The 57,312-nt window shown below is 68.4% G+C and carries 50 protein-coding genes and 3 rRNA genes (2 of these 53 only partly in view); 32 read left to right on the top strand and 21 right to left on the bottom strand.

The window, feature by feature from the left end; translation table 11 throughout:
• Nucleotides 1–907, bottom strand: partial view of an acrylyl-CoA reductase (NADPH) gene (acuI, locus tag ASF88_RS17385; RefSeq protein WP_055921704.1) — the 5' portion only. 116 nt of this gene lie to the left of the window's left edge; only the first 907 of its 1,023 coding nucleotides appear in the window; its start codon is at nt 905–907; the stop codon falls past the left edge of the window.
• Nucleotides 908–956: 49 nt separating this feature from the next.
• Nucleotides 957–1,733 (bottom strand): isocitrate lyase/PEP mutase family protein, encoded by a 777-nt coding sequence (locus tag ASF88_RS17380; RefSeq protein WP_055921701.1) that lies wholly within the window; start codon nt 1,731–1,733, stop codon nt 957–959.
• Nucleotides 1,734–1,779: 46 nt separating this feature from the next.
• Here ASF88_RS17380 and ASF88_RS17375 point away from each other — a divergent pair, with 46 nt between their 5' ends.
• Nucleotides 1,780–3,264, top strand: coding sequence for an LssY C-terminal domain-containing protein (locus ASF88_RS17375; RefSeq protein ID WP_055921698.1), 1,485 nt, complete (start codon nt 1,780–1,782; stop codon nt 3,262–3,264).
• Nucleotides 3,265–3,297: 33 nt separating this feature from the next.
• Here the strand turns inward: ASF88_RS17375 and ASF88_RS17370 are convergent, their stop codons facing one another.
• Nucleotides 3,298–4,890, bottom strand: a complete 1,593-nt coding sequence (locus ASF88_RS17370; RefSeq protein WP_055921693.1) for a Na+/H+ antiporter — start codon at nt 4,888–4,890, stop codon at nt 3,298–3,300.
• A 95-nt stretch (nt 4,891–4,985) separates the two neighbouring features.
• Nucleotides 4,986–5,870 carry an oxygen-dependent tRNA uridine(34) hydroxylase TrhO gene (gene trhO, locus ASF88_RS17365; RefSeq protein ID WP_055921690.1) on the bottom strand — a complete coding sequence of 295 codons (885 nt, stop codon included), beginning with the start codon at nt 5,868–5,870 and terminating at the stop codon, nt 4,986–4,988.
• Between the two features lie 81 nt (nt 5,871–5,951).
• Between trhO and ASF88_RS17360 the strand changes: the two genes are divergently transcribed.
• The 3 genes from ASF88_RS17360 to ASF88_RS17350 all read left to right on the top strand — a co-directional run bounded on the left by ASF88_RS17360 (nt 5,952) and on the right by ASF88_RS17350 (nt 8,042).
• Nucleotides 5,952–6,740 carry a polyprenol monophosphomannose synthase gene (locus ASF88_RS17360; protein WP_055921688.1) on the top strand — a complete coding sequence of 263 codons (789 nt, stop codon included), beginning with the start codon at nt 5,952–5,954 and terminating at the stop codon, nt 6,738–6,740.
• A 148-nt stretch (nt 6,741–6,888) separates the two neighbouring features.
• Entirely contained in the window at nt 6,889–7,482 is a 594-nt protein-coding gene (locus ASF88_RS17355; protein WP_235493540.1) for an amidase domain-containing protein, read from the top strand.
• A gap of 14 nt (nt 7,483–7,496) precedes the next feature.
• Nucleotides 7,497–8,042, top strand: coding sequence for a D-alanyl-D-alanine carboxypeptidase family protein (locus ASF88_RS17350; RefSeq protein WP_235493539.1), 546 nt, complete (start codon nt 7,497–7,499; stop codon nt 8,040–8,042).
• A 27-nt stretch (nt 8,043–8,069) separates the two neighbouring features.
• On the opposite strand, the gene ASF88_RS17345 is transcribed toward ASF88_RS17350, so the two are convergent.
• Nucleotides 8,070–9,119, bottom strand: coding sequence for a sensor histidine kinase (locus ASF88_RS17345; RefSeq protein ID WP_327063247.1), 1,050 nt, complete (start codon nt 9,117–9,119; stop codon nt 8,070–8,072).
• 70 nt (nt 9,120–9,189) lie between these two features.
• Entirely contained in the window at nt 9,190–9,876 is a 687-nt protein-coding gene (locus ASF88_RS17340) for a response regulator transcription factor (RefSeq protein ID WP_055921679.1), read from the bottom strand.
• A 121-nt stretch (nt 9,877–9,997) separates the two neighbouring features.
• On the opposite strand from ASF88_RS17340, the gene ASF88_RS17335 reads away from it, so the two are divergent.
• Complete coding sequence (locus ASF88_RS17335; protein ID WP_055921676.1) at nt 9,998–10,528, top strand: YbhB/YbcL family Raf kinase inhibitor-like protein; 531 nt, start codon at nt 9,998–10,000, stop codon at nt 10,526–10,528.
• 21 nt (nt 10,529–10,549) lie between these two features.
• Here ASF88_RS17335 and ASF88_RS17330 read toward each other — a convergent pair whose 3' ends face one another.
• Nucleotides 10,550–11,188, bottom strand: coding sequence for a LysE family translocator (locus tag ASF88_RS17330; protein ID WP_055921674.1), 639 nt, complete (start codon nt 11,186–11,188; stop codon nt 10,550–10,552).
• A 175-nt stretch (nt 11,189–11,363) separates the two neighbouring features.
• On the opposite strand from ASF88_RS17330, the gene ASF88_RS17325 reads away from it, so the two are divergent.
• Nucleotides 11,364–12,491 (top strand): bifunctional 2-methylcitrate synthase/citrate synthase, encoded by a 1,128-nt coding sequence (locus ASF88_RS17325; RefSeq protein ID WP_055921671.1) that lies wholly within the window; start codon nt 11,364–11,366, stop codon nt 12,489–12,491.
• A gap of 120 nt (nt 12,492–12,611) precedes the next feature.
• Here ASF88_RS17325 and ASF88_RS17320 read toward each other — a convergent pair whose 3' ends face one another.
• Complete coding sequence (locus ASF88_RS17320; RefSeq protein ID WP_055921668.1) at nt 12,612–13,817, bottom strand: acetyl-CoA C-acetyltransferase; 1,206 nt, start codon at nt 13,815–13,817, stop codon at nt 12,612–12,614.
• 131 nt (nt 13,818–13,948) lie between these two features.
• Between ASF88_RS17320 and ASF88_RS17315 the strand changes: the two genes are divergently transcribed.
• A complete protein-coding gene (locus ASF88_RS17315; protein WP_055921666.1) occupies nt 13,949–14,701 on the top strand; it encodes a JAB domain-containing protein in 753 nt (250 codons plus the stop codon).
• Here ASF88_RS17315 and aspS read toward each other — a convergent pair.
• Nucleotides 14,625–15,953 (bottom strand): aspartate--tRNA(Asn) ligase, encoded by a 1,329-nt coding sequence (aspS, locus tag ASF88_RS17310; protein ID WP_200935319.1) that lies wholly within the window; start codon nt 15,951–15,953, stop codon nt 14,625–14,627. The genes ASF88_RS17315 and aspS overlap by 77 nt on opposite strands.
• A 106-nt stretch (nt 15,954–16,059) precedes the next feature.
• On the opposite strand from aspS, the gene ASF88_RS17305 reads away from it, so the two are divergent.
• From ASF88_RS17305 to ASF88_RS17260, 10 genes are all read left to right on the top strand, one after another.
• Nucleotides 16,060–16,767 (top strand): histidine phosphatase family protein, encoded by a 708-nt coding sequence (locus ASF88_RS17305; protein ID WP_055921663.1) that lies wholly within the window; start codon nt 16,060–16,062, stop codon nt 16,765–16,767.
• Nucleotides 16,764–17,387: a TlpA family protein disulfide reductase gene (locus ASF88_RS17300; RefSeq protein WP_055921660.1), complete on the top strand. Its 624-nt coding sequence runs from the start codon at nt 16,764–16,766 to the stop codon at nt 17,385–17,387. Before ASF88_RS17305 ends, ASF88_RS17300 begins: the two co-directional genes overlap by 4 nt.
• Before the next feature lie 2 nt (nt 17,388–17,389).
• Nucleotides 17,390–18,127: a cytochrome c biogenesis CcdA family protein gene (locus ASF88_RS17295; protein WP_055921658.1), complete on the top strand. Its 738-nt coding sequence runs from the start codon at nt 17,390–17,392 to the stop codon at nt 18,125–18,127.
• The gene (resB, locus tag ASF88_RS17290) at nt 18,111–19,739 is read left to right on the top strand and encodes a cytochrome c biogenesis protein ResB (RefSeq protein WP_055921655.1); all 1,629 of its coding nucleotides are present in this window, start codon (nt 18,111–18,113) and stop codon (nt 19,737–19,739) included. The genes ASF88_RS17295 and resB overlap by 17 nt, the downstream gene beginning before the upstream one ends.
• 9 nt (nt 19,740–19,748) lie before the next feature.
• Nucleotides 19,749–20,837 (top strand): c-type cytochrome biogenesis protein CcsB, encoded by a 1,089-nt coding sequence (ccsB, locus tag ASF88_RS17285; RefSeq protein ID WP_200935318.1) that lies wholly within the window; start codon nt 19,749–19,751, stop codon nt 20,835–20,837.
• 665 nt (nt 20,838–21,502) lie between these two features.
• A 16S ribosomal RNA gene (locus ASF88_RS17280) occupies nt 21,503–23,026 on the top strand.
• A gap of 433 nt (nt 23,027–23,459) precedes the next feature.
• Nucleotides 23,460–26,573: ribosomal RNA gene (locus tag ASF88_RS17275) — 23S ribosomal RNA — on the top strand.
• Nucleotides 26,574–26,707: 134 nt separating this feature from the next.
• Nucleotides 26,708–26,824 (top strand): 5S ribosomal RNA (gene rrf, locus ASF88_RS17270).
• The 16S, 23S and 5S rRNA genes sit together here, the layout of an rRNA operon.
• A gap of 1,032 nt (nt 26,825–27,856) precedes the next feature.
• Nucleotides 27,857–28,579: a hypothetical protein gene (locus ASF88_RS17265; RefSeq protein WP_055921652.1), complete on the top strand. Its 723-nt coding sequence runs from the start codon at nt 27,857–27,859 to the stop codon at nt 28,577–28,579.
• Nucleotides 28,554–29,573, top strand: coding sequence for an HAD-IIA family hydrolase (locus tag ASF88_RS17260; RefSeq protein WP_055921650.1), 1,020 nt, complete (start codon nt 28,554–28,556; stop codon nt 29,571–29,573). Before ASF88_RS17265 ends, ASF88_RS17260 begins: the two co-directional genes overlap by 26 nt.
• Before the next feature lie 23 nt (nt 29,574–29,596).
• Here ASF88_RS17260 and ASF88_RS17255 read toward each other — a convergent pair whose 3' ends face one another.
• Nucleotides 29,597–30,589 (bottom strand): o-succinylbenzoate synthase, encoded by a 993-nt coding sequence (locus tag ASF88_RS17255; RefSeq protein WP_055921648.1) that lies wholly within the window; start codon nt 30,587–30,589, stop codon nt 29,597–29,599.
• 57 nt (nt 30,590–30,646) lie between these two features.
• On the opposite strand from ASF88_RS17255, the gene ASF88_RS17250 reads away from it, so the two are divergent.
• From ASF88_RS17250 to ASF88_RS17240, 3 genes are read left to right on the top strand one after another with little or no spacing between them, the layout of a single operon-like run.
• The gene (locus ASF88_RS17250) at nt 30,647–31,558 is read left to right on the top strand and encodes a 1,4-dihydroxy-2-naphthoyl-CoA synthase (RefSeq protein ID WP_055921645.1); all 912 of its coding nucleotides are present in this window, start codon (nt 30,647–30,649) and stop codon (nt 31,556–31,558) included.
• 58 nt (nt 31,559–31,616) lie between these two features.
• Nucleotides 31,617–32,807, top strand: coding sequence for an AMP-binding protein (locus ASF88_RS17245; RefSeq protein ID WP_082519043.1), 1,191 nt, complete (start codon nt 31,617–31,619; stop codon nt 32,805–32,807).
• 26 nt (nt 32,808–32,833) lie between these two features.
• On the top strand, nt 32,834–33,817 hold the full coding sequence (locus ASF88_RS17240; protein ID WP_055921643.1) for a 1,4-dihydroxy-2-naphthoate polyprenyltransferase: 984 nt from the start codon (nt 32,834–32,836) through the stop codon (nt 33,815–33,817).
• Here the strand turns inward: ASF88_RS17240 and ASF88_RS17235 are convergent.
• Nucleotides 33,805–34,110, bottom strand: coding sequence for a DUF4229 domain-containing protein (locus tag ASF88_RS17235; RefSeq protein WP_055921639.1), 306 nt, complete (start codon nt 34,108–34,110; stop codon nt 33,805–33,807). The genes ASF88_RS17240 and ASF88_RS17235 overlap by 13 nt on opposite strands.
• A 42-nt stretch (nt 34,111–34,152) precedes the next feature.
• On the opposite strand from ASF88_RS17235, the gene ASF88_RS17230 reads away from it, so the two are divergent.
• Both ASF88_RS17230 and menD read left to right on the top strand, forming a co-directional pair.
• On the top strand, nt 34,153–34,509 hold the full coding sequence (locus tag ASF88_RS17230) for a PLDc N-terminal domain-containing protein (protein WP_055921635.1): 357 nt from the start codon (nt 34,153–34,155) through the stop codon (nt 34,507–34,509).
• Nucleotides 34,502–36,301, top strand: a complete 1,800-nt coding sequence (gene menD / locus ASF88_RS17225) for a 2-succinyl-5-enolpyruvyl-6-hydroxy-3-cyclohexene-1-carboxylic-acid synthase (RefSeq protein ID WP_082519042.1) — start codon at nt 34,502–34,504, stop codon at nt 36,299–36,301. The genes ASF88_RS17230 and menD overlap by 8 nt, the downstream gene beginning before the upstream one ends.
• A 14-nt stretch (nt 36,302–36,315) precedes the next feature.
• Here the strand turns inward: menD and ASF88_RS17220 are convergent, their stop codons facing one another.
• On the bottom strand, nt 36,316–36,942 hold the full coding sequence (locus ASF88_RS17220) for a LysM peptidoglycan-binding domain-containing protein (protein WP_157498420.1): 627 nt from the start codon (nt 36,940–36,942) through the stop codon (nt 36,316–36,318).
• Between the two features lie 22 nt (nt 36,943–36,964).
• Here ASF88_RS17220 and ASF88_RS20535 point away from each other — a divergent pair, with 22 nt between their 5' ends.
• On the top strand, nt 36,965–37,189 hold the full coding sequence (locus tag ASF88_RS20535; RefSeq protein ID WP_157498419.1) for a hypothetical protein: 225 nt from the start codon (nt 36,965–36,967) through the stop codon (nt 37,187–37,189).
• Between the two features lie 133 nt (nt 37,190–37,322).
• Nucleotides 37,323–37,868, top strand: coding sequence for an acyl-CoA thioesterase (locus ASF88_RS17215; protein WP_082519102.1), 546 nt, complete (start codon nt 37,323–37,325; stop codon nt 37,866–37,868).
• Nucleotides 37,869–37,898: 30 nt separating this feature from the next.
• Here the strand turns inward: ASF88_RS17215 and ASF88_RS17210 are convergent, their stop codons facing one another.
• Nucleotides 37,899–39,269, bottom strand: a complete 1,371-nt coding sequence (locus tag ASF88_RS17210; protein ID WP_055921630.1) for an FAD-binding oxidoreductase — start codon at nt 39,267–39,269, stop codon at nt 37,899–37,901.
• A 59-nt stretch (nt 39,270–39,328) separates the two neighbouring features.
• Between ASF88_RS17210 and ASF88_RS17205 the strand changes: the two genes are divergently transcribed.
• Complete coding sequence (locus ASF88_RS17205; RefSeq protein ID WP_055921627.1) at nt 39,329–40,282, top strand: DNA-3-methyladenine glycosylase family protein; 954 nt, start codon at nt 39,329–39,331, stop codon at nt 40,280–40,282.
• A 37-nt stretch (nt 40,283–40,319) separates the two neighbouring features.
• Here ASF88_RS17205 and ASF88_RS17200 read toward each other — a convergent pair whose 3' ends face one another.
• From ASF88_RS17200 to ASF88_RS17190, 3 genes are all read right to left on the bottom strand, one after another.
• On the bottom strand, nt 40,320–40,874 hold the full coding sequence (locus ASF88_RS17200; RefSeq protein WP_055921624.1) for an SRPBCC domain-containing protein: 555 nt from the start codon (nt 40,872–40,874) through the stop codon (nt 40,320–40,322).
• A 93-nt stretch (nt 40,875–40,967) separates the two neighbouring features.
• Nucleotides 40,968–42,557, bottom strand: a complete 1,590-nt coding sequence (locus tag ASF88_RS17195; protein ID WP_055921621.1) for a phytoene desaturase family protein — start codon at nt 42,555–42,557, stop codon at nt 40,968–40,970.
• Nucleotides 42,554–43,492 carry a LysR family transcriptional regulator gene (locus ASF88_RS17190; protein WP_055923039.1) on the bottom strand — a complete coding sequence of 313 codons (939 nt, stop codon included), beginning with the start codon at nt 43,490–43,492 and terminating at the stop codon, nt 42,554–42,556. The genes ASF88_RS17195 and ASF88_RS17190 overlap by 4 nt, the downstream gene beginning before the upstream one ends.
• 163 nt (nt 43,493–43,655) lie before the next feature.
• Here ASF88_RS17190 and ASF88_RS17185 point away from each other — a divergent pair, with 163 nt between their 5' ends.
• Entirely contained in the window at nt 43,656–47,309 is a 3,654-nt protein-coding gene (locus ASF88_RS17185; protein ID WP_055923037.1) for a proline dehydrogenase family protein, read from the top strand.
• A gap of 18 nt (nt 47,310–47,327) precedes the next feature.
• Here ASF88_RS17185 and ASF88_RS17180 read toward each other — a convergent pair whose 3' ends face one another.
• Nucleotides 47,328–47,573, bottom strand: a complete 246-nt coding sequence (locus ASF88_RS17180; RefSeq protein ID WP_055921618.1) for a hypothetical protein — start codon at nt 47,571–47,573, stop codon at nt 47,328–47,330.
• Nucleotides 47,574–47,622: 49 nt separating this feature from the next.
• Between ASF88_RS17180 and ASF88_RS17175 the strand changes: the two genes are divergently transcribed.
• Nucleotides 47,623–48,474 (top strand): aldo/keto reductase, encoded by an 852-nt coding sequence (locus ASF88_RS17175; protein ID WP_055921616.1) that lies wholly within the window; start codon nt 47,623–47,625, stop codon nt 48,472–48,474.
• A gap of 36 nt (nt 48,475–48,510) precedes the next feature.
• Here ASF88_RS17175 and ASF88_RS17170 read toward each other — a convergent pair whose 3' ends face one another.
• From ASF88_RS17170 to ASF88_RS17160, 3 genes are all read right to left on the bottom strand, one after another.
• Nucleotides 48,511–49,941: a sensor histidine kinase gene (locus tag ASF88_RS17170; protein ID WP_055921613.1), complete on the bottom strand. Its 1,431-nt coding sequence runs from the start codon at nt 49,939–49,941 to the stop codon at nt 48,511–48,513.
• Nucleotides 49,938–50,654, bottom strand: coding sequence for a response regulator transcription factor (locus ASF88_RS17165; RefSeq protein WP_055921609.1), 717 nt, complete (start codon nt 50,652–50,654; stop codon nt 49,938–49,940). Before ASF88_RS17165 ends, ASF88_RS17170 begins: the two co-directional genes overlap by 4 nt.
• Before the next feature lie 89 nt (nt 50,655–50,743).
• Nucleotides 50,744–51,181, bottom strand: a complete 438-nt coding sequence (locus ASF88_RS17160) for an Lrp/AsnC family transcriptional regulator (RefSeq protein ID WP_055921605.1) — start codon at nt 51,179–51,181, stop codon at nt 50,744–50,746.
• A 205-nt stretch (nt 51,182–51,386) separates the two neighbouring features.
• Here ASF88_RS17160 and ddaH point away from each other — a divergent pair, with 205 nt between their 5' ends.
• From ddaH to ASF88_RS17140, 4 genes are all read left to right on the top strand, one after another.
• Nucleotides 51,387–52,247 (top strand): dimethylargininase, encoded by an 861-nt coding sequence (gene ddaH, locus ASF88_RS17155; RefSeq protein WP_055921601.1) that lies wholly within the window; start codon nt 51,387–51,389, stop codon nt 52,245–52,247.
• A gap of 42 nt (nt 52,248–52,289) precedes the next feature.
• Entirely contained in the window at nt 52,290–53,555 is a 1,266-nt protein-coding gene (gene rocD / locus ASF88_RS17150) for an ornithine--oxo-acid transaminase (RefSeq protein ID WP_055921598.1), read from the top strand.
• 64 nt (nt 53,556–53,619) lie between these two features.
• A complete protein-coding gene (locus ASF88_RS17145; RefSeq protein WP_082519101.1) occupies nt 53,620–55,125 on the top strand; it encodes a peptide MFS transporter in 1,506 nt (501 codons plus the stop codon).
• A gap of 374 nt (nt 55,126–55,499) precedes the next feature.
• Nucleotides 55,500–56,162, top strand: a complete 663-nt coding sequence (locus ASF88_RS17140; protein WP_055923033.1) for an MOSC domain-containing protein — start codon at nt 55,500–55,502, stop codon at nt 56,160–56,162.
• A gap of 6 nt (nt 56,163–56,168) precedes the next feature.
• Here the strand turns inward: ASF88_RS17140 and ASF88_RS17135 are convergent, their stop codons facing one another.
• Nucleotides 56,169–57,083, bottom strand: a complete 915-nt coding sequence (locus ASF88_RS17135) for a hypothetical protein (RefSeq protein ID WP_055921595.1) — start codon at nt 57,081–57,083, stop codon at nt 56,169–56,171.
• Nucleotides 57,084–57,158: 75 nt separating this feature from the next.
• Here ASF88_RS17135 and panD point away from each other — a divergent pair, with 75 nt between their 5' ends.
• On the top strand, nt 57,159–57,312 hold the start of the coding sequence (gene panD, locus ASF88_RS17130; protein WP_055921592.1) for an aspartate 1-decarboxylase. It continues 302 nt past the right edge of the window; only the first 154 of its 456 coding nucleotides appear in the window; its start codon is at nt 57,159–57,161; the stop codon falls past the right edge of the window.

Here is a 57,312-nt window from a genome sequence, read left to right as displayed (position 1 = left end):
CGTCGAGATCGGTGGCGAGTCGTCGCCAGGCCGCCTCGCGGAGCGCCGGAGGGGCCTCCACGGAGTTGATGCCCGTCAGCGTGACGCCGCGCAGGATGAACGGCATGACCGTCGTGGGGAGGTCGCCGCCCTGCGCCAGCCCGCAGGCGGCGACCGTGCCGCCGTACCGGGTCTGCGCGAGCACGTTCGCCAGCGTGTGGCTGCCGACGGAGTCGATCGCTCCAGCCCAGCGCTGCGTCTGCAGGGGCCGCCCGGGGTCGGCGAGCTCCGCCCGGTCGATGATCTCCGTGGCACCGAGGTCGGTCAGGTAGCCGCCCTGCTCCTCCGTGCGGCCGGTGGAGGCGGTAACCGGGTATCCCAGTTTCGCCAGGAGGGACACCGCGACCGAGCCGACACCTCCCGCCGCGCCCGTGACCAGCACGCTCGACCCGGACGAGCGCACGTGGTCGGGATCGACGCCGTTTCGCTCCAGGGCGAGAACGGCGAGCATCGCGGTGAAGCCGGCCGTGCCGATGGCCGCCGCCTGCTCGTTCAGGAGGGTGTCGGGCACCCGGACGAGAGCATCGCCGCGCACGCGAGCCCGCTCGGCGAGCCCGCCGTGGTGGCTCTCGCCGATGCCGTCCCCGTTCAGGACGACGCGGTCTCCCGGCTGCCAGCGCGGGTCCTCCGACGACTCGACGACTCCCACCAGGTCGATGCCGGGGATGAGCGGCGACACCCGCGCGACGCCCGGTCGCCCGGCGATCGCCAGACCGTCCTTGTAGTTGAGATCGGAGAACTCGACGGCGACCGTCACCTCGCCCGGCATCAGGAACGCGTCCGTCAGCTGCCGGACCTCCGCGGTGTGGGCGAGGATGCGGCTGCCCTCGGTCTCCTGCTCGATGACGATGGCGCGGAAGTCGCCCATGGCTCTCCTTCGGTCGGTGCGTTTCGGATCGGGTGTCAGTGCGGACGCGTCAGTTCAGGACGGGAATGGCGTCGGGCAGTTCCCCGCCCGCGTAGAGCTCCGCCGCCGTGCGCTGCAACGCGGCGAGCGCGACACGCTGCGTCCACGGGCCGTACGAGACACGGGCCACGCCGAGCTCGTGCAGCCGGGCGGGGGAGAGGGAGCCGGGCACGGCGATGACGCTGAGCTTGCGATCGCCCAGGCCGCCGACCAGCCGAGACACCGTCTCCTCGTCGAGCCGTCCCGGCACGAATACGCAGGTCGCGCCTTCGTCGAGGAAGGCCCGGCCGCGCCGGATGGCCTCCTCGGTCTTTTCGTCGGCCGTCGGGAACGCGTCCCGGATCCAGACGTCGGTGCGGGCGTTGAGCGCGAACGGCACGCCCTCCGCCTCCGCCGCGGCGACGGCAGCGCGCACGGCGGCGACGGCCTCGTCGAAGGGGCGCACCTGGTCTTCGAGGTTCGCACCGACCACGCCGACGCCGATCGCCCGCCGGATCGTCTCGCCCGCGTTGCCGTAGCCGGCCTCGAGATCGGCGCTGACGGGGAGGTCGGTCGTCGCGACGATCCGGCCGACCATGTCGAGCATGAGCTCGCGCGGGATGCGTTCGCCGTCCTCATAGCCCAGCGTTGCGGCGATGGAGTGGCTGGCCGTTGCCAGTGCCCGCGTCTCCGGGAGGGCTGCGACGGCCTTGGCGCTGATCGCATCCCACACGTTGACGACCTGGAGCAGCTCGGTGGCGTCGTGCAGTCGGCGCAGCTCGGCGCCGCGTTCGGTGATCGAGGTCATGACGCCCACCCTACGACCCGCGCCGCAGCGCCTCTAGGATGGGCCCATGGTGGGCGCCGGGGAGCCGGGAGGACCGCCGCGGACCACGTCCGCCGGCGGGGATCCTCAGCCGTCCAAGACGCTCTCGGCCACCGGCCGCCGGGTCTCGGTCAACGCGGTCGTCGACAACGTGTTCTTCGTCTTCGGCGGCGTCGCGGCGATCTGGCTGGCGTGGCTCGTCTTCACCGAGAGCTTCGCGTGGGGCTGGTTCCTCGTCCTGTTCTTCCTGCTGTTCTGGATCGTCCTCGCCTATCTGGTGCTGCCGAGGCTGCATCGCATCCTCACCCAGATCTACGTGCCCGACTACTTCATCGGGAGGGCCAGGACGAGCGACGGCCTCCTCGGCGATCCGATCAACCTGGCGCTGCTGGGGTCGGAGGCGCAGCTCGACGAGGCCATGACCGCGGCGGGCTGGACCAGGGCCGACGACGTCACCGCCGCCTCCAGCCGCCGCATCATCACGTCGACCCTGCTGCGCCGCAGCTACGACGAGGCTCCGGTGAGCCCGCTGTTCCTGTTCGGCCACCAGCAGGATCTCGCCTACCAGCAGGAGGTGCGCGGCAACCCCGCGAAGCGCCACCACGTGCGGTTCTGGCGATGCCCGGAGGGCTGGATGCTGCCCGGAGGCCACCGGGTCGACTGGCTGGCGGCGGGGACGTTCGACCGTTCCGTGGGCTTCTCGCTGTTCACGCTGCAGATCACGCACAAGATCGACGCGAACACCGACATCGAGCGCGACCACATCGTCTCGACGCTGAACGATGCGGGGATCGGCGTCGACGTGTCCGTCATCCGCGACTTCTCGACCGGGTACCACTCGCGCAACGGCGGAGGCGACAGCATCGAGACCGACGGCGACCTTCCGGTGACCGACCTGTCGGCGGTGACCGTCGAGCCGTGGGCGGTCGCGCGCGCGGCCGGGGCGGACGAGCGGCGAGTGGCCCGCGCCGAGCGCCGGCCGGTGCCCACGACGCTGGGCTTCCTCCTCATGCTGCTGCGGGTGGTCGCCGGAATGCTCACCGTCGTCCTGACCGTGCTCGCCTGGCCGGCGTTCATTCGCTCGGAGCTGGTGTCGCAGACCGGGCAGGCGCTCACCGCGGAGGAGCAGCAGGGAGCCGACCTCGTGTTCGGCATCGCGATGGGGTTGTTCGCAGCGGGGCTGGTGTTCTACTTCCTCCTCGCCCTCTTGGTGTTCACCGGGAGCAACTGGGCGCGCATCGCCTCCATGTCGTACAGCGCGCTGCTGGTGGTCCTCGCGGCGATCGACTTCTTCAACGGCGGCGACCAGGTCACACTGCACACGAACATCCTGGGCCTGCCGTTGGACATCCTGGTCGTGCTCGCGCTGTCCTCGCAGCGGTCGCGCGTGTGGGCGCGGCGACGCCGGGTGGGCTCGCGCCCAGGTGCCGCCGCGAGTATCGGAGCCGCGGCCGCGCGCACCGAGGCGCTCGCCGCAGCCGACGCGCCAGCCGACGACACGAGTCTGCGCTGACGCCAGAGCCTGCGCTGACGCCGGCCGCCCGGCTCACATCAGCTTCTTGCCGTCCGTCCCTCCGGCCTTGAGCGCGGACTCCTCGGCATCCAGGAAAGCCAGCACCGAACGCACCGCCAGCTCCTGGTAGCGGCCCTCCGCCCGCGCCTCGAGCACCGCTTGCCGCTCGGCCACGATCATCGACCTGCGGAGCCGCCGGTACTCGAGCGGAGCATCCTCGGTGTCCTCCGGGGTCGGGTTCTCCAGCGCGTCCGAGAGGAACACCGCGTTGATGCGCAGCCGCTCGATCACCCGGTCGTCCTCCTCGCCGGTCACCTGCGACTCCAGGTGCTCGAGCCCCGCCGACTGCGCCTCGGCCAGCAGTCGCTGCATCTCGCCGGCCTCCTGCGCGAAATCGGGAGGCGGCAGCTTCAGCCGCCGGATGACCCACGGCAGCGCGAGCCCCTCGAGCAGAGTCGCGACCACGACCACGAACGCGAGGAACTGCAGGAACTCGCGGTGGGGCGTCTGCTCGGGAAGAAGGAACACGGCAGCGAGCGTCACCACCCCGCGGATGCCTGCGAACGACACCGCGATGCCGGTCGGCCACGTCCAGCCGCGTTCTCGGAGCCGTTGGGGCCCGTACCGGTAGAGCGTGGTCGTCCCGACCATCCAGAGGAACCGCGCGAGAAAGAGGGCCAGAAGCACCGCGATGCTGATCCACACCGTCTCGGCCACCGTGATACCCGACCGGAAGGCCGAGTTCAGGATGCTGGAGAGTTCCAGCCCGATGAACAGGAACACCGCGTTCTCGAGCAGGAACTCGACCGTACGCCAGTTGATCGTCTCCGCGATCCGGGCCTCCGCCGTCTGGATCGTGGGGGAGCGGTACCCGAGGTAGAGGCCGGCGACCACGACCGACAGGATGCCCGAGCCGTGCAGGAACTGCGAGGGGATGAACGCCAGGTACGGGGTGATCAGGCCGAGGGAGGTGTCGAGCACGGGCGAGCGCAGCTGCTTGCGGATCAGCGACAGGACCCAGCCGACAAGGAGGCCCATCCCTACGCCGACCACGACCGCGATCACGAAGTCTCCGGCGATCGCCCACGGGTTGACGACGCTGACGATCGCGGCGATGGTCGCGTTCAGCGCCACCAGCGCGGTCGCGTCGTTGAGCAGGCTCTCGCCCTCCAGCACGGTCACGAGTCGCCGGGGGAGGTGCCCGCGGCCGGCTATCGCCGTCACGGCCACGGTGTCGGTCGGGGCGACGACCGCGCCGAAGGCGAAGGCCGCCGCGACCGTGATCGCCGGGACGACCAGCCACGTCGTGAACCCGACCACCACGACGGTGAACACCACCAGGCCGACGGAGAGCAGCAGGATGCCGTCGCGCCTCGCGCGCACGTCGACGATGGAGGTCTGGATGGCCGCCGCGAACAGCAGCGGAGGCAGCAGACCGTAGAGCACGACCTCCGGCTCGAGCGCCACCTGCGGAACACCGGGGATGAACGACGCGATCGCGCCGACGACCACCAGGACGACAGGCGCCGACCAGCCCACACGGCGTGAGAGCCCCGTGACCGTGACCGTCACGACGACGAACGACACGATCCAGACGATGGTGGAGACCGGATCCATGGTGTTCATGATGGCCGCAACGCGAAAGCGCCAGCAATGGTTCCCGGCGATCCCGTCCGGATCGGGATGCCTCGGCCCACGCGCGTCGGCTCAGCCGCGTCGGGTCACGCGTGCACGGCGCAGGCGAGCCCCGAGCACTCCTCGCAGACCACGAGCTGCTCCCGGCACGAGACGTCGGCGCAGTTCCGCATGCGGTCGGAGGCGGCTCCGCACCCGGCGCAGCGGCCGACGACCGCCGCGTGGTCCGAGAACCGCACCGAGCCGCGGCCGTCGAAGACGTACAGCGAGCCCTCCCAGAGCCCGTCGTCGCCGAAGCGCTCGCCGTAGCGGACCACGCCGCCGTCGAGCTGGTAGACCTCGCCGAACCCGCGCGAGCGCATCAGGCCCGAGAGCACCTCGCACCGGATCCCTCCCGTGCAGTAGGTGACGACGGCTTTGTCCTTCAGGTGGTCGTAGCGGCCGCTGTCGAGCTCGGCGACGAACTCCCGCGTCGTCGCGACATCGGGCACGATCGCGCCGCGGAAGCGCCCGATCCCCGCCTCGAAACGGTTGCGCCCGTCGAAGAAGACGACATCGTCGCGCTGGTCGAGCAGGGCGTGGAGGCTGTCGGGGTCGAGTCGCTCGCCGCCACCGATCACGCCGCCGCCGTCCACGTGCAGTTCCTCGGGAGCGCCGAACGAGACGATCTCGTCGCGTACGCGCACCGAGAGCCGCGGGAAGTCGAGGCTCGCACCCTCCTCGTCGAGGCCGGAACCCTCGCTCCACTTGACGTCGAGCCCGTGGAAGGCGGCGTAGTCCTTCGTCTTGCGCACGTAGCGCTTGAGCGCGCCGAGCTCACCGCCGAGCGTGCCGTTGATGCCGTCCTTCGACAGCAGGATCCGTCCGCGCAGCCCGAGGGACTCGCAGAGATCCCGCTGCCACAGCCGCACCGCGTCCGGATCGGGGAGCGGCGCGAAGACGTAGAACAGCAGGACTTTGGCGACGGGCACCGAGGGATGCTAGCAGCGCCGACTGCGAATACCGACAGATTCGTTCGCCTCCCGTTCAGCAGAATGGACGATGGTATGACTATGCGAACGATCGTGATCCTTCCGACGTACAACGAGCGCGAGAACATCGGCTCCGTCGTCGGGCGGGTCCGCGCCTCCACGCCGGAGGTCGATGTGCTCGTCGTCGACGACGGGTCGCCCGACGGCACGGGCGAGATCGCAGACGCCCTCGCAGCGACCGACGCCAGCGTGCACGTCCTGCACCGGGCGGGCAAGGAGGGCCTGGGCGCCGCCTACCGCGCGGGGATGTCCTGGGCGCTCGACGCGGGTTACGAGGCGGTCGTCGAGATGGATGCCGACGGCTCGCACCGCCCGGAGGAGCTCCCAGCGCTGCTGGCCGCGCTTCGCGCCGTGCCGTCGGGCGACGGAGCCGACGGAGCCGACCTGGTGCTCGGCTCCCGCTGGGTCGCGGGTGGCGGCGTGGTCAACTGGCCGGCCCATCGCCGTCTGCTCTCCCGCGGCGGCAGCGCGTACTCGCGGTTCTGCCTCGGTGTCCGGGCGCGCGACGTCACTGGAGGCTACCGGGCCTTCACGGCTGACGCGCTGCGACGCATCCACTTCGGCGACGTCGAGAGCCAGGGCTACTGCTTCCAGATCGACATGCTGCGTCGCGCATACGACGCAGGCCTCGCGGTGGTCGAGGTGCCGATCACGTTCGTCGAGCGTGAGCACGGCGCCTCCAAGATGACCGGCGGAATCGTCGCGGAGGCGATGCTGCGGGTGACCGGGTGGGGCATCGCGGGTCTGCCCAAGCGGTTCCGCCGGCAATCGGAGCGCTCGACAGTGACGGAGTCGACGCAGCGCGCGTAGCCCGCGCCTGTTGAAAACATATGCAGAAGCGGAGACGCTACCGCAACTGAGTCCTTGGTGAAATTGAAGTACGACGCGCAGTTCGCGCGCACTCCACTTCGAATGAATCCGGGGGATTCAGATGAACTCACTTGTTTCACGATGCGCGGTGAGCATCGCCGGTCTTGGTCTCATGCTCGTCATGTCCGGCTGCTCACCCGCGACGTCGTCAACCGATAGCCCCGCGGCGACCGTCAGCAGCCGGGAGGCCGCTGCCAACGCCGATAGGCAACTCACCTACGCCCTCGCGCACTGGAACGACTACAACACCGCCCAGTACGGCGACCTCAACCCGGTCGGCGGGGACTGCGCGAACTTCGTCAGCCAGACTCTGATCGCCCGCGGCTGGCAGATGAACTCCGACTGGTACAACCACGACGCCGCCGCCGACTGGAGCCCCGCGTGGGGTTACGTGCCCGCCATGGACAACTACTTCCGCGCGAACGCCGCCAAGCTCGGTCTCACCGAATATTCGTTCGGCCAGCGCGAGAAGATCAGAATCGGCGACATCGTCATGTTCGATTGGAACGACAACGACTCGCTCGACCACGTGCAGATCGTCTCCGCGGTGCAGGAGGTCGAAGGAACGATCTCTATCAAGATGGTCGGCCACAACATCGACACCGACTACCGCGATCTGGATACGACGATCACGGTCGACCATCCCGGCGCCATCGGCCACTTCTGGGCGGTGACGAAATGAGGCGCGGCGCTCGCATGGTCGCAGTGCTGGGGGCGCTCGCCCTCTCCGTCTCGTTGGCGGCCTGCGCCGCTGTCCCCACCGTGGTCGAGAAGCTCACGACCGCGACGAGCACAGCGGGCCTCACCGATGCGGACGGTTACATTCCGAATGGTGATTCTCTGACGTTGACCAGCGACAAGCCCGCTGTCACCAAGCTGGATCCGGAGTTGCTGGCGGCCCTGAGAGCGGCTGACCGGGCAGCTGAAGACGAACGCGGCATTCCGATCACGATCACCGACGGCTGGCGGTCGGAGCGCTATCAGAACGTCCTGTTCGAGCGCGCCGTCCAAAACTACGGAAGCGAAGAGGAGGCGTCGAAGTGGGCGAAGAGGGGCACCGACTCCGCCCACGTCTCCGGCCACGCCGTGGACATCGCGACGGCGGACGCGATGGACTTCCTCAACCGATTCGGTAACCGTTGGGGGGTCTGTCAGGTTTACGCGAACGAGATATGGCACTTCGAACTCCTGACGAGTCCGGGCGGGACGTGTCCGCCGATGGCCGCCGACGGGCGAGGGTGATCGTTGGCGTCGCGCTAGTTGTCGTGGCTAACTCGAAGGACCGGGCCAGGTCGCCACGACCCGCAGACCTCCTCCGTCCCGAGGGATAAGGCGAAGGTCGCCGCCGTGAACACGGGCGATGCTCGCGCAGATCGCGAGACCCAGTCCGGCGCCGACGTGGCTTCCGTCGGTCGCGCGCGTACGAGAACGACCTCTCTCGAACGGCTCGACGAGGGAGGCGACGACGGATGGTTCGACCGGCCGCCCGGTGTTCTCGACGGTCAGCGTCGTGGCGCTCGACGCGTCGGCAGCGACAGTGATCCACACGCGCCGGTCAGTCCCGACATTGTGGACGATCGCATTGTGGACGAGGTTGGAGAGCAGCCGTTCGATCAGCGACTCATTTCCACACGCGGTGGGTGCCTCGATCGTCGTGCTGATCGTCACGCGGCTTCTCGTCGCTGACGCCGCCAGGGTATCGACTACGCGCGCAGTCAGTGATTCGAGATCGATCTCCACTGCCGGCACCTCGACGGAGGAGCGCCCGAGACGCGCGAGAAGGAGGAGGGATTCCGTGGAGGCGATCGCCCGCTCGTTGATCTCAGCGAGCCTTCCGAACACCATCTCGACGTCGGTGTCAGGATCCGCGCTGGCGACGTCCAGGATCGTGCGCGTCATCGCCAGGGGGGTGCGGAGCTCGTGCGATGCGTTCGCGGCGAACCGCTGCTGCTCCCCGACTTGCTGCTCCACGCGGTCGAGCATCAGATCGAAGGCATCGGAGAGGGTGCGGAACTCGTCCGCGCGTCCTGGCAGCTGTACGCGGTGCCCGAGGTCGCCGTCGGCGATCCGCCGCGCGGCGCGATCGATGGCGGACAGTGGCTTGAGCATCCGGCCCGCCAGGAACCACCCGCCGACGAAGCCCACCACCGCGACGAGCACTAGCACCCGAATCGCCACGGGGACGAACGCCTCGATCAAATCGGCGCGATTGGGTGCCCAGCCCTGGTCGACGTCCGCGCCGATGATCTGCAGATTCCCCTGCGGGACGAATCGGAGCACATACCACGTGACCGCGAGGAGGGCGATCGCCGCGAGCACGAGAAAGCCGGCATACGAGAGCGTCAGCTTGATCCGGACGGAGAGTCCGGGCAGGCGGCGCGCAGCCGGTTCAGCCATGATGCTCGGGCCGTGGCGCGGAATCGGCGAGCCGATAGCCCACCCCCGCAACTGTCTCGATGATCGACGGCTCGCCGAGCCTCTTGCGGAGGGACGAGATCGTGATCCTGACCGCGTTGGTGAAGGGGTCCGCGTTCTCGTCCCAGGCGCGCTCGAGAAGCTCCTCCGCACTGATCACGCCTCCGTCGGCATCGACCAGCACTTCGAGCACCGCGAACTGCTTGCGCGTGAGCGCGACGTAGCGGCCGCCGCGGAACACCTCCCGACGGAACGGGTCGATCGTGAGATCACCGACACGCCGCACCGGTGGGGCCGCCTCGACGGGCCGGCGGGCGATAGCGCGAAGCCGGAGCACGAGCTCGCGCAACACGAACGGCTTGGTCAGGTAGTCATCGGCGCCGACCTCGAATCCGGTCTCCTTATCGTCGATCCGGTCGGCCGCTGTGAGCATGATGATGCGGGTCGCGGGCTGGTTGTGGACGAGGTAGCGGCAGACGTCGTCCCCGGACGGCCCGGGGATGTCGCGGTCGAGGACCGCCACGTCGTAGCGGTTGATGGAGAGCAACTCGAGAGCGCGGTCGCCGTCGCCGGCGATATCGGCAGAGATGGCCTCCAGCCGCAGCCCGTCGCGGATCGCCTCCGCGAGATAGTCCTCGTCCTCAACGATCAGCACACGCATAGGAAAAGGGTAACGCTCGGAAATGTTGGATACGCATGCGGAACCTGGAACTTCACCCCCCGAGGACAGGCTCACGGCCTCCCGCTGACCCAGCCCGGCTGGCGGGCGTAGCGTTACGTCTATGTCGAGAGATCCCCTGGAGCGCTTCGGCGCCGTTCCCCAGTTCACCCTCACGAGCGACGACGTCGCCGACGACCGTCCGCTGGCGCGAGCGCAGTGGGGTGCGGGAGGTGGCGGCGGTGACATCTCGCCGCAGCTGTCGTGGAGCGGATTCCCCGCCGAGACCAAGAGCTTCGCCGTCACGATCCACGATCCCGACGCGCCGACCGGCTCCGGCTTCTGGCACTGGGCGGTCTACAACCTCCCGGCCTCGGTGACCTCGCTGGCCGCGGGTGCGGGCGCGGAGGGTGGGGCCTCCCTGCCGCAGGGCGCGGCGATGCTCTCCAACGAACTGCGGTCCAAGAGCTTCACTGGCGCGGGTCCGCCTCCGGGAACGGGGACGCACCACTACTACATCGTGGTCCACGCCCTGGATGTCGACCACCTCGATCTCGACCCCGAGTCGACACCGGCCGTCCTCGGCTTCAACGCGCACTTCCACTCGCTGGGCCGCGCCGTTCTGGTGCCCGTGGCGACAGCCGGGGACATCTAGCGCGCAGCGCCGGACGGGTGTCTAGTGCTTGTTCCCCGTCAGGGCGAGCACGCCACCGAGGCCGATCATCAGCACGCCGCCGGTGGCGCCGAGGCGCTCGACGCGCTTCGGCGACCGCCCGAACCACGTGCGGGCGGTGCCGGCCACCAGCGCCCAGATGCTGTCGAACGTCAGCGCGAGCAGCAGGAAGACGACGCCGAGCTCGAACATCTGCACCGGGATGGCACCTGCGTGATAGTCGACGAACTGGGGCAGCACCGCTACGAAGAACACCAGCGACTTCGGGTTGGTCAGCCCGACGAGGAAACCCTCTCCGAGAATCCGCAGCCGGGAACGCCGCGGCGGCGTCGCCTCGTGGGTCACCGCGGTGTGCCGGCGGTGGCGGATCGCCTGGACCCCGAGGTACATCAGGTACGCCGCGCCGGCGAACTTGATGATCGTGAACGCCACCAGCGACTGGGCGACGATGGCGCCGATCCCGAGCGCCACGGCGATCACGAGCGGCAGCATCCCGAGGGCGTTGCCGAGCACGCTCAGCAGGCCGCCCAGCCTTCCGAGGGCCAGCGACCTCCCGATCACGAAAAGCACGCTCGGCCCCGGGATGACGATGAGCGCGACCGCCGCCAGAGCGAACGCGAGCAGTGACGGAGGGGGCACCATGGACAAGGAGCGTAGGCGAGGGGAGCTCGTCGTGGGAAGGCCGACGACCTGGGGCCGAGACATCGCGTCGACCTCCGCGACCTGATTGACTACGGGGAGACGACGCGAACGACACCTCGGTGCACGACTCGAGGGCGCCGCCGACAACTGCCACAGCAGCGAAGGAGCAGCAGACATGACCGACCCCGAGATCCACAAGGGCCTCGCCGGCGTCGTGGTAGACACCACGACCATCTCGTCCGTCAACCCGCAGACCAACTCGTTGCTGTACCGCGGTTACCCCGTGCAAGAGCTCGCCGCCCAGTGCTCGTTCGAGGAGGTCGCCTGGCTGCTGTGGCACGGCGAGCTGCCCACGGCGGAGGAGCTCGAGGGCTTCGAGAAGCTGGAGCGCGGCCTGCGCGGGCTCGACGATCGCACGCGCCGGGCGCTCGACGACATCCCGGCCTCCGCGCACCCGATGGACGCGCTGCGCACGGCGGTCAGCCAGCTCGGCGGCCTCGATCCGACGCTGGAGCAGGAGGACGGCATCCTCGATCCCGAGCTCAACCTCGGGCGGGCCGTGTACCTCTTCGCGCAGCTGCCGACGATCGTCGCGTACATCCAGCGCCGTCGCCGCGGGCTCGACCTCGTGGAGCCGCGGGACGACCTCGACTACGCGCGAAACTTCCTCTGGCTGACGTTCGGGGAGGTCCCGGACGACGTGGTGGTGGACGCGTTCCGGGTCTCGCTCGTTCTCTACGCGGAGCACTCGTTCAACGCCTCGACCTTCACCGCGCGCGTGATCGCCTCCACTCTCTCCGACGTGTACTCGGCGGTGACCGGCGCGATCGGCGCGCTCAAGGGACCGCTGCACGGCGGCGCCAACGAGGCCGTGATGCACGCCTTCGACGAGATCGGCAGCGCCGACCGGGCGGAGGCCTGGCTCGACGACGCCCTGGCGCAGAAGCGCAAGATCATGGGATTCGGCCACCGCGTCTACAAGAACGGCGACTCCCGCGTACCGACCATGCGCGCGTCGCTCGAGACCCTGGTCGAGCACTACGACCGCCAGGACATGCTCGACCTCTACGACGCCCTCGAGAACGCGATGGGCGAGCGCAAGAACATCAAGCCGAACCTCGACTATCCCTCCGGTCCGGCCTACAACCTGATGGGCTTCGACACCGAGACCTTCACCCCGCTCTTCGCTGCCGCGCGCGTCACGGGCTGGACCGCCCACGTCTTCGAGCAGTACGCGGCGAACTCCCTGATCCGACCGCTCTCGCAGTACACCGGCCCCGCCGAGCGTCACCTGACCCGCTGACGCCCGGCGCCGAACACCCGGCGCCCGGCGCCCCACGCAACGGAGGAGATCCGTCCCATCCCGGGCCGGATCTCCTCCGTTCACTGCTTCCCGGCACCTCCTGGCGCAGGATCTCCTCCGTCAGCGCCAGAGCAGCAGCGCGTCTCCCTGCCCGCCGCCGCCGCAGAGCGCGACGGCCGCACGGCCGGAACCGCGTCGAGCGAGCTCGTGGGCCGCATGACCGGCGAGTCGCGCTCCGGAGGCCCCGATCGGGTGACCGAGCGCGATCGCGCCGCCGTGGATGTTGACCTTCTCCGGGTCGAGGTCCAGGTCCGCGGTCGACTGCAGAGCGACGGCCGCGAAGGCCTCGTTGATCTCGATCAGGTCGAGGTCGTCGACCGCCCAGCCCGCGCGCGTGAGCGCCGCCTGGATCGCGTTCGACGGCTGCGAGTGCAGCGAGTTGTCCGGGCCGGCGACCTGCCCGCTGCTCCCGACGACCGCCAGCCAGTCCAGTCCCAGACGTTCGGCGTTCTCGCGCGACGTGAGGATGAGCGCGGCGGCGCCGTCGCTGAGCGGTGAGGAGTTGCCCGCCGTGAGTGTGCCCTCGGCGGCGAAGCTGGGCCGCAGCTTGGCCAGCACTTCCGCCGTGGAGTCCGGTCGCACGCCCTCGTCGGCCGTGACGACCACCGGGTCGCCCTTGCGCTGAGCGATGCTGACCGGCGCGATCTCGTCCTCGAAGACTCCGGAGGCCGCCGCGGCGCCGGCCCGCTGGTGCGAAGCGGCGGCGAACGCGTCCTGGGCCTCACGCGTGAGCCCGAGCTTCTGGGTGTACTGCTCGGTGGAGGCGCCCATCGAGATCTTGTCGAAGGCGTCGGTCAGGCCGTCGTGCGCAGCGGAGTCGACGGCCTCGATCGAGCCGTACGTCCAGCCCTTCCGCGAGCCCGGCAGCACGTGCGGGGCGTTGGTCATGGACTCCTGACCGCCGGCCGCGACGATCGTCGCCTCGCCCGCGCGGATGAGGCGGGCCGCGTCGATCACGGCCGCGAGGCCGGAGAGGCACACCTTGTTGATCGTGGTGGCCGGCACGTTCCAGCCGATTCCTGCGCCGATGGCGGTCTGCCTGGCGGGATTCTGGCCGGCTCCCGCTTGCAGCACCTGGCCGAAGATCACCGCGTCGACGTCCTCAGCGTCGACGCCGGACTGCTCCAGCGCGCGCCGGAGAGCGACGGCCCCGAGCTGGACGGCGCTCTGGCTGGCGAGCGCGCCCAGGATCTTGCCCTGCGGGGTGCGCGCAGCCGACAGGATGACGACGTCGTTCGGTCGGGGTTCGGGGAGGGGACTGGTCATTGCGGGGCGACTCCTTCGTTGCCGGGATACTCTCCGTCCATTGTCATCCACAGGACGGCCCTCAGCGGCAGTTGTCCACAGATTGGTGGGCTCCGGCCGTCGGGTCCTCGGGGCGTCCATAGCGTGGACTCATGTCGATCACGGAAGAAGCCGCGCCGTCCCTCGCCGACGTCCCCAGCCATGACCGGCCACGGGAGCGCATGCGACGCCTCGGCATCGGCTCGCTCACCGACGACGAGGTGCTCGCCCTCATCCTCGGCTCGGGCCAGACCGGCCGCAGCGTCCTGTCACTCGCCCGGTCCATCCTGGGGCGCTGCGGAGGCTTTCCGGGCCTCGCGACCATGGATTTCGCGCGGCTCGAGAACCTCCCGGGCGTCGGTCCGGCCACCGCCGGCCGGCTCGTCGCCATCATCGAGATCTGGAGGCGCGCCGGCCGGTCGTCCGCGTGGACGCGCCTGGTCGATCCCACGGCGGTCGCCGACGTGGTGCGGCCAGAACTGCTGCACCGCGACAGCGAACGCTTCGTCGTCGTGGTCGCCGACCGCGCCGCTCGACCGCTCGAGATCGTGATGCTGCGCGACGGTGGCGTCGACGAGCGCTCCATCCAGCCGGCCGACGTCCTGCAGGCCGTCCTCACCCGTGGCGGCCGGTCGTTCGCGGTCGCGCACAACCATCCGTCGGGATCGCTCGACCCCTCGGTGGCCGACACGGTGCTCACGCGCCGGCTCGACCAGGCGGCGGCGACCATCGGGCTGCGGTTCCTGGGTCACATCCTGGTCGCGGGCGAGCGCTGGACCGCTCTGTCGGCTACGGGGTCAGTCGCGTCGGGCCGCGGAAGAGATAGGTCGTCTCGCGCAGGTTCGACAGGTGCAGCATCAGCATGAGCACGCGCGCGAGTCCCATCCCGAAACCGCCGTGCGGGGGGATGCCGTACCGGAACGTGGCGAGCACGTCCTCCAGCTCCTCCACCGAGAGGCCCTTCTCCGCCGCCTGCTTCTCGAGGATCTCCACGCGGTGCTCGCGCTGAGCGCCCGTAGAGATCTCGACACCGTTGAAGATGAGGTCGTAGCTCTTGGTGATCGACGGGTCGTCGGCGTGACGCATGTGGTAGTACGGGCGGATGCTCGACGCGTAGTCCGTCAAGAAGACGAACTCGTGACCGTAGGTCTCCTTCACGTACTGGGAGATCCGGCGCTCGCCCTCCGGGTCCATGTCGTCATCGGCGCGCGGCACCTCGTAGCCCTGCTCGGCCACGATGCGCTTCGCCTCGGCGAGCGGGATGCGCGGGAACGGCGTGGTCGGAACGGTGACCTCGACGCCGAAGAGCGCCTCGATCTCGGCCCCGTGCTTCTCCTTCACCGCGGTGAAACCGGCGACGAGGAGGTCCTCGTGCACCTTCATGACGTCCTCGTGGCTGTCGATCCAGCTCAGCTCGGTGTCGACGCTCGTGAACTCCGTCGCGTGGCGGCTGGTGAAGCTGGGGTCGGCGCGGAACGCCGGCCCGATCTCGAACACCCGGCCGAAGCCCGCGGCCTGAGCCATCTGCTTGAAGATCTGCGGGCTCTGGGCGAGGTACGCGGTCGTCTCGAAGTACGGCAGCTCGAAGAGCTCGGCGCGCGACTCGGAGGCCGACGCCATCAGCTTCGGGGTGTGGATCTCGATGAAGCCGTTGTCGACCCAGTACTGCCGCATCGCGTGCTCGAGCGTGGTCTGCACGCGGAAGATGAGGTTGTGCTTCGGCTCGCGGAGGTCGAGGAAGCGCCAGTCCATGCGCTTGTCGATGCCGCTGTCCGCCGCGATCGGGGTCTCCGGGATCGCAGCCGTCTCGACTTCGAGGGTGCTCAGCTTGATCTCGATGCCACCGAGCTTGACGCGCTCGTCGTGCTTGAGCTCGCCGGTGGCGCGCACGAACGACCCCTGCGACAGGGCGGAGATCGTCGTGGCGGGCTCGTCGACGACGACGGTGCCGTCTTCGGCGACCGTGCGCGGATTCACCAGCTGCACAGCGCCCGACTCGTCGCGCAGCACGACGAACTGCACCTTCTTCTGGTCGCGGACGGTCTCGACCCATCCGGCGACGCTGACGGGGCCGTCGGGAAGAGCGGCGAGGTCCTTGATCAAAACGCGTGCGGTCACGATCGACAAGCCTACCGCCCGCTCCTACCGCCGATGAGGGCCGAGAGCAGCCGTCGCGCTCCGGCGCTCAGTGAATTCAAGGCAAAGCGCTCCGTAGACTGGACCAGTGGTAGCAAGCCAAGTTCATCTCGTCCGTCACGGAGAGGTGTTCAATCCCGACGGCATCCTGTATGGCAGGCTGCCGGGCTTCGGCCTCTCCAAGCTCGGCCACCGCATGGCCCAGGCAGCGGCCGACGACCTGGCCGCGCGGGGCCGCCCGATGTCGTCACTGCGCGTCTCGCCGTTGCAGCGCACGCGCGAATCCGCCGCTCCGATCGCCGCGGCGTTCGGTCTCGAGCCGGTCGTGGACGAGCGGATCATCGAGCCCACCAACCACTTCGAGGGCACCAACATGCGTCGCGCCCTCAAGAACCCGGTCAACTGGCCGTTCCTCGTGTACCCGCCCCGGCCCAGCTGGGGCGAGGCGTACACGAGCATCGAGAAGCGCATGCTGGCCGCGATCGACGACGCGTTCGACTCCGTGGAGTCCGGCGACGTCGTCTTGGTGAGCCATCAGCTCCCGATCTGGGTGACGCACCTCTCCGTCGCAGGCGAGAGCTTCCCGCACGATCCGCGCAAGCGCCGCTGCGCCCTCTCGAGCATCACGACCTTCGAGCGCACCAGCGAGCCCGCTCCCGCTCCACAGCCCCGTCCGGGCGAGGAGCCGGTGCCGGCCGACCCGTCGGCTCCACCCGTGCTCCGACTCGTCGAGGTCGGGTACGCCGAGCCAGCGGGCAGCCTGATCGCCACCGCGACCGATGTGGGGGCCGTGTGACCTCCCGTTCCCCGCTCTCCAAACGCGCGCGGCTCGCGCTGATCGGCCCGGCGATCGCCGTGGCGACCGCCCTGTTCCTCTCCGGCTGCACCTCCAATGACGCGCTGGCCAATCAGTACCGCTCCGGCTCCGGTCAGAACTACATCGCGGGCGACGGCAGCGTGAGCGAGTTCGCCGCCGCCAACCGCGGGGCGCCCGTCGCGTTCTCCGGCACGCTGGCCGACGGAACCGCGGTGTCGTCCAAGGACTACGCGGGCAAGGTCCTCGTGGTCAACTTCTGGTACGCGGGCTGCCCGCCGTGCCGGGTCGAGGCTCCCGACCTCCAGTCGCTGTCCGAGAAGTACGCGTCGCAAGGCGTCAACTTCCTCGGTGTCAACCTCTATGACTCCGCGAGCACCGCCGCCAGCTTCGAGAAGGACAAGGGCGTCACCTACCCGTCCGTCCTCGACCGCGACACCGGCTCGGTGCTTCTCGCGTTCAGCAAGACCGTCCCGCCCAAGGCGACGCCGACCACCCTCGTGATCGACAAGCAAGGCCGCGTGGCCGCCCGCATCCTCGGCGCGATCCCGGACAAGAGCATCCTCGACTCGCTCATCTCCGACGCCGTGGCCGGGAAGTAGCCGTGGACGTCGGTCAGATCGTCTTCAGCGGACAGCTCCTGCTCGCGCTGCCCATCGCCGTCCTTGCGGGGCTGGTGTCGTTCGCGTCTCCCTGCGTGCTGCCCCTCGTGCCCGGCTATCTCGCCTACGTCGGCGGGATGAGCGACCCGGGCGCCAAGCGCGACCGCAGCCGGGTGCTTCTCGGCGTCGCCCTGTTCGTCCTCGGGTTCGCCGTCGTCTTCGTGGCCTACGGTGCCGCCTTCGGCGCCCTCGGCCTGTGGCTGGTGCGGTGGCAGGAGGTCGTCATCCGCGTGCTCGGGGTGCTCGTCATCCTCATGGGGCTCGTGTTCATCGGCCAGTTCTCCTTCCTCCAGCGCACGATCAAGCCGACGTGGAGGCCCGCTACAGGACTGATCGGCGCCCCGCTGCTCGGTATCGTCTTCGGCCTCGGTTGGACGCCCTGCATCGGCCCGACCCTCGCGGCGATCAGCGCGTTGAGCGTCGGCAGCGGATCGCCATGGCGTGGAGCCCTGTTGGGACTCTTCTACTGCATCGGTCTCGGCATCCCGTTCCTGCTCGTCGCACTCGGTTTCGACTGGGTGGCCGGCTCCGTAGCCTTCCTCAAGCGGCACATCCGTGTCATCAACATCATCGGAGGCGCACTGCTCGTGGTCATCGGCATCCTGATGGCGACCGGTCTCTGGACTGCCATGATGTCCCAGTTCCTGGGGGTGATCTCCGGCTTTGTCCCGGCCATCTGATCACATCGACTCCGCGCCGCCACGCGACGAAGATCCCAACGTCGTCCAGCCCAAGCTCGGGCCGCTCGGCTGGGTCCGCTGGGCGTGGCGCCAGCTCACGAGCATGCGCACGGCCCTGTTCCTGTTGCTCCTGCTGGCTATCGCTGCCGTGCCGGGCTCGCTGTTCCCGCAGCGCGGAGCCGACCCCAGCGGTGTCACGAAGTACTTCAGCGACAACCCGCAGCTGGCCCCCGTGCTCGACAAGTTCCAGCTGTTCGACGTCTACACGTCGTTCTGGTTCTCGGCCATCTACCTGCTGCTGTTCGCTTCCTTGATCGGCTGCATCATCCCGCGCACCGCCCACCACGCGAGAGCGCTGCGGGCGCGACCGCCCAAGACGCCGGTGCGGCTGACGCGGATGTCCGGCTTCCAGTCGCGAATCCTGCCGGCAGAGCTCCGCGACGACGCACCGAACCCGATCGAGTCGGCGCGGCAGATCCTCCGCCGCTCCCGCTACCGGGTCTCGCTCTACCAGGACGCCCGGTCGACCTCGGTGTCCGCGGAGCGCGGCTACCTGCGCGAGACCGGAAACCTCGTGTTCCACATCGCGCTCCTCGGCGTGCTGGTCGCCGTCGGCATCGGCGGAGGCTTCGGCTACACCGGCCAGAAGGTGGTGGTCGTCGGGCAGAGCTTCGTGAACAGCCTCCCGTCGTACAACTCGTTCAACCCGGGCCGGTTCTTCTCCGACGGCTCGCTCGAGCCGTTCTCGATTCGGGTCGACAGCCTCGACGTGGCATACGAGACGAAGAATCCGAACGCCGTCGGCACGCCGCTCGACTACACCGCGAAGGTGACGACCACGGGGCCGGGCGACTCCTCCGGTCCGGCGACCATCAAAGTCAACGACCCCCTCGCCATCGGCGGCACGAACGTCTACCTCCTCGGCAACGGCTACGCGCCGACGATCACGGTCAAGGATCCGCAGGGCAAGATCGTCTTCAGCGACTCGGTCCCGTTCATCGCCCAGGATGCGCGGCTCACGTCGCTCGGCTGGGTGAAGGTCCCCGACGGGCTGCGCGAGCAGGTCGGGATGATCGGCTTCTTCTATCCGACCGTCGGCAAGAGCGACACCGCGGCGGGGGCACTCACCTCGACGTTCCCCGGCCTGGACGACCCCGTCCTGAGTCTCAACGTCTACGCCGGAGATCTCGGCGTCGACAACGGCGTCCCGCAATCGGTCTACAGCCTGAACACCGACAAGATGACCCAGCTCGCCGGGCCCGGCACCAAGACCAAGGCGCTCCAGCTCAAGCCGGGCCAGACGGTCGAACTGCCGAACGGGCTCGGGACCATCTCGCTGGGCGACGTCAAGCGCTATGCGTCGCTCGACGTGCACCACGATCCCGCCCAGGTCTGGGTGCTGCTGTTCGCCGTGCTCATCCTCGGCGGCCTGCTGACGTCGCTGTTCGTGCCGCGCAGGCGCATCTGGGTGAAGGCCGTCGAGAACCCGGACGGATCCCTGACGCTGGAGTACGCTGGCCTCGCACGAGGCGAGGACCCCAATCTGCTTGCTGCCGTCTCCGCCGTCGCGGACGAGCACACCGCCCTCCTCACCCGACAACCGACGAATTAGAGTTTCATCGTGACCGATACCCTGTCCCAGCTGTCCACGGTCTTCATCTACGTGGCGATGGGGTTCTACGCCGCAGCCTTCATCGCGTTCGCACTCGATCTCGCCCGGCGCGGGGCGAGGGTGACCGCCGACGAGGTCGCCGTGGTCCCGAGCGCCGTCGCGCGCAGAGCCGAAGTCGCCGCGCCCGTGGGCGCCTCGACGACGACGCCCTCCGCCTCCACAGGCCAGGCGCCGCCTCCGGCACCCGCATCGCCGCCGTCGTCGTCGGCACTGGGGAGGCTGTCGTCACGGATCAGCGCCCGGGTCGAGGACGACGTGATGAACGGCGCCGCGTCGTCGACGTCCATCCGCTGGGCCTTCGGCCTCACTATCGCCGGGTTCGCGTCGCACGTCATCGCCACACTGCTCCGCGGCATCGCCGCCGACCGGGTCCCGTGGGCGAACATGTGGGAGTTCTCGATGACCGGCACGCTGGTCATCATCGGCGTCTTCCTCGTCGCCAACCTCAAGTGGGACATCAAGTACCTCGGCACGTTCATCGTCGGTCTGGTGCTCGTGCTCCAGGGGATCGCGTTGCTGCGGTACTACGTCCCGGTGGTCCCGCTGCAGCCGGCGCTCCAGTCGTACTGGCTGGTGATCCACATCATCGTGGCCGTGCTGGGCACGGCGTTCTTCGCACTCGGGTTCGCGTTGTCGGGACTGCAGCTGCTGCAGTACCGGCGTGAGCGTCAGGAGGCGGAGTCGCGGCCGCAGCAGTTCAAGTTCCTCGCCACCCTCCCGAGCGCGGTCGCCCTCGAGAACCTCGCGTACCGGATCAACATCGTGGGCTTCATCGCCTGGACGTTCACGCTCATCGCCGGAGCCATCTGGGCTGAGAAGGCGTGGGGGCGTTACTGGGGTTGGGACACGAAGGAAGTCTGGACCTTCATCATCTGGGTGATCTACGCCGGCTACATCCACGCGCGAGCGACGCGCGGCTGGCGCGGATCGCGTTCCGCGTGGCTCGCGATCATCGGTTTCGCGGCGGTGCTCTTCAACTTCGGCATCGTCAACGTGTTCTTCCACGGACTGCACGCCTATTCGGGTCTCGGATCCTGATCGATCGGCACCTGATCTCAGACGCGGTCGCCCCTCGGGGCGGCCGCGTTTTCGCGTTTGAAGGGGCGAGTTCCGCGGAATCACGCGGAAGCTGCCCTGCGACACGCCCGGGATGTCGGCGGGATTTGCGACGTTCCGGAGGCCTGCGTAAAGTACTTACTTGTCACCCCAAAGGTGCGGGAGAGCGGAAGAGCTCCCCGGCCTCAAGCGGGACCAAATCCTTAGCCTAGCGGCAAATCTCAACTTGAAAGAGTTGCTTTGCTGCGCTTAGGATTAACACCCCACTCACTGAGCAGGTCTAACCGGTTCGGGTCGTGCAAATCGGATGTATCCCACGATGGATGAACGAAAGAGCGCGAAACGGCCAACTTGACAAACTGACTGAGAGTGGTAAGGTAGAGAAGTTGCCTCACAGAGAAGCCCGAGAGGGTTGAAGGTGAGAGCGTCCGATCCTTGAGAACTCAACAGCGTGCACAATGTCAAATGCCAAAAACCTCGGCATTGACCCGAAGACCTCGGTCTGAAAGTCGATGCATGAGATTCCTTTGGATTAGATAACGAATGTCAGACATTCGAATTTAGTCAAGACAAACTCGCAGGAGACGAGATATTCCTCTCCGATCCTGCACTATGTTTCCAGTCGCTTGCGACTTGGAGCTGAACATTTTACGGAGAGTTTGATCCTGGCTCAGGACGAACGCTGGCGGCGTGCTTAACACATGCAAGTCGAACGATGAACCTGGAGCTTGCTCTAGGGAATTAGTGGCGAACGGGTGAGTAACACGTGAGTAACCTGCCCTTGACTCTGGGATAACCTCCGGAAACGGAAGCTAATACCGGATATGACGCACGGAGGCATCTCCTGTGCGTGGAAAGAACTTCGGTCAAGGATGGACTCGCGGCCTATCAGGTAGTTGGTGAGGTAACGGCTCACCAAGCCTACGACGGGTAGCCGGCCTGAGAGGGTGACCGGCCACACTGGGACTGAGACACGGCCCAGACTCCTACGGGAGGCAGCAGTGGGGAATATTGCACAATGGGCGCAAGCCTGATGCAGCAACGCCGCGTGAGGGATGACGGCCTTCGGGTTGTAAACCTCTTTTAGTAGGGAAGAAGCGAAAGTGACGGTACCTGCAGAAAAAGCACCGGCTAACTACGTGCCAGCAGCCGCGGTAATACGTAGGGTGCGAGCGTTGTCCGGAATTATTGGGCGTAAAGAGCTCGTAGGCGGTCTGTCGCGTCTGCTGTGAAAACCCGAGGCTCAACCTCGGGCCTGCAGTGGGTACGGGCAGACTAGAGTGCGGTAGGGGAGAATGGAATTCCTGGTGTAGCGGTGGAATGCGCAGATATCAGGAGGAACACCGATGGCGAAGGCAGTTCTCTGGGCCGTAACTGACGCTGAGGAGCGAAAGCGTGGGGAGCGAACAGGATTAGATACCCTGGTAGTCCACGCCGTAAACGTTGGGCGCTAGATGTGGGGACCATTCCACGGTTTCCGTGTCGCAGCTAACGCATTAAGCGCCCCGCCTGGGGAGTACGGCCGCAAGGCTAAAACTCAAAGGAATTGACGGGGGCCCGCACAAGCGGCGGAGCATGCGGATTAATTCGATGCAACGCGAAGAACCTTACCAAGGCTTGACATACACGAGAACGCCCTAGAAATAGGGAACTCTTTGGACACTCGTGAACAGGTGGTGCATGGTTGTCGTCAGCTCGTGTCGTGAGATGTTGGGTTAAGTCCCGCAACGAGCGCAACCCTCGTTCTATGTTGCCAGCGCGTAATGGCGGGAACTCATAGGAGACTGCCGGGGTCAACTCGGAGGAAGGTGGGGATGACGTCAAATCATCATGCCCCTTATGTCTTGGGCTTCACGCATGCTACAATGGCCGGTACAAAGGGCTGCAATACCGTAAGGTGGAGCGAATCCCAAAAAGCCGGTCTCAGTTCGGATTGAGGTCTGCAACTCGACCTCATGAAGTCGGAGTCGCTAGTAATCGCAGATCAGCAACGCTGCGGTGAATACGTTCCCGGGCCTTGTACACACCGCCCGTCAAGTCATGAAAGTCGGTAACACCCGAAGCCGGTGGCCCAACCCTTGTGGAGGGAGCCGTCGAAGGTGGGATCGGTGATTAGGACTAAGTCGTAACAAGGTAGCCGTACCGGAAGGTGCGGCTGGATCACCTCCTTTCTAAGGAGCATCTGGCACCCTCGGGTGTCCAGGCGCCGGATCTGAGCGAATGTCTCAGCCGGTTAGCTCATGGGTGGAACGTTGACATTGGTGCGGAGCCGATCGGCTCGAACTCAGTACGCCTCTTGCAGGAAGGAACAGTTCGAATCAGGAAGCACCGCACATGCACGCTGTTGGGTCCTGAGGGACCGGGCCTCATCCAATCGGATGAGAACTGGAAACTCGGACCTTTTCTTGTCGGTCATAACTCGGCCGGCGGAGAAGGTACCGCCCGTACTTTGAGAACTACACAGTGGACGCGAGCATCTTAGATTCGAACCTTCGGGTTCGAATCACAAAGATCACAGCACTTTCGAGTGCTGATAGATCATTGGTCAATCTGCGTCAAATCTGCTTCGGCAGGTGAGACGTCGATCGATTCAAACTCATGTGATTTCAAATTTCTAAGAGCAAACGGTGGATGCCTTGGCATCTGGAGCCGAAGAAGGACGTAGTAATCTGCGATAAGCCTCGGGGAGCTGATAAACGAGCTTTGATCCGAGGATCTCCGAATGGGGAAACCCCGCTGGGCCCGTAAGGTGACCCAGTGACTCCCGCCTGAATATATAGGGCGGGTAGAGGGAACGTGGGGAAGTGAAACATCTCAGTACCCACAGGAAGAGAAAGCAAAAGCGATTCCGTTAGTAGTGGCGAGCGAAACCGGAAGAGGCTAAACCGATCATGTGTGATAGCCGGCAGGCGTTGCATGGTCGGGGTTGCGGGACTTTTCAGCAGCTTCTGCCGAACTGCAAGCGTTACAGAGGATCATAGGCGAATGGCATTGAAAGGCCAGTCACAGAGGGTGCCAACCCCGTAGCCGAAATGGTCCAATGGCGCGAAGAGTATCCCAAGTAGCACGGGGCCCGAGAAATCCCGTGTGAATCTGTCAGGACCACCTGATAAGCCTAAATACTCCCAGATGACCGATAGCGGACAAGTACCGTGAGGGAAAGGTGAAAAGTACCCCGGGAGGGGAGTGAAATAGTACCTGAAACCGTTTGCTTACAAACCGTTGGAGCCTCCTTGTAGGGGTGACAGCGTGCCTTTTGAAGAATGAGCCTGCGAGTTAGCGATATGTGGCGAGGTTAACCCGTGAGGGGTAGCCGTAGCGAAAGCGAGTCTGAATAGGGCGATTCAGTCGCATGTCCTAGACCCGAAGCGAAGTGATCTATCCATGGCCAGGTTGAAGCGACGGTAAGACGTCGTGGAGGACCGAACCCACTTAGGTTGAAAACTGAGGGGATGAGCTGTGGATAGGGGTGAAAGGCCAATCAAACTTCGTGATAGCTGGTTCTCTCCGAAATGCATTTAGGTGCAGCGTTGCGTGTTTCTTGCCGGAGGTAGAGCTACTGGATGGCCGATGGGCCCCAAAAGGTTACTGACGTCAGCCAAACTCCGAATGCCGGTAAGTGAGAGCGCAGCAGTGAGACGGTGGGGGATAAGCTTCATCGTCGAGAGGGAAACAACCCAGACCACCAACTAAGGTCCCTAAGCGCGTGCTAAGTGGGAAAGGATGTGGAGTTGCACAGACAACCAGGAGGTTGGCTTAGAAGCAGCCACCCTTGAAAGAGTGCGTAATAGCTCACTGGTCAAGTGATTCCGCGCCGACAATGTAACGGGGCTCAAGCACGCCACCGAAGTTGTGGCATTGACATTATTGGTAGGCCTTCGTGGTCCAGCCGTGTTGATGGGTAGGAGAGCGTCGTGTGGCGAGTGAAGCGGCGGTGTAAACCAGCCGTGGACGCCACACGAGTGAGAATGCAGGCATGAGTAGCGAAAGACGGGTGAGAAACCCGTCCTCCGAAAGACCAAGGGTTCCAGGGCCAGGCTAATCCGCCCTGGGTAAGTCGGGACCTAAGGCGAGGCCGACAGGCGTAGTCGATGGACAACGGGTTGATATTCCCGTACCGGCGAAGAACCGCCCAAGCTAATCCAGTGGTGCTAAGAGTCCTAATCCTGGACACGGATCCCTTCGGGGTGAAGGTCCGGGCCTAACGCTCGACCCCATGCTGGTGCGGCTAGCGTATTAACAGGTGTGACGCAGGAAGGTAGCCCAGCCGGGCGATGGTTGTCCCGGTGTAAGTGTGTAAGCCGAGAGATAGGCAAATCCGTCTCTCATATAGGCCCAGGCACGATGCGTAGTCTTAACTGACGAAATGGGTGATCCTATGCTGCCGAGAAAAGCATCGACGCGAGGTTCCAGCCGCCCGTACCCCAAACCGACTCAGGTGGTCAGGTAGAGAATACCAAGGAGATCGAGAGAATCGTGGTTAAGGAACTCGGCAAAATGCCCCCGTAACTTCGGGAGAAGGGGGGCCTGAGGCGTGAAAGGACTTGCTCCTGGAGCGTTTGAAGGCCGCAGAGACCAGTGGGAAGCGACTGTTTACTAAAAACACAGGTCCGTGCTAAGTCGCAAGACGATGTATACGGACTGACGCCTGCCCGGTGCTGGAAGGTTAAGAGGAAGGGTTAGCTTCGGCGAAGCTCAGAATTTAAGCCCCAGTAAACGGCGGTGGTAACTATAACCATCCTAAGGTAGCGAAATTCCTTGTCGGGTAAGTTCCGACCTGCACGAATGGCGTAACGACTTCCCAGCTGTCTCAACCGCGAACTCGGCGAAATTGCACTACGAGTAAAGATGCTCGTTACGCGCAGCAGGACGGAAAGACCCCGTGACCTTTACTACAGCTTGGTATTGGTGTTCGGTGTGGCTTGTGTAGGATAGGTGGGAGACTTTGAAGCGGGCACGCCAGTGTTCGTGGAGTCATTGTTGAAATACCACTCTGGTCACTCTGGATATCTAACTTAGAACCGTAATCCGGTTCAGGGACAGTGCCTGGTGGGTAGTTTAACTGGGGCGGTTGCCTCCCAAAAAGTAACGGAGGCGCCCAAAGGTTCCCTCAACCTGGTTGGCAATCAGGTGTCGAGTGTAAGTGCACAAGGGAGCTTGACTGTGAGACTGACAAGTCGAGCAGGGACGAAAGTCGGGACTAGTGATCCGGCAGTGGCTTGTGGAAGCGCTGTCGCTCAACGGATAAAAGGTACCTCGGGGATAACAGGCTGATCTTGCCCAAGAGTCCATATCGACGGCATGGTTTGGCACCTCGATGTCGGCTCGTCGCATCCTGGGGCTGGAGTAGGTCCCAAGGGTTGGGCTGTTCGCCCATTAAAGCGGTACGCGAGCTGGGTTTAGAACGTCGTGAGACAGTTCGGTCCCTATCCGCTGCGCGCGTAGGAAATTTGAGAGGATCTGACCCTAGTACGAGAGGACCGGGTTGGACGAACCTCTGGTGTGCCAGTTGTTCTGCCAAGAGCACCGCTGGTTAGCTACGTTCGGGATGGATAACCGCTGAAAGCATCTAAGCGGGAAGCCGGCCTCGAGATGAGATTTCCATGCCTTCGGGCGAGAGGCTCCCAGCTAGACTACTGGGTTGATAGGCCGGATGTGGAAGTGGGGACTAAAGACCCATGGAGCTGACCGGTACTAATAAGCCGATAATTTGATAATCACTATCTTCATACTGTTGTAAGGCTGGTATGAGGAGCCAAGATTGCTTGCGTCCACTATGTGGTTCTCGATGTACGGTCGAGAACTGAAACAATCGTGATGATTGTTCGTTCACTTTGATACATCAATAGTGTTTCGGCGGCCATAGCGAGAGGGAAACGCCCGGTTACATTCCGAACCCGGAAGCTAAGACTCTCTGCGCCGATGGTACTGCAGGGGGGACCCTGTGGGAGAGTAGGACACCGCCGGACTTCTTTGTGAGATGGCCACCCAGTGATGGGTGGCCATTTCGCGTTAACGGTCCAATTTCGCGCGAGCAGTTCGTTGCGCGATCCACGCACCTAGGCTGGGCAGGGAGCCCGCCACCTCGACAGGGAGAAGTCGTGAGCGATACACCTGCAGACGACGACAGGACGTCCGCGTCCCGCGGCGACGACCGCGGCCGCGGTACCGGTCGTGGACGACGCGACGACTCCAGCGGAGGACGCTCGCAGGGCGGTGGGCGATCGTACGACCGCAGTGGATCCTCGAACCGAGGAGGCTCGACGAACCGTGGGGGCTCGAGCAAAGGCGGCGCCGGCTACGACGGCGGCCCTCGCCGGGACTCGTCTGCCCAGGGGCGCGGGCGCCCGCAGTCCGGAGACGGATCGCAGCGCGGCGGCACCGGTGGGGGTCGGTCCGGAGCGGGTGGACCCGCGCGAGACGGCAATCGCGACCAGCAGCGTGATGGCAGCTGGAGCAGGGACGGGCAGCGCGGTGGGGCCGCAGGCGGAAGCCGAAGCGGCAAGTACAGCCGTGACGGCCAGAGCGGTGGTCAGTATCGTCGCGATAAGCAAGGTGGTGGCCGGTACGATCGCGATCGCCAGGACGGACGCGGCGGACAGCGCGGCGATCGGCCGCAGCGGGACGGTGCTCCGCGCGGCGATCGGCCGCAGCGGGACGGTACTCCCCGCGGTGATCGGCCGCAGCGCGAGGGTGCTCCGCGTCAGGGCGGGTCGCGGCAGGGCGGTTCGTGGGACTCGAACCGGAAGCCGAGCACTGGCAGCGGACGGGACAGTCGGCCGAGCGGGCACGGCAGCCGTGCGGGCGGAGGTCGTTCCGACGACAAGCTCTGGACGAAAGGCGGCCGGCCCGCGCGCGGGGACCGGGATGCCCGTGACCACGAGTACGAGCTGAGCGAAGAAGAGAAGCGCGCTCGTGAGCTACGGGCGGTTCGTCCGCGGCACGATGACCCCGACCTCCCCGACGACGTCGAAGCGCGTCAGCTCCCGAAGGAAGCGCGCGTGGAGCTCAAAACGCTCAGCAAGGACAACGCCGACTGGGTCGCAGAGCACCTGGTCATGGCCTCCCGGCTCATCGACACCGACCCCGAGCTGGCGCACCGCCACGCCATGTCGGCCTCCCGTCGCGCCGGACGCATCGGTGTGGTTCGCGAGACACTCGCGATCACCGCGTACGCCACTGGCGACTTCGCGCTGGCCCTGCGTGAACTGCGCACTTACCGCCGGATCACCGGCTCCAACGACCAGATCGCGCTGATGGTGGACAGCGAGCGCGGCGTCGGCCGGCCCGACCGCGCCCTCGAGCTCGGGCGATCCGTCGACCGCGCGAGCCTCCCCACGGACGTGCAGGTCTCGTTGGCGATCGCGATGTCCGGCGCGCGACTGGACCTCGGTCAGGACGAGGCCGCGCTCGCTGAGCTCGAGATCCCGCAGCTCGACCCGAACCGTGCTTTCAGCTGGAGCCCGGACCTGTTCCACGCCTACGCGGAGGTGCTCGAAGCCCTCGGCCGTGATGATGACGCAGCCACCTGGCGGGAGCGCGCCGAGCGTGCGGAACTGGCGTTGGAAGAAGCGCAGTCGGACGCCGAGCTCGAGACCATCCACGTCATCGAGGAGGTCTTCGAGCAGGAGCCCGGGGAAGACCCGAAAGAGAGCTCAGAGGACGAGGATGACATCGAGCGGGAGGGCGAGCCGGACGATGGCGCTGTTTCGACGGACGAGTGAGACAGCGACGCCGCTGACGGGCGTCGACCTCGTGCTGGCCGACCTCGACGGCGTGGTCTACACCGGACCGAACGCCATCCCGTACGCGGTCGACAGCCTCAACAGCGCCGCCGCAACCGTCCGTGTCGGTTACATCACCAACAACGCCTCGCGCACCGATGCGTCGGTGGCCGGCCACCTCAGCGACCTCGGCCTCCGCGTCGAACCGCGCGATGTGGTGACCTCGCCGCAGGCGGCGGTCCGGCTTCTCAGCGAGCACGTTCCGGCAGGATCGACGGTTCTGGTCGTCGGCGGAGACGGCCTGGTCGACGAAGTGCAGAAGGGCGGCTTCTCGGTCACCCGCTCCGCGGAGGACGACCCGGCCGCCGTGATCCAGGGCTTCGCTCCGGAAGTCGGCTGGACCCAGCTGGCCGAAGCCGCGTTCGCCCTCCAGGGCCGCAGCGACAGCGAACGGCCGTGGATCGCGACGAATACCGACTGGACCATTCCGGTCGCGCGCGGCATCGCGCCGGGCAACGGCACGCTCGTCTCCGCGGTGCACACCGCGGCCGGGAGGCTGCCGCTGGTCGCGGGAAAGCCCGAGGTGGCGATCTTCCACGAAGCGATCGCGCGCTTCCAAGCCAAGACGCCGCTGTTCATCGGCGACCGGCTCGACACCGACGTCCTCGGTGCGAACCGCGCGGGGATCGCGTCGGTGCTCGTCCTGACCGGGATCGACCGGGCGAAGCAGCTGCTCGCCGCCGAAGCGGACTCCCGACCGACCTACATCCTGCGCGATCTGCGCGGGCTCGACGAGCCGTATCCCGAGACGAAGACCGCCCGCAACGGCGTGGTGACCGTCGGGAAGTCGACGGTCGGGATCGAGGGCAACGAGGTCCGCATCCTCAGCGAAGGGGACGACGAACTCGACCTGCTGAGGGCCGCATGCGCGGCGATCTGGGACTCGGGCCGGGCGATCTACGGCCTGGAGGTTCCAGAGCGGCTCTACGCCTGATCGGCTGAGGTTCGCCCGGCTTCCTAGAGAGCCGTCGTGCGTTCGACCACGCGGTAGCAGCGACGAACCCGATCGAGCCACCAGTCGCGGCGGTCGTCGGGCGCGCTGAGACGATCGAGCTGAGCGGGCGAGACCTCCGGACGCTCGACCCGGATGACACCGTCGACGGGCGTGAGCGGCGATACCGCGACATCCTGGTCGAACATGGCGACAGTCCCGAGTCCGCAATCGAAGTCGAGTTCAGGGATGGCTGCCGCCAGGAAGGCGCCCATCGCGATTCCGACCGACGTGTCCAGGGCGCTGGAGACGACCACGGGGAGGCCGGCTTCGGCGACGATCCGCAGGGCCGTGTGAACGCCCCCGAGCGGCTGCGCCTTGATCACCAGCAGGTCGGCGGCGCCGGCGCGGGCGACCGCGAGCGGGTCGCTCGCCTTGCGAACGCTCTCGTCCGCGGCGATCGGGATGTCCATGTACCGGGTGCGGACGCGGATCTCCGCGAGCTCCTCGACGGTCGCGCAGGGCTGCTCGACGTACTCGAGATCGAACGGGGCCAACGCGTGGATGGCGTGCTCCGCCTCGTCGACGTTCCACAGCGCGTTCGCGTCGACGCGGACGCGGCCCTCCGGACCCACGATCTCGCGGACGGCGCGCACGCGGGCGATGTCATCGGCGAGCGTTTGACCCGGCTCGGCGACCTTGACCTTGGCCGTTCGCGCGCCGGGGTATCGGTCGAGAATGGCGGGGACGTCATCGGCGGCGACGGCCGGGACGGTCGCGTTGACCGCGATCTGGTGGCGCAGCGGCGCGGGCTGGGGCCGCCATCCGAAATCGATTGCGGCGTGCAGCCAGGAGGCGGCCTCCTCGTCGTCGTACTCGACGAACGGGGAGAACTCGGTCCAGCCCTCGGGGCCCTCGAAGAGGACAGCCTCGCGGACGGTGATGCCGCGGAACCGCGATCGCATCGGCAGCCGGACGACACGCGCCGTCCCTAACAGGTCGTCCAGGTGGGGCAGCATTCCACAAGTTTGGCACGCGAGCCGCCGCGCGGATCGGCGCGATCGTAGGCTTGAGGCATGTCTTCGGCAGTATCAGAGCTCTTCGACCCCGCGGTGTGGAGGGACGTCCCTGGTTTCGGGGCGCTCACCGACATCACCTACCATCACGACGTCAGCGGGCGCATCGCGCGTGTCGCCTTCAACCGGCCCGAGGTGCGCAACGCATTCCGTCCGCACACGGTCGACGAGCTCTATGCCGCTCTCGAGAACGCGCGCACCAACCCGAAGATCGGCGTGGTGCTGCTCACCGGCAACGGGCCGAGCCCGAAAGACGGTGGCTGGGCGTTCTGCTCCGGCGGTGACCAGCGCATCCGCGGCCGCGACGGATACAAGTACGCCGACAACGAGACGGGGTCGGGGATCGACAGCGCTCGAAGCGGCCGCCTGCACATCCTCGAGGTTCAGCGACTCATCCGCTTCATGCCCAAGGTCGTCATCGCGGTCGTGCCCGGGTGGGCGGCCGGCGGCGGGCATTCCCTTCACGTCGTCTGCGATCTCACCATCGCGAGCGCGGAGCACGGGCGGTTCAAGCAGACCGACGCCGACGTCGGATCGTTCGACGCCGGCTACGGCAGCGCCTACTTCGCCCGACAGGTTGGCCAGAAGTTCGGTCGTGAGGTCTTCTTCCTTGCTCGGGAGTACTCCGCGCAACGGGCCTACGAGCGCGGAGCGGTGAACGCGGTCGTGCCGCACGCGGAGCTGGAGGAAACGGCGGTCGAGTGGGCGGAGGAGATTCTCACCAAGTCTCCGACGGCGATCCGCATGCTCAAGTTCGCGTTCAACGCGGTCGATGACGGGCTCGTGGGCCAGCAGGTGTTCGCGGGAGAGGCGACGCGGCTGGCCTACGGAACCGACGAGGCTGTCGAAGGTCGCGACGCATTTCTCGAGAAGCGCGAGCCGGACTGGTCGCCGTTCCCATGGCAGTACTAAGCGCGGTGGCCAAGCCGAGCACGGCTGCGGTGTCAGACGCAGGCACTGGGATGGCGACGTGACGCGCGCGTACCAGGTGGTCGATGCGAGCCGGCCGCAGGATGTCTTCGTGGCGTTGCGCGCGGCGCTCGCCGATGGTGGGCCGGCGGTCGTTCCACGCAGTGGCGCTCCGCGGGAGCATGCGGAGGCCAGCGCGGAGCAGGCGGCCGCGTGGCCAGCGCAAGCGGAGCGGGCCCCGCAGAATGTCGCCCTCGTCATCGAGACCTCCGGGTCGACGGGTGTGCCGAAGCGGGTCGCGCTCTCCGTCGACGCCCTGCTCGCGAGTGCGGCGGCCTCCGCCGGCGCGGTGGGAGGTCAGGGGCAATGGTTGCTCGCGCTTCCCTCGCACTACGTCGCGGGGGCTCAGGTGCTCGTGCGCTCTCTCGCGGCGGGAACGGAACCCGTCTACTACGGCGAGGGGCACTTCGACCCGAGGCGGTTCGCCGAGCTGACGGGTGAGCTCACTGACGATCAGCTCTACACGTCGCTGGTGCCGGTGCAGCTGGCGCGGCTTGTGGATGCCGCCGAGGGAGGTGCCCGCGAGGTGGGCGCGGCGTTGAGGCGGTTCGACGGCCTCCTCGTCGGCGGGCAGTCGCTCGACACGCGGCTTCGCGAGCGGGCGGAGGAGCTCGGCGCTCGCATTCTCACCACCTACGGCTCGAGTGAGACCGCCGGGGGATGCGTCTACGACCGCGTCCCCATCGGCACGACGGTGGTGCGCGCGGTGGACGGTTTGCTCGAGATCAGCGGACCGTCCCTGGCCGAAGGCTACATCGGCGACGAAGGGCGGACGGCGGCGTCGTTCTACGAGGAGGGCGGCGCGCGGTGGTACCGCACAGGTGATCTCGGCGAGGTCGTCGACGGACGAGTGACCGTGCGCGGGCGCTCGGACAATGTGATCATCTCCGGTGGCGAGAAGGTGCTGCTGGACGCCGTCGAACGCGTTGTCCGCGCGCTGCCGGCGCTCGGCGACGTCGTCGTGGTCGCCGCGCCCGACGACGAGTGGGGGCAGGTTCCCGTCGTGGTCGCGACGGGGGGCGGGAGCCTCGACGACGTTCGCGAACGCGTCGTGCGGGAGCTGGGTCGCGCGGCCGCACCCGCGCGAATCGTCACCGTGACCGACCTGCCGCGCCTCAGCAACGGCAAGCCCGACCGTGTGAGCGCCGCACGTCTCGCGCGCGTCGCGGGCTCCGCGGAGTCGGAGACATAGCCGTTGTTGTTACGATTCGCTCTGTGATGAGCCAGAACAACTCCCGGATGCAGCGGATGGCGCCCCCGCCGGCGCGCGGACCTCGTGGCGGCAGGAGCGGACGTCCCGGCGCCAAGGCCTCCACGGTGCGGCCGGCGACGACCGCCGACTGGATCGCCGGCGCGCGCCTACGTACCCTGCCGCTGGCGGTTGCGCCTGTGCTCATCGGCGTCGGGGCCGCCAAGGTCATCGAGGGCGCCGGCATCTGGCACCCGGTGCGATCCCTGCTCTGCCTCGCGGTCGCGGTGCTGCTGCAGATCGGCGTCAACTACGCCAACGACTACTCCGACGGCATCCGTGGCACCGACGAGTTCCGTGTCGGGCCGGGCAGGCTCACCGGGTCGGGCAAGGCCGCACCCAAGAAGGTGCTCACGGTCGCCCTCACGTTCTTCGGGCTGGCGGCCGTAGCGGGCCTCATCCTGGTACTCCTCACGCAGTTCTGGTGGGTGCTGATCGTCGGGGCCGTGGCCATCGCCGCCGCCTGGTTCTACACGGGCGGCAAGCGTCCGTACGGGTACTACGGACTCGGCGAAGTCTTCGTGTTCGTCTTCTTCGGCCTGGTCGCGACGGCGGGCACGACCTACATGCTGGCCGGCTCGGTGAACCAGGAGGCCTGGTTCGGTGGAGTGATCGCCGGATTGATCGCGTGCGCGGTGCTCATGGTCAACAACATCCGCGACATCGGCCCGGACAAGCAGGCGCGCAAGCGCACACTCGCCGTCCTCCTGGGCAACACAGCGTCGCGGATCGTGTTCTGCGTGTTCCTGCTGGTGCCGTTCGGCATCCTCGCGGTTCTCGCCCTGTTCTACCCGTTCGCGTGGTTCGGGATGTTCGCGCTCCTCGCAGCGCTTCCAGCCTGCGTCATCACGCTTTTCGGCAAGACCCCGCGCGAACTGGTCACGGCACTGCAGCTCACCAGCATCACCGGGCTGCTCGTGGCGATCGCGCTCGGCGCCGCCTACGCCTTCTGACCGGAGGCGGTTCCGCCCTGATCGGCGTCGGACTGCGCCGCGTCGATCGCGGCGTCTTCGTCATCGTCGGGCGACGGGGCCGGCTTGTCCCGGTGACGCGCAGCGTACAGGTCTGACGAGACCGCGTTGCGCGGCTTGCTGAGCAGGATGTACGACAGGCAGAGTCCGATCAGGGCGGCGGCGATGACCGCTGCCCACCAGACGATGCCGATCACGAGAAGGACGATCAGCGGCACGACGAACACCACCAGGCGCAGCACGGTGTAGGTCAACCAAGAGGGAATCCGCTTCACCCTCCCAGCTTAGGCACGCTCTCTGAGAGTTACGATGTAGCCATGGTTCGCCTCTGGATAGTCCTCGGCGTCGCAGCCGCGGTTTTCTACATCTATTCGGTGGCAGACTGCGCCCTCTTCGACCGTTCCCGGGTGCGTGGCCTACCCAAGCCCGTGTGGCTGCTCATCATCATCCTGTTCCCGATCATCGGCGGCGTCCTCTGGTTCCTGGTCGGCCGCGGCCGGCGCAACAGAGGCGAGTCCGCCCGACGCGTCCCCGCGCCGGACGACGACCTCGAGTTCCTCGGAAAGCTGCGGATCGACCACGATCAGGAAGAGCGCATCAAGCGGCTCGAGAAGGAGCTCGCCGAACTCGACGACAACGGTCCGGACGACCAGACCGGCCGACGGGATGGGTGACCCGCGGGTCTCGGAAGAGCCCGCGGACCTCGGAGCCGGGACACCCGGACGGCTGCCCCGCGTGGACAGCCCGGCGACCGACTACGCGCTCGCCCTCCTGGCGGGCTTCGTGGAGGCCGGCGTCGCCGACATCGTGGTGAGCCCCGGCTCTCGATCGCAGGCGCTCGCGCTCGCCGCGGCCGAGCTGGAGCGCGCAGGAGCCGCCCGACTCCACGTCCGCATCGATGAGCGGGTCGGCGGCTTCCTGGCGCTCGGGCTCACCTGCGAGACCGGCGCGCCCACCGTCATCGTCACGACCAGCGGGACGGCGACCGCCAATCTGCACCCCGCCGTTCTGGAGGCGCACGAGGCCGGCATCCCGATGATCGTCGTCACAGCCGACCGCCCGGACGAGCTGCGTGGCATCCGGGCCAACCAGACGACCCGGCAGGACGGCCTATACGGGACCGTCGTGCGATCGACGCGCGACATCCCCGCTCCGGTCGGCGCCGCCGACGAGCAGGACGCCGCCCGTTCCATCGCGCACGCCGCGGTCGCGGAGGCCGTCGGAGCCGCCACGGCCGACCCCGGCCCGGTTCACCTCAATGTCGCGTTCCGTGAACCCCTCTCGGTCGCCGTGCCTCCAATCACCGGCCTCGAGCGGGGCGAACTGCCCAGGGTCGCTGGTCCGGAGGCGCTGGGGCGGCCGGTCATCGAGCTGGAGGACGGGCCTCTGACGGTGGTCGTCGCCGGGGCCGACGCGGGCCCCGCGGCGGCCGACCTCGCGCGGACGGGCGGTTACCCGCTGCTCGCCGAGGTGTCCAGCGGCTCCCGATTCGGGCCGGAACTGGTGGTCGCCTACCGCGAACTGCTGCGCGAAGAGGCCTTCGGCGATCGAGTCGAGCGAGCGATCGTGTTCGGACATCCCACGCTCAGCCGGGAGGTCCCGGCGCTCCTGCAGCGAGCGGACGTCGAGGTGATCGTCGTCGCCCCGACCGGCGCCGAAGCGTACAACCCCGGGCATCGAGCACGCGTCGTGGGTGGAGCTAAGCCGCCCGCGGAGGTCGACCTCCGCAGCCCCGAGGTGCGTTCGTGGGTGGGCAGCTGGGTGTTCGCGAGCCGAAGGCTCACCGAGGACGCCGAGCGCTCGGCCGACCCGGCCTCCACCGCCCCCGATGTGCAGAAGGCGCGTTCGTACCAGCCGTCCGACGCCCTGGCGTTCGCCCGGGCGGAGCTCGCGGCCGTGCGGGCACCGATCACGCGTCCGCTGCTGGCCGAAGCGCTCTGGCGGTACACCTGGCCGCACGACCGCCTGGTCTTCGGTGCCTCCCGGCTGATCCGAGACGCCGACAGGCTGGTGCCCGGCAAGAAGATCGTGGTCCACTCCAATCGCGGGCTCGCGGGTATCGACGGCACGATCGCTTCCGCGACCGGGATAGCGCTCGCCAGCGCGGCCCGCGCGCGAGCGGAGGGTGGCGCCTCCGGAGTCACCAGGGTGCTCCTCGGCGACCTCGCATTGCTGCACGATGTCGGCGCCCTGCTCGGCGGTGCCGGGGAGGAGCGGCCACACCTGCAAGTCGTCGTCGGAAACGACGGCGGCGGGACCATCTTCGACGGTCTCGAAGTCGCGGCGACCGCGCCGGCCGAAGCGTTCGACCGGGTGCTGTACACGCCGCATTCGGTGGACCTGGCAGCCCTCGCCCGCGCCTACGGATGGGAGCACCGCGTGGCGCGCACGAAGGGCGAGCTGGATCAGGCGCTCTCCGCCCCGCCTCCCGGGCCGAGCATCCTCGAGGTTCCGCTGCCGCGCTGAGTCGGCGCCGCTCGCTAGAGGCTGTCTGGGTCGAGGTTCAGCTTCGTCGACGCGTAGAGGTACTGGCTTCCGGCGCCTCCCGGGAGGTCCGGGTTGAGCCAGAGCAGCCACTCGACCGGGATGCCGAAGCGGTCCGCCACGGCGGTCGTCGTGTCGCCCTCGGCGACCTCGTAGCTCCGGGGCGCGCCGCTCGCGGTCGTGGCCGTGACGCTTCCCGCGGCGCTCGGGCGGGCTCCGCCGTCGACCGGATGCACGTTCGACGGCCGCACCGGCACCGACCAGCGGATCGTGTTGACCGCTAGTACCTTGTTCGGGCCGAGCTCCTGCGGCACACCGTCGAACGACGCGGCCGACGAGTACGTCACCAGGGATGTCAGGTAGGACGGTTGGCCGTCGTTGACGAGGGCCGTCGCCGATTGCGCCGACGAGGTCGGGCCGCCGAGGAGCTGATCGCCCACGCCGTGGTAGGTCAGTCCGTCGCCGACGCGCGGCGGGATGTCGATGAGCGTGACCGACACGGGCACGGGAACCGTCGAGGTGAAGTTCGAGTACTGGGCGGAGTACGTGTTGTTGCCGTTCGCGACCATCCGGTAATGGAAGTGGATGCTGCCCAGGGGCGAGGCCACATTGCCCTCGGCCACGACGGTTCCCTGCGGAACGGGAGTGAGCGTCGGTGCGGGAACCGGCGTGCTCGTCGGAATCGGAGTGCTGGTCGCAAGACTTCGGCTCTGGCTCCGTGGCGTGCTCGTGGGCTTCGGCGACGCGGTATGCGTCGCCGATGCGCTCGGTTTCGCGCCTCCACCGAAGAGTGCGCACCCGGCGAGCAGCGATACGACGGCCGCCGCAGCGACCAGCGCGGCTGCACCCCTCCGCGCGCGTGCGGACTGACCCGACAGTCGACTCCGACCGTGGTTTGTTCGAAACGACACGATTTCCCCCTCGAAGCACCCTAGCGGGGTTGGAGGCCGTCGACAATGAAGATGAGATCGCATTGGCGCATCACTAGCATGACCGCGTGCACATGATCTTCCGGACGATGCTCCACGCGTTCCTCTCCCGCTTCGGTCCGCGGCTCGATCACTGGGACGTGGCACGGACCCGCTTCCGGGTGCTGCCCACGGACCTCGACATCCTCAAGCACATGAACAATGGGGTCTATCTGTCGATCGCCGACATCGGGCGCTTCGACCTGCTTCGCAGGAACGGGGTCTGGGCGGTCTTCGAGAAGCGCGGCTGGTATCCCGTCGTCGCGTCGGAGACGATCTCGTTCCGCAAGTCGCTGGAGCTGTGGCAGCCGTTTGTGGTGGAGTCGCGCATCCTCGGCTTCGACGAGAAGGCCGTCTACGTGGAGCAGAGGTTCACCGTGGACGGTGAGATCTACACGCAGGCCTTCATCCGCGGCCGCTTCCTGAAGAGGTCGGGCGGGGTCGTCTCGATCACCGAGCTGCTCGACGCGGTCGGTCCGGCACCGACCGACGTCACGGTGCCGGACTGGCTCGTGGAATGGGGAGCGGACGCCGCCCTGCCCTCGACGCGCGCGGAGGCCCCGAGCGTCTGGAGCGAGTGACGGCGTCCGCACGCACCGGCCGGTGAAGGCTCAGCTCGGCCCGAACGCGAAGACCCGATCGGGGTCGTAGGAGGCGCGCACGTCGGTGAGCCTGGCGTGCACCGCGGGCGGCCACGCGCTCTCGAACGTGGTCGGATCGCTGAGGTCGGCTGACCAGTTGACGTTCGTGATCGCCGAGACGCGGTGCCGCAGAGCGCGGGCGAGCGCCTCCGCCGCTGCCGGCGCGGCGCTCTCGAACGTCGCCGGATCGGCGGCGATCGCGCTCAGCGTGTAGCCGCTGTCACGCCCACCGACCGCGGTGCCGTCTGCCGTGTCGCGGCGAGCGGCTCCGCCCAGCTGCCGGATCTCGAGGGCCAGGAACGGGCTCTCGACGCGTGGGCCGGCGACCTCCAGCAGCGCGTCGCCGTCGGCGGCGTCGAAGTCGTCGAGCATGAAACCGCGGATCCACGACGGCGATCCCTGCTCTGGATCGTTATGGATGCTCGCGACCGCGGTCGTCGGGATCTCCGCCACGGCGTCGAGGAAGACGGGTGCGGCCTCCCGGATGGGTGCGAACAGGCGCTCGCCTGTGGCGCTGTCGCCCGGATAGGCGAACCGGACGCTGAGCACCGTGCGGCCGCGCAGCGGCGGCGGAGGGCCGTCGACGTCGGGCACGCGCAGCAGCACGACGGACGTCGTCGCCTCTTCGCCCAGCCCGGCCGCCCAGTCGACCCAGGCACGGAACGCGGGCTCGATGGCGTCGCCCTCGAAGAAGACGCTGCCGGCGTAGAGCGTGGTTAGCGGCACCAGCTCGAGCGTCATCTCGGTGACGATGCCGAGACCGCCCTTGCCTCCGCGCAGCGCCCAGAACAGCTCGGGATGCGAGTTCGCATCGGCGGCGACGATGTCGCCCTGAGCGGTCACGACCCGGAACCCGCGGACCCAGTCGGCGGTGAACCCGTGCGTGCGCGCGAGCGGCCCGAGGCCTCCACCGAGGGTGTAACCGACTGCCCCGACGCTCGTGGAGGACCCGGTGATCGGGGCGAGATCGTGCTCGGCCGCACGGGCGATGACGGGCGCCCAGCGCACGCCGGCTCCCACTCGGACGAGGCGGGCCGGCGCGTCGATCTCGATGGCGTCGAGCGCGCGCGTCGACACGATGAGCCCTCCGACGATCGACGCCTCCGACCCGTGCCCGGTGGCCTGGACGCGCACCGGAAGCGCGTGTTCGCGCGCGAAGCGCACGGCCTCGGCGACGTCGCCCTCGCTCGCGACGGCGACCACGACGTCTGGATCGTGTTGGATCGCCGGATTGAAGCAGGCGACTTCGGCGGCGAGCCCCTCATCGCCGCGGACGTAGACGGTTCCCTGGACGCGCTCGCGCAGGCGCGCGAGGGCATCGCTTTCGATATCGATTCCCATGGGGAGAACGTAGGGGAGACCACCGACAGTGGTCAGCCGTGTGACGTACCATTCCGTTCATGACCGCCGTGCTCCCCGCCGACGCCCGCTCCGGGCGCGCTGTGGAGACCGTCTACCGTCCGGCGGGCGCACTCGACGTGCCGGGCACGATCGGCCAGCTCGGACGCGGGCCGTACGACCCGACCACCGCGTGGGACCTGCAGGGGATGTGGCGCACCTGGCGCACCCCCGAGGGTCCTGCGACCCTCCGGATCCTCCGCGCCTCGGCCGACGGCGGCATCCGAGCCGCCGCCTGGGGCCCCGGCGCGCACTGGGCGATCGACGCCGTTCCCGGCCTGCTGGGCAAAGACGACGACTGGTCGGGTCTCGACGTGCGGTCGCATCCGCTGCTGCGCGAGAGCCTGCACCGCAACCCGGGACTCCGCCTCATGCGCACGGGCCTCGTCCTGGAGGCCCTCCTGCCGGCGATCATCGAGCAGCGCGTGACGAGTCTGGAGGCCTACCGGTCGTGGGCGCGCCTCCTGCGCTGGTACGGCGAGCCCGCGCCAGGGCCGGTGCCGGAGGGACTCCGCGTGGTCCCGACGCTCCAGCAGTGGCGGGGCATCCCCTCCTGGGACTGGCACCGTGCGGGCGTCGATCCGCGGCGTGCCCGTGCGATCCAGGCGGTGCTCGCCGTGGCGCCTTCACTGGAGCGGGCGATCGGAGCCGCCGCCTCCCTCGACGACGCCGAGAGCGCGATGCGCACCATCCCCGGCATCGGCCAGTGGACAGTAGCCGAGACGCTGCAGCGGTCGCACGGCCACCCCGACCTGGTCAGCGTCGGCGACTACCATCTGGCCCACCAGGTCGGCGAGGCACTCACCGGCTCCCGTGTCGACGACGACGGGATGCTCGAACTTCTCGAACCCTGGCGGGGCGACCGTCAACGGGTGGTGCGGCTGATCCTCGCGAGCGGCTTCCGGTTCCAGCGCAGAGGGCCGCGGGTCGCCCTTCAGGACCACCGCTGGCACTGATCCGCGCCGGCGCTGATCAGTGCCGACCGTGCGAGGCTCAGCCGGTCGTGCCGTTCCGCTGCGCCGTGGCGTGCTCGAGCCGCAGGTCGTGGTCCAGCTCCCGGCAGAGCGTCTCGTAGTGGTCGCGCATCGACGGGTAGTAGTCGTCCCAGTTCGGCATCCGCTTGCCGTCGTGAGCGGCGACGAGCCGGTCGAGGTAGTAGTCCCAGCCGATGCAGTAGTCGGCCGAGTTCGCGATCGCCCGCAGCCGCTGCCCGAAGGTGACGGTCGTGTGACCGCTCGCCTCCGTCAGATGGACGAACATCACGAGCGAGTCGGGCGCCTCGCCGACGTCGACGTGGAGGCGGTGCGGCGACTCGCACAGCATCACCGTCACGTTCTGCCACTCCGCACCGTCGCCCTCCGCGTTCATGCGGAACTTGACCGCTCCGGTCGACCCGGTGCCGGTGTACTCACCGATCCACTGGGCGAGTCGCGGAGATCTCGCGAAGTACGACCACACCTCCTCGATCGGCGCCTTGAAGATGCGGTCGAGGACCACATAGACCCCGTCTTCCTTGCGAACCAGACGTCCTGTCGGCTGCGGCAGCATGGTGACCTCCTCAGGAGCTCCTCCTGCTCCTCACCATAGTCACCCTCCTCCGATAAAGGCAGAGGGCCGTGCGGGAGTCGCGTGCGAGTCCTCTCAGTCCTCCAGGACCGCCATCGCCGCGTTGTGGCCGCCGAGTCCGCTCACCGCTCCGCCGCGCCGCGCGCCGGAGCCGCACAGCAGGATGCGCTCGTGCCGGGTGGCCACGCCCCACCGCTCGGCGGGAGTGCCGAGGGCGTCGCCGTCCTCGGCGAACGGCCACGACAGCGGGCCGTGGAAGATGTTGCCGCCCGGCATGTTCAGCGCCTGCTCGAGGTCGCGGGTCGTCTTGGTCTCGATGCACGGATTGCCGTCGCCGTCGGTGAGCAGCAGGCTCTCCACCGGTTCGGCGAGCACCGAGTTCAGCGCGGCGAGCACCGCGTCCTGCAGGCGCTGCCGGGTGGCGTCGTTGTTGTCGTCGGTGAGCCAGCGATCCGGGGTGTGGAGGCCGAAGACGGTGATGGTCTGGGCTCCGCTCTCGGCGAGCTCGGGGTCGAGGATGCTGGGGTCGGCGAGCGTGTGGCAGTAGATCTCGCACGGGAGGAATTCCGGCATGACGCCGCGAAGCATCCCGTTGTGGGCGGCCTCCAACTGCGTGTACGTCTCGTTGATGTGGAAGGTGCCGCCGAACGCCGCGGCCGGGTCGACCGAGGCGTCGCGCAGGCGGGGCAACCGCTTCAGGAGCAGGTTGACTTTGACCTGGGCGCCCTCCGCGCGCGGACGCGGAGGATCGGCGGGCTCGCCGAGGAGGGTGTCGAGGACGTCGGGCGCGACGTTCACGAGGACGTGCCGCCCCTCCACCCGGCGCTCGTGGCCGTTGCGGGTGTACGACACGGAGCCGTCGGGCCGGATCGAGGTGACCTCCGCACCGGTGACGATACGGGCACCCGCCTCGCGGGCGACGCGGGCGAGCTCTCCGGTGACGGAGCCCATGCCGCCCACCGGGACGTCCCACTCGCCGGTGCCCTGGCCGATGACGTGATAGAGGAAGCAACGGTTCTGGGCGAGGTCGGGATCGGAGACGCTGGCGAAGGTGCCGATGAGCGCGTCGGTCGCTGCGACGCCGCGCACGAGGTCATCGCTGAGTCGCGACTCGATGAACCCGCCGATCGGGCGCTCGATGAGGGCGTCCCACAGCTCGTCGTCGCCGACGAGCGCTTTGGCCTCGCTGCGGGTGAGCAGCGGCTCGGTGACCGTCGGCCAGAGTGCCCGGGCGACGGCTCCCGTCGACTCGTAGAAGCGGGTGAAGGCCTCCGCGTCGTCGGCCGCCCCGATGCGGGCGAAGGACGCCGCCGTCGCCTCGGCGTCGGTGTTGTCGATCAGCAGTCCCGCGCCCTCCGGGTCGCCGGGGACCGGGGTGTAAGAGGAGTAGCGTCGCCGGGCCAGGCGGATGTCGAGGCCGAGCTCGTCGATGATCCGCTGCGGGAGGAGGCTGACCAGGTACGAGTAGCGGGAGAGCCGAGCCTCCACGCCCGGGAACGCCTGGGCGCTGACAGCTGCTCCGCCGACGTCGTCGAGGCGCTCGAGCAGGATGACGCTGCGTCCGGCCTGGGCGAGATAGGCGGCGGCAGTGAGGCCGTTGTGACCGCCGCCGACGATCACGACATCGTGCGACGCGGCGGTGGGGGAGGCTGCAGGGTCGGTCATGCGTCAGAGCCTACGGGAGTGCCCTGGCCTGTCGGGACGTGTTCGGCGGGCACCGCCGCGGCGAGGGCGGCGCGCACGGCGACCACGCCCGGGCTGGTCGCTGCCGCTCGGCGCGCGGAGGTGAAGATCGTCCGGCGAGGGGAGCCGGGCAGCGGCAGGAGGCCGACCTCTGGCAGGCCGCCGGCCCAGACCAGGCCGGGAAGCAGGCCGACGGCGTTGCCGGATGCGATCAGTCGGATGTGCGTGACCAGATCCGCGGTCTCGAAGCGGACGTCCGGCTCGAATCCCGCGGCGCGGCAGAGCTGGACGGCCCACGTGCGCGAGACCGTGCCGACGGGTTCGAGCACCCACGGGAGGTCTGCTGCGTGCGCAAGGCCGTTCGCCCGGACGCGGGCGCGCGGGTCGGCCGAGACCGCGAGGTGGATGCTGTCCGCGGCCAGTTCAGCGCGGTCGAGGTCGGAGCGCAGCGGTCGGGTGCTGCCCGGGTACTGCTCGGCGACGGCCAGGTCGAAGTCGCGTGCGGAGACCTCGAAGAGGCCCTGCTCGGGCTCGCGTTCGGTGACCTCCACCCGCAGCGCGGGATAGTCGCGCGCGAGCGCGGCGATGGCGACGGGCAGGATGGCGTGCGCCGCGGACTGGAAGACCGCGACCCGGACGATGCCGGCGACGGCGGCGCTGGATCCGGCGACGGCGGACTCGGCGGCCTCCAGCGCGTCGAGGAGCTCTGCTGCGCGCTGCGCGAGGAGCTCGCCCTGCGGGGTGAACTGGAGACGACGCCCTGACTTCACCAGCAGGACGGCGCCGGCCTCTCGCTCGAGCGCGGAGAGCTGCTGCGAGACGGAAGACGGACTGTACGACAAGGCCGAGGCGACGGCCGCGACGGTGCCGCGGATCCTCAATTCGTGCAGCAGACGGAGCTTGCGGATGTCGAGCATGACGACCATTCGACTCAGGTGAACGATATCGTTCGGAAACGTTCGCTTCTCCTGATGCTACCGCCCGTCGAGAATGTATCCACAGGCGTCGTCGGCTGTGACTTCTCCACCGATCGGGAGCGGTCCCGCGTCGCCTCAGAAGCGAGGAATTACAGTCGTGGACATGGTTGAACACACGGACGAGGTGCGGCCCGCGGTGCTGGCCCAGGAGGCGGTCGAGCTCGTTCGGCGCTGGCTGGCCGAGAGCGCAGGAACCACGGGCGGCGGTGCGGAGGGCGGTGCCCAGCCGCCACGCGACCCGGCCGCCGAACGCCTCGCCGGGGTGCTCCGCGATCCGCACGGCCTCGACTTCGCGGTCGGGTTCGTCGACGGCGTCGCTCGCCCGCAGGACCTCTTCGTGGCGGGCTACAACCTCCAGCGCGTCGCCAGGAGAATCCCGCGGTTCCTGCCGTGGTACATGCGTGCGGCGATCTGGCTCGGCGGCGTCTTCGGGCCCGTCCTCCCATGGGTGGTCATCCCGATCGCGCGACGCGTGCTGCGCGGAATGGTCGGTCACCTGGTCGTCGACGCCACTCCCGAGAAGCTCGGCCCTGCCATCGCGCACCTCCGCGCTCCGCGCGATCCCGCCGGTCACGGCGCCCGGCTCAACCTGAACCTCCTCGGGGAGGCCGTCCTCGGCGAGACCGAGGCGACCCGGCGGCTCGAGGGCACCCGTGCGCTCCTTGCCCGCGACGATGTCGATTACGTGTCGATCAAGGTGTCGTCGATCGCGTCGCAGCTCTCGATGTGGTCGTTCGACGAGACCGTCGACCGTGTGGTCGAGCGGCTCGTGCCGCTGTACGAGCTCGCCGCATCGTCGCCGACGCCGAAATTCATCAACCTCGACATGGAGGAGTACCGCGATCTCGACCTGACGATCGCGGTCTTCGAGCGCATCCTGAGCCGCCCCCAGCTGCTCCGGCTGGAGGCCGGGATCGTGCTCCAGGCATACCTGCCAGACGCTCTTGACGCGCTCCAGCGACTGACGGAGTGGGCTTCGCAGCGTCGTGAGCAGGGTGGTGCGCCGATCAAGGTGCGCGTCGTCAAGGGCGCCAACCTGGCGATGGAACGCGTCGACGCGGCTATCCATGACTGGCCGCTGGCCACGTACGGCAGCAAGCAGGCGACCGACGCCAACTACAAGCGGGTCCTCGACTGGGCGCTGACCCCCGAGCACACCGACGCCGTGAAGATCGGTGTGGCCGGCCACAACCTGTTCGACGTCGCCTACGCCTGGCTGCTCGCCTCGCGCCGCGGTGTGACCGACCGCATCGATTTCGAGATGCTGCTCGGCATGGCCACCGCCCAGGCGGAGGCCGTGAAACGCACCGTCGGCCAGCTCCTGCTCTACACGCCGGTCGTCGACCCGGGCGAGTTCGACGTCGCGATCTCGTACCTCATCCGCCGGCTCGAAGAGAACGCCAGCCAGGAGAACTTCATGTCGGCGGTGTTCGAGCTCGACTCCGACGCCGCGCTCTTCGATCGGGAGCGGGACCGGTTCCTCGCCTCGGTGCGCGACCTCGAATCCGACCCGCTCCCGTACGGCGCAGCGCCGCTGCCCAACCGCAGGCAGGACCGTTCGCGCGAATGGGAGCAGGAGACCGCTGAGTCGTTCCTGCGACCGCCCGCGGTCGAGACCGAGGCGCCGGCCGAGGAAGGACTCACGAGCGTCGTGCTCGGACTGACCCGTGGATCGGGCGGAGGGCTGCTCGAGCCACCGACGGCGGTGCCGGCTGCGCCGGAGGCAGGGTTCCACAACACCGCCGACACCGACCCTTCCCTCGCGGCGAACCGCGCGTGGGGGCGTCGCATCCTGGCCCGGTCGGTGTCGAGCGAGCTGGGAGCGCGGACCATCGCGGACGCCCAGGTCGTCGACGCCGGGCACCTCGACCGGATCATCGCTGCGGTGCGTGAGTCCGGACGAGCGTGGGGACTCCGCAGCGGTGCCGACCGCGGCGTGCTTCTCGACCGGGCGGGCCACGCGCTGGAAGCCAACCGCGACCGGCTCATCGAGGTCATGGCGGCCGAGACGGGCAAGACCATCGCCGAGGCCGATCCGGAAGTGAGCGAGGCCGTCGACTTCGCCCACTACTACGCGACGCTCGCCCGCGAGCTCGACGCCGTGCAAGGCGCACGTTTCGTGCCGTCGGCGCTGACCGTCATCACGCCTCCCTGGAACTTCCCCGTCGCGATCCCGGCCGGGGGAGTGCTGGCGGCGCTCGCCGCGGGGAGCGGCGTGATCATCAAGCCGGCGCCGCAGGCGCGGCGGGCAGCGGCGGTCATGGTCGAAGCGCTGTGGGAGGCCGGCATCCCGCAGGAGCTCCTGGCACTCATCGACGTCGCCGAGAACGAACTCGGGCAGCAGCTGGTCTCCGACCCGCGCGTCGACCGGGTGATCCTCACCGGGTCCTACGAGACGGCGAAGCTGTTCCGTTCGTGGCGGCCCGACCTCCCGCTGCTCGCCGAGACCAGTGGCAAGAACGCCATCATCGTCACGCCGAGCGCCGACTACGATCTCGCCGTCGCCGACATCGTGAAGAGCGCCTTCGGTCACGCCGGGCAGAAATGCTCGGCAGCCAGCCTCGTCATCCTCGTCGGGTCGGTGGCTCGCTCGGAGCGGTTCCGCAACCAGCTGGTCGACGCGACGAAGAGTCTGCGGGTCGGCTACCCGAGCGACCCGGTCGCGCAGATGGGGCCGCTCATCGAACCCGCCTCCGGCAAGCTCCTCCACGCGCTCACGACACTGGGCGCCGATGAGGAGTGGTTGGTCCGTCCGCAACCACTCGACGACAGCGGCCGGCTCTGGTCGCCCGGTATCCGCACGGGCGTGCAGCCCGGCTCGTACTTCCACCTCACCGAGTTCTTCGGTCCGGTGCTCGGCATCATGACGGCACGCACGCTCGACGACGCGATCCGGTACCAGAACGCCATCGAGTACGGGCTCACCGCCGGCCTGCACTCGCTCGACTCGGAGGAGCTGGCGCACTGGCTCGACACGGTGGAGGCCGGCAACCTCTACGTGAACCGCGGGATCACCGGCGCCATCGTGCGGCGGCAGCCGTTCGGCGGCTGGAAGCGTTCGTCCGTCGGGGCCGGAGCCAAGGCGGGTGGGCCCAACTATCTGATCGGGCTCGGCTCGTGGCAGGCCGAGACGGGGGCTTCGAGCTCCAGCCTGCACCTGCGCGGCCTCGAACCGCGGGTGACGGAACTCATCGAGTCCGGGCAATCCGCCATGGACTACCCGGCTTTCGACCTCGTTCGCCGCTCCGCGCTCAGCGACGCGATCGCCGTCGCCACCGAATACCACCAGGCGAAGGACGTCTCCGGGCTCGGCGTCGAGCGCAACATCTTCCGGTACCGGCCCGTCCCCGTGGCGATCCGGCTATCGGAAGGAAGCGGGCTGCCCGAACTGCTGCGGGTGCTGGCGGCGGCGACGGTCGCGCGCTCGCCGTTCACCGTGAGCACGCACATCGCCCTCCCGCGGGCGACGCAGCAGGTGCTCCGGGCCAGAGACGTGGAGGTCGTCGTGGAGACCGACGCGCACTGGCTCTCCCGGGTGCGCGGACGCCGCATCGCAGCCCACCGCATCCGTCTCATCGGCGGCGACCCGACCGCACTTTCCGCCGCGCTGAACGGAACGCCCGACGTCGCGGTCTACAGCGGCGCCGTGACGCCGTCCGGCCGGATCGAGGTGCTGCCCTTCCTCCACGAACAGGCGATCTCGATCACCAACCACCGTTTCGGCAACCCGACTCGGCTGTCCGAAGGGGTGATCTAGAGAGGAAGGCGGCGTCGACTACTCTTCTTCCTCCTCCAGCTCGAGGAGCTCGTCGGCGGCGTCGGTGTTGCCCGCGGCGGCGAGACGTCGCAGCTCGTCGAGGTCGCCGCGCTCGGCGGCCAGCTCGACCAGAGCATCCTCGGCATCCCTGCTTCCGGCGTCGGCCAGCCGGCGCAGCTCGGCGAGGTCCTCGGCCTCGATCGCGGCCTCTACGGCGAGAGCGACCTCGTCCGGATCGGACGGCACGGGTGGGGTGGCGGTCATGACGCTCCTTCCGACGAGCGCAACCTTACCCGGGCGTACGCTGAGGCGCATGACCGACAATCCCTCCCTCTCCACGGCCGTGCCTGCGATCGCCCTGAACTCCGGCACCACCATCCCGCAGCTCGGACTCGGCACCTGGCCGCTCGACGACGCGGAGGTCGAGCGCGCGATCGTCGCGGCGGCGGAGGTCGGCTACCGGCACGTCGACACGGCCGCCAAATACGGCAACGAGGCCGGCGTCGGTCGCGGTCTGAAGTCCAGCGGACTCGCGCGCGACGACTGGTTCGTGACCACCAAGCTCGACGGCGGCTACCAGGGCGACGACCGCGCGGTCGCCGGACTCGATGCCAGCCTTCAGAGACTCGGGCTCGACTACGTCGACCTGCTGCTCATCCACTGGCCGCTGCCCGCGCGCGACCAGTACGTCTCCACCTGGCAGACCTTCATCCGGCTGCAGCAGAGCGGCAAGGCCCGCGCGATCGGCGTCTCCAACTTCAAGCCCGCCCACGTCGACCGGCTCATCGCGGAGACGGGGGTGACGCCCGCGGTCAACCAGATCGAGCTCAGCCCGGCCATCCCGCGGCTGGAACAGCGCGCCTACGGAGTCCAGCACGGAATCGTGACCGAGTCGTGGAGCCCGATCGGCGGATCCGGCGACCTGCTCGCATCGCCGGCGCTCGCGGCGCTCGCCGAGAAGCACGGACGCACGCCCGGTCAGATCGTGCTGCGCTGGCACGTGAAGAACGGGCTCGTCGCGATCCCCAAGTCGCGCAACCCGCAGCGGATGGCCGAGAACCTCGCCGTCTTCGACTTCGAGCTCGACACCGACGACCTCGCGACTCTCGACGGGCTCGACCAGGGCCCGGACGCAGGAGTCGACTCCGACCGCACCGGGCACTGAGCGGAGGCTGACCGGGGGCCTGCCTCCGTGAGGCCGCTACGCCCGCACGAGCGGGAGCCGCACGGTGGCCACGAGGCCGCCGCTCGGCGCGTTGGCGAGCCGGACATCGCCTCCCGCCGCGCCCGCCAGCGCCGCCACGATCGCGAGGCCGAGCCCGCCGCTGCCTCCCGAGGTCGACGTGCGGGCGCCGTCCGCGCGAGTGAAACGGTCGAGGGCCACCGGGATGAACTCCTCCGGCATCCCCGGGCCCGAATCGTGCACCGTGAGCACCACCGAGCGCGCCTCGACGTGCAAGGACGCGCTCACCACGTCCTCCGCGCCCGCCCCCTCCTTCTGGCCGCGGATCGCGGTGATGGCGTTGCCGAGGAGGTTGTCGAGGATGCGCCCGAAGTCCGTCGGCGAGAGCGCGACGCGGGACTCGGGGTCCGGGCGGCGCTTGGGGTCGTAGTCGAAGTCGACCGAGATCGGGCGGGCGTCCTCGTCGCTGCTGACCAGCAGGCGCGCACGGTCGATGGCGTCCGTCAGCTCGTCGACGAGCGTGCGCCAGTCGATGCGGCCGCTCGACGGGCCCGCCTCGATGCGCGACAGCTCGAGGAGGTTGTTGGCCAGCTGTCCGAGCCGCAACGCTGTCGAGTGCGACGAGCGGATGTCGTCGAGGAGCGCGTCGGCGTCGCCCGCGTCGAGCTCGGCGAGCTCGAGCTGTCCGCGCAACACTGCGAGCGGCGTGCGCAGCTCGTGGCTGGCGTCCGAGACCATCTGGCGCTCGCGGTCGGCCGAGGCGCGCAGCCTCCGGATCAGATCGTTCAGTGTCGTCGCCAGCTCGGACAGCTCGTCCTGGGCGGGGCCGACCGTCAGCAGCCCCTCCGGATCACCGGAGCCGCTGCGCTCGCTGCCCGCGATGCGGTCGGCCTGCTCGCGCATCCTGCTGACCGGACGCAGCGCCGTGCGGGCCAGCAGCCACGACGCGGCGCCGAAGCCGAGGATCAGGACCAGCGCGCCCACCAGCAGCGCCAGGGTGAGCCGATCGAGGATGAGCGACGTCGTCTCGTCGTTGCGCGCCGCGATCACGTGCATCTCGCCGGCGGTCGTCTGCACACTGCGCACCAGCACGTCGTACGTGTTGCCGTTGATCGAGATCGTCGACGGGGAGGGGCCCAACGCGAGGAGCCGCGGGATCCGGTCCTCCAGGGATTCGGGCAGCGTCGAGGCGAGGATGTCGCCGTCCGCGTCGACGACGGCCAGCTCCTGGCCGCCTCCCGGCAGGTCGAACGGGCCGGCCGGATTCGACTCCACCGACGCCGCGGGTGCGGTGACGTCGTTGTTCAGCAGCGTGTTGGTGGCGTTGTGGAGGATGGAGGCGACCCCCACCCGGATCACCACGACGGCGACGAGCCCGAAGAGGGTGGCGACGACGAGGCTGCCGATCGTGATGCGCGCGGTGATCGACAGGCGTCGCAACCACGTCACGGCGCCGGAGCCTCCGCCGACGGCTGCTTCGCGTCCAGCGCATTCTTGGCATCGAGCCGGTAACCGCGGCCGCGCTCGGTCACGATCGAGAGCCCGGCGCCGGCGAGGTCGAGCTTCTTGCGGAGATACGAGACGTACTGGTCGATGACGTTGGTCCCGATGTTGTCGGTTGTGCCCCAGACCGATTCGAGGATGTCGGACCGCGACAAGGTCTTGTCGGGGTTCGTCGCGAACAGCCGCAGCAGGGTGAACTCCCGGCGGCTGAGCGGCATCTCATGACCGGAGACCAGCGCCTGGTGCTCGTGCGAGTCGATGGTCAGGCGGCCGACGCTCACCTGGGGCCGCATGCCGCTCGGCTCCCTGCGCAGCAGGGCGCGGACGCGGGCGGCCAGCTCGGCGAACGCGAACGGCTTGGTCAGGTAGTCGTCGGCGCCGGAGTCGAGCCCGTGCACGCGGTCCTCGATCGCGTCCCGCGCGGTGAGGAGGAGGATCGGCATCGGGTTGTTGGCCTCGCGGATGTGGCGGCACAGCTCGAAGCCGCTCATGCCGGGCAGCATGACGTCGATCGCGGCCGCGGAGAACGCGTCGCCACGCAGGGCGATGAGGGCGTCGACGCCGTTGGTGACCAGGGTGACGTCGTAGCCTTCGGCCGCCAGGCCGCGCTCGACGAGGCCTCCCATGTCTGGATCGTCTTCGACAACGAGGAGCTTCATGCGCCCATCGTGCCACTGATCGCCGAGTCCGTGGCCGGTTCAGAGCCCTCGACGCTGAGCGTCTACTGAACGTTCTCGCAGAACAACTGTCAGTTGTTGCCGCGGTTGATGAGACGCGACAGCACGATGGCACTGCGGGTGTGGTCGACGTTCGGCGCCAGGCGCACCTTCTCGAGCGCGGCCTCCAGGCTCGGGATGTCGCGCGAGCGGATGTGGACGATCGCGTCGGCGCTGCCGGTGACGGTGCCCGCGTCGACGACCTCCGGAACCGCGGAGAGGATGCGCAGCAGCTCCTCGGGCGAGACGGTGCCTCGGCAGAACAGCTCGACATACGCTTCGGTGCTCATGCCGTCGATCGCGGGGTCGACCTGGATGGTGAAGCCGCGGATGACCCCGTCGGCGACCAGCTTGTCGACGCGGCGCTTGACGGCCGAGGCCGAAAGGCCGACCACACCGCCGATGTCGCCGTAGCCGGCGCGCGCGTTCTGGCGGAGCAGGTCGAGGATGCTGCGATCGAGGTTGTCCACGGCGCAAGCATACGGTGGATCGTTGCGCGAAGGGGGAGATTGCGCGAGTATCGTGCGCCTCCGCGCAAGGGATGCGCGTGGCTGATGCCCGACCTCCGCATAGGCACCCCTTAGACGCAAGAAGTCTGCGCAGGGCAACTTCTGCCGGCGATTCCGTGCGTGACGACGCAGCCAATCGCCGACAACCGTGTGTGACACTGTCCTCATGTCCATCACCGGCGAGGAGGCGCGCGCCCGCGCTGAGCGCCCGCTGCGCAACCCGCGGACGCGCACGGTGCTGATGTGCCGGCCGGAGCACTTCGACGTGGTGTATCGGATCAACCCGTGGATGAATCCCGGCCTCCCGACCGACACCCCGCTCGCGCTTCGCCAGTGGGACGAGCTGCATCGCCTCTACGTCGGGCTCGGTTTCGACGTCCGGCTCATCGACCCGCTCCCCGGGCTGCCTGACATGGTCTACGCGGCCAACGGCGCCTTCGTCATCGGCAACGTCGCCTACGGCGCGAGCTTCGCGTACCCCGAGCGCCGACCGGAGGGGCCGGCGTACCGCGACTGGCTGCGCGCCGCCGGCTTCGAGGTCGTGACGCCGCGGGAGGTCAACGAGGGCGAGGGCGACTTCCTCCTGGTCGGCGAGACGATCCTCGCCGGCACCGGGTTCCGCAGCAGCGACGCCAGCCACCGCGAGCTGGCGGATGTGTTCGGGCGCGAGGTGCTCACGCTGCGGCTCGTCGATCCCAGCTTCTACCACCTCGACACCGCGCTTGCGGTGCTCGACGACGCCCCGGGACGGGAGCACATCGCGTACCTCCCGCGCGCGTTCGACGCGAACAGCCGCGCACTGCTGGCCGCGCGCTTCCCGGACGCGATCCTCGTCGACGGAGAGGACGCCGCGGTGCTCGGCCTCAACGCGTACTCCGACGGGTACCACGTGGTCGTCGCCTCCCGTGCCTTCGACTTCGCCCGGCAGCTGCGCGAACACGGTTACGAGCCCATCGGCGTCGATCTCTCCGAGTTGTTGCTCGGTGGAGGGGGGATCAAGTGCTGCACCCTCGAACTCCGGCGATGAGGCCGGGCCCCAGGAAGAGACAGAACCGCTGAGAGGACGACCATGACCGACACCGTCGCCCACCGCATCCACCCGTCGAGCTCGGCCCCGACGCAACGTCAGGCGGAGGCGATCGCGCTCGAGGACGAGCATGCGGCGCACAACTACCATCCCCTCCCGGTCGTCATCGCAGAGGGGGCGGGCGCCTGGGTCACCGACGTCGACGGCAGGCGATACCTGGACTGCCTCGCCGCGTACTCCGCCGTCAACTTCGGGCACTCCAACCCGTTGCTGCTCGACGCCGCCCGCGCCCAGCTCGAGCGCATCACGCTGACAAGCCGCGCCTTCCACAACGACCAGCTCGGCCCGTTCGTCACCGAGCTCGCGGCGCTCGCCGGCAAAGACATGGTGCTGCCGATGAACACCGGCGCGGAGGCGGTGGAATCGGCCATCAAGGTCGCGCGCGCGTGGGGATACCGGGTCAAGGGCGTCGCGGACGGCCGCGCCAACATCATCGTGATGGCGGGCAACTTCCACGGTCGCACGACGACCATCGTGAGCTTCTCCGACGATCCGGACGCGCGCGACGGGTTCGGTCCGTACACGCCGGGTTTCCGGACGGTCCCGTACGGTGACGCACACGCTGTCGCGTCCGCGATCGACGAGGACACCGTCGCCGTGCTGGTGGAGCCGATCCAGGGGGAGGCCGGGATCGTCGTGCCTCCCGCCGAGTTCCTCCCTGCGTTGCGCGCGTTGTGCGATGAGCATCGGGTGCTGCTCATCGCGGACGAGATCCAGTCGGGCCTCGGCAGGACCGGGTCGACCTTCGCCTGCGACCTGGTCGGCGTCGTGCCCGACCTGTATCTGCTCGGCAAGGCGCTCGGTGGTGGCATCGTGCCGGTGTCGGCGGTGGTCGGCGACCGGGAGGTGCTGGGCGTGCTGCGCCCGGGCGAGCACGGATCGACCTTCGGAGGCAACCCGCTCGCGGCCGCGGTGGGCCGCGCCGTCGTGGCGCTTCTCGCGACCGGCGAGCCGCAGGAACGGGCGGAACTTCTCGGCCGTCGCCTCAACGCCGACCTCGACCGCCTCGTCGGGCACGGCGTGGTGCGCGTGCGCGGCGCGGGCCTCTGGGCGGGCATCGACATCGACCCGGCTCTCGCCACCGGCCGGGAGGTCTGCGAGCTGCTGATGGAACGGGGTGTGCTCGCGAAAGACACCCACGGCTCCACCATCCGGCTGGCGCCTCCCATCGTGGTCGAGCCCGCCGACCTCGACTGGGCCGTCGACCAGCTGGAGGCTGTGCTGGCCGAGCTGGCGACGCGGTCGTAGCCTCACATCTCCGCCCTAGAACGCAGCGTTCACCTCCGCGGCCTCCAGTGGGAGCATGGTCGGCATGACCGACACGGGGAGCAGCAACGGACCGGAAGGGCAGTCCCGCGGCGCGCGGGTGACCACCACGACCGACGCGAGTCATGGCTTCTTCGGGCAGCCGCGCTCGCTCGCGAACATCTTCGGCGTGGAGATGTGGGAGCGGTTCTCGTTCTACGGGATGCAGGGCATCCTCCTCATCTACCTCTACTACTCCGCGGAGCAGGGCGGTCTCGGCATCGACCAGGCGACCGCGGCGGGCATCGTCGGCGCTTACGGCGGCGCGGTCTATCTGTCGACCATCCTCGGCGCGTGGCTGGCCGACCGGCTGTTCGGTTCGGAGCGGGTGCTGTTCTGGAGCGCCGTGGTGATCATGGCCGGACACGTCTCGCTCGCCCTGCTTCCGAGCTACGCCGGCGTCATCGTGGGCCTCCTGCTCGTCGCCGTCGGCAGTGGAGGCCTGAAGGCGAACGCCACCCGCATCGTCGGCACGCTCTACGACGAGCACGACTCCCGTCGCGACGCGGGCTTCTCGCTGTTCTACCTCGGCATCAACCTGGGCGCGTTCTTCGGGCCGCTGCTCACCGGCCTGCTGCAGTCGACGCTCGGGTTCCACTGGGGCTTCGCTCTCGCGGCGGTCGGGATGGCGATCGGGCTCATCCAGTACTCGCTGGGCCGCAAGCGCCTCCCCGACCGCGCCCGCGAAGTGCCCAACCCGCTGCCCGCATCGCGCTACCCGCTCATGATCGGGATCGCCGTGGTCGGGCTCATCGTGATCGTCGCGCTCGTCCTCGCGGGCGTGATCAACGCGATCAACCTGGCGCTGTGGGTGATCGGCATCACGATCGTGGCGGCGATCGCCTACTTCATCGTCATCCTCAGCTCGCGCCTGCTGAGCGGCGACGAGCGCAGCCGGATCCTCGCGTTCATCCCGCTGTTCATCACCAACGCGGCGTTCTGGTCGCTCTACCAGCAGCAGTTCACGGTCGTCACGATCTACTCCGACAAACGGCTGGACCGCATGCTGTTCGGCTGGGAGTTCCCGGTCTCGTGGGTGCAGTCCATCAACCCGATCTTCATCATCATCCTGTCGGGCGTCTTCGCCGCGATCTGGACCAAGTGGGGCGACCGGCAGCCGTCGACCCCGCTGAAGTTCGCGGCCGGGACGGTCATCATGGGCCTGGCGTTCTTCCTGTTCCTGTTCTGGGCGGGCGGAGGCAAGAACAGCACACCGCTGCTCGCGATGGTCGGCATCCTGCTGGTGTTCACGATCGCCGAACTGCTGATCTCGCCGGTCGGGCTCTCGGCGTCGACGAAGCTGGCGCCGCACGCGTTCCAGGCGCAGATGGTGGCGCTGTACTTCCTGTCGGTGGCGTTGGGGACGGCGATGTCCGGCCAGCTCGCCAAGCTGTATTCGCCGGCGACGGAGGGCATCTACTTCGGCGTAATCGGAGCCGTCGCCGTGGTGATCGGACTCATCCTCGCGCTGATGAGCCCGTGGGTGCTGCGGATGATGCGCGGAGTGCGTTAGCGGGATCTCTGGTCTGGGAAGAACGAGGGGTCTAGGGTCTTCTCATGCAGGAACGCCCGCACGGTGCCGCTCGCGTCCGGCCCCGCCCGTACGTCGTGTGGTTGATCGGGGCGGGCGCGCTCGCCACGGTCGTCGGCGTCGTGTGGGTGCTCATCGCGTTCGAGTCGGCGCAGCAGGCCACGACGTTCTCGGGCCCGATTCCCACGCTGCCCGTGTTCACCTACGCCCAGTACTCGCAGCGCGACATCGTGCCCGACTACACGGGGCTTTTTTCGGCCTCATCGTCGCGGGCAACGGCGCGCTTGTCCTCCTCGCGGGCTCCATCGTGGCGTTCGCACGGCGGCGGACGGCGTGAGGCGGTCATACTGGACGGCATGGCTCCGCACGACAGCACCGCACGCATCCTCGCCGTCTGCCGCGTGGCGCAGTTGCGCCCGGACTCCGGCAACGTCGGCGTGACCGCGATCGACAAGCAGCCCGTCGAGCCGCGGCTCAAGGTGCGCACACTCGGCCTCTACGGGGATGTGCAGGCCGACCGCAAGCACCACGGCGGCGTCGGCAAGGCGCTCTACGCGTACGCGGACGAAGCCGCTGACTTCTGGGAGGCCGAGCTCGGCCGAGCCATCCCGCCCGGACTGTTCGGGGAGAACCTACGGACCGTCGGCGTCGACGTCGACGGCGCCGAGATCGGAGAGCGCTGGCGCATCGGCGACGAGCTCGTCGTGGAGGTCACCTGCCCGCGCACACCGTGCGCGACCTTCCAGCGCCGGATGCGCGAGCCGCAGTGGGTACGGCGCTTCACCGAGGCCGGCCGCGTCGGTGCCTACCTCGCAGTCGTGCACACGGGCACGGTCGGCGCGGGCGACGCGGTGGAGGTCGTGCGCCGGCCCGGGCATGGGGTCACCATCGCGTCGTGGTTCTCGGGCGCCGACGCCGATCAGGCGGAGGCGCTGCTCGCCGCCGAGGCCGATGGCCGGCTCGAGCTCTACCGCGAGATGACCGAGTCGATCGCGAAGGTCCGCGGTCGCGCGGCCTGACGCTCCTTAGGCGCCGGAACCGGCGTCGGCGTCGCGCGCATCCTCGTCGAGCCCGAGCTCGCGCCTCCAGTGGGCGAGGAACTCGGCGCCCGCGCTGTCGTGGATCTCGTCGCCGATCGTGATGACCTCGTAGGGCCGTTCGAGCACGCCGTCCGCCGGGCGCACGTCGACGTGGGCGACCTCCCGGCCGGTGCTGTGCACGAAATCGGCCATCTTGTAGTCGCTGCGCGAGTCTCCGACCGACCGCCAGCGGTGCGGGAGCGGACCGCGCTCGGCGAAGTAGTCGAACGCGCGCTGCGCCCCGCGATCCTTGTCGAGCAGCACCGACTCGATGTCGGTGGAGATGATCGTCGGGTCGATGCGGAACGGCACGGCGCCGTCGGCGTCGGGCGCGACGCGCTCGCCGTAGCGCAGGCCGAGGCCTAGCCCGGTCAGGAGGTCGAAGGCGGCGTCCTCGAACCGGCCCTGGGCCTCCGCGTACGTCTCGGAGTCGACGTCGGTGCGCTGCTCGACCGAGATCATGGCGCGCTTGGTCTCGTCGAAGAACATGGTGTCCGCGAAGCGGTCCCTCACCAGCCGTCGGATGCCGTCGACGGCGGGCTCGGGAAGCGCGACCGACGCGTCGACCGCGACCTCGCCCATCCCGTCGCCCGTGATCGGAGCCCAGGCACCGCCCTTCTCGAACACCCCGAACATCCGGGCGCCGTGCGAAGCGAGCGCGTCGCCGAGGCCCGCGTCGCAGAGCGGGGCGACGACCTGGTTGCGGATGAAGTCGCCGGAACGGCCGGTGATGAAGGCGATCGGAACGCCGGCCGCGGTCATCGCGACCAGGTCGGTGACGATGCTGCGGATGGCGATGGTCCGCGTGACCGGGCTGGCGATGGGGCCGTCGACGTCGAAGAGGAGTCCGAGGTTGTGCACGCTCCATTCTCCCGTGACGGCCCGACAGCCTCCGAACCCGCGGGAGAATGGAGGCAGACCACGAAAGGACCGGCCGTGCTCCGCACCATGTTCAAGTCCAAGATCCACCGCGCGACGGTCACCCACGCCGACCTCCACTACGTCGGCTCGCTGACCGTCGACCTCGACCTGATGGAGGCTGCCGACCTGCTGCCCGGAGAGCAGGTCGCTGTGGTCGACGTCACCAACG

The organism is Leifsonia sp. Leaf336 (genome assembly GCF_001423695.1).
Lineage (GTDB): Bacteria > Actinomycetota > Actinomycetes > Actinomycetales > Microbacteriaceae > Leifsonia.
The sequence above is the reverse complement of the archived record's forward strand: the minus strand, read 5'-3'. Positions and strand labels throughout refer to the sequence as shown.

Coding starts and splice junctions, on each gene's coding strand:
- ASF88_RS17380 (WP_055921701.1), bottom strand. CDS start 1,733: ATGACCTCGATCACCGAACGCGGCGCCGAGCTGCGCCGACTGCACGAC.
- ASF88_RS17375 (WP_055921698.1), top strand. CDS start 1,780: ATGGTGGGCGCCGGGGAGCCGGGAGGACCGCCGCGGACCACGTCCGCC.
- ASF88_RS17370 (WP_055921693.1), bottom strand. CDS start 4,890: ATGAACACCATGGATCCGGTCTCCACCATCGTCTGGATCGTGTCGTTC.
- ASF88_RS17360 (WP_055921688.1), top strand. CDS start 5,952: ATGCGAACGATCGTGATCCTTCCGACGTACAACGAGCGCGAGAACATC.
- ASF88_RS17350 (WP_235493539.1), top strand. CDS start 7,497: ATGGTCGCAGTGCTGGGGGCGCTCGCCCTCTCCGTCTCGTTGGCGGCC.
- ASF88_RS17340 (WP_055921679.1), bottom strand. CDS start 9,876: ATGCGTGTGCTGATCGTTGAGGACGAGGACTATCTCGCGGAGGCGATC.
- ASF88_RS17335 (WP_055921676.1), top strand. CDS start 9,998: ATGTCGAGAGATCCCCTGGAGCGCTTCGGCGCCGTTCCCCAGTTCACC.
- ASF88_RS17330 (WP_055921674.1), bottom strand. CDS start 11,188: ATGGTGCCCCCTCCGTCACTGCTCGCGTTCGCTCTGGCGGCGGTCGCG.
- ASF88_RS17325 (WP_055921671.1), top strand. CDS start 11,364: ATGACCGACCCCGAGATCCACAAGGGCCTCGCCGGCGTCGTGGTAGAC.
- ASF88_RS17320 (WP_055921668.1), bottom strand. CDS start 13,817: ATGACCAGTCCCCTCCCCGAACCCCGACCGAACGACGTCGTCATCCTG.
- ASF88_RS17315 (WP_055921666.1), top strand. CDS start 13,949: ATGTCGATCACGGAAGAAGCCGCGCCGTCCCTCGCCGACGTCCCCAGC.
- ASF88_RS17260 (WP_055921650.1), top strand. CDS start 28,554: ATGGCGCTGTTTCGACGGACGAGTGAGACAGCGACGCCGCTGACGGGC.
- ASF88_RS17255 (WP_055921648.1), bottom strand. CDS start 30,589: ATGCTGCCCCACCTGGACGACCTGTTAGGGACGGCGCGTGTCGTCCGG.
- ASF88_RS17250 (WP_055921645.1), top strand. CDS start 30,647: ATGTCTTCGGCAGTATCAGAGCTCTTCGACCCCGCGGTGTGGAGGGAC.
- ASF88_RS17240 (WP_055921643.1), top strand. CDS start 32,834: ATGAGCCAGAACAACTCCCGGATGCAGCGGATGGCGCCCCCGCCGGCG.
- ASF88_RS17230 (WP_055921635.1), top strand. CDS start 34,153: ATGGTTCGCCTCTGGATAGTCCTCGGCGTCGCAGCCGCGGTTTTCTAC.
- menD (WP_082519042.1), top strand. CDS start 34,502: ATGGGTGACCCGCGGGTCTCGGAAGAGCCCGCGGACCTCGGAGCCGGG.
- ASF88_RS17215 (WP_082519102.1), top strand. CDS start 37,323: ATGATCTTCCGGACGATGCTCCACGCGTTCCTCTCCCGCTTCGGTCCG.
- ASF88_RS17210 (WP_055921630.1), bottom strand. CDS start 39,269: ATGGGAATCGATATCGAAAGCGATGCCCTCGCGCGCCTGCGCGAGCGC.
- ASF88_RS17205 (WP_055921627.1), top strand. CDS start 39,329: ATGACCGCCGTGCTCCCCGCCGACGCCCGCTCCGGGCGCGCTGTGGAG.
- ASF88_RS17200 (WP_055921624.1), bottom strand. CDS start 40,874: ATGCTGCCGCAGCCGACAGGACGTCTGGTTCGCAAGGAAGACGGGGTC.
- ASF88_RS17195 (WP_055921621.1), bottom strand. CDS start 42,557: ATGACCGACCCTGCAGCCTCCCCCACCGCCGCGTCGCACGATGTCGTG.
- ASF88_RS17190 (WP_055923039.1), bottom strand. CDS start 43,492: ATGCTCGACATCCGCAAGCTCCGTCTGCTGCACGAATTGAGGATCCGC.
- ASF88_RS17185 (WP_055923037.1), top strand. CDS start 43,656: ATGGTTGAACACACGGACGAGGTGCGGCCCGCGGTGCTGGCCCAGGAG.
- ASF88_RS17180 (WP_055921618.1), bottom strand. CDS start 47,573: ATGACCGCCACCCCACCCGTGCCGTCCGATCCGGACGAGGTCGCTCTC.
- ASF88_RS17175 (WP_055921616.1), top strand. CDS start 47,623: ATGACCGACAATCCCTCCCTCTCCACGGCCGTGCCTGCGATCGCCCTG.
- ASF88_RS17165 (WP_055921609.1), bottom strand. CDS start 50,654: ATGAAGCTCCTCGTTGTCGAAGACGATCCAGACATGGGAGGCCTCGTC.
- ddaH (WP_055921601.1), top strand. CDS start 51,387: ATGTCCATCACCGGCGAGGAGGCGCGCGCCCGCGCTGAGCGCCCGCTG.
- rocD (WP_055921598.1), top strand. CDS start 52,290: ATGACCGACACCGTCGCCCACCGCATCCACCCGTCGAGCTCGGCCCCG.
- ASF88_RS17145 (WP_082519101.1), top strand. CDS start 53,620: ATGACCGACACGGGGAGCAGCAACGGACCGGAAGGGCAGTCCCGCGGC.
- ASF88_RS17140 (WP_055923033.1), top strand. CDS start 55,500: ATGGCTCCGCACGACAGCACCGCACGCATCCTCGCCGTCTGCCGCGTG.